Source organism: Actinoplanes palleronii, from assembly GCF_016862315.1.
GTDB classification, from domain to species: domain Bacteria; phylum Actinomycetota; class Actinomycetes; order Mycobacteriales; family Micromonosporaceae; genus Actinoplanes; species Actinoplanes palleronii.
Map to the genome: position 1 here is coordinate 110,633 of NZ_BOMS01000049.1, position 48,102 is coordinate 158,734.

Consider the following 48,102-nt stretch of genomic DNA (forward strand, 5'->3'; position numbering starts at 1 on the left):
GGCGCATGAGCGTCGATCCGCACCAGACACATCCGACAGCCACGTGGGGCATGGCAGCCTCGGCGACGGTGCACTGCCTGACCGGCTGCGCCATCGGCGAGGTGCTGGGCATGGTGATCGGCACGGCCGCGGGCCTGCACAACACCGCCACCGTCGTACTGTCGATCTTTTTGGCCTTTGTGTTCGGTTATGCCCTGACCATGCGCGGGGTGTTGCGTGCCGGCGTCGATGTCCGGACCGCGCTGAAGGTGGCGCTGGCCGCGGACACCGTCTCCATCGCGATCATGGAGTTGCTGGACAACGCGGTCATCGTGGCCGTGCCGGGCGCGATGGACGCCGGGCTCACCAGCACGCTGTTCTGGGCGTCGCTGGCCGGTTCGCTGGTCGTGGCGTTCCTGCTGACCACCCCGGTCAACCGCTGGATGATCTCGCGCGGCAAGGGTCACGCCGTGGTGCACCAGTACCACCACGCGCACTGACCGGACGGGCCGTCAGACAGCGGCCCGGATCGCAACGGCGGTGACCGGTGCGGGCATCAACGCCCACACCGTCTTGCCGGCCTCACCGGATCGGGTGCCCCACGCCAGCGCCATCGCGTCGATCAGGAGCAGGCCCCGGCCGCCGGCCTGCCGGGCGCCGGGATGCCGCACCTGCGGCGCGCCGACCGCGGTGTCGGCGACCTCGACGAGGACACCGGCCGCGGTGAGGGAGAGCGTGAGCTCCCCGCCGCCGCCGGTGTGCTGGCCCACGTTCTGCACCAGCTCGCTGACCGCGATCAGCACGTCGTCGCGCCACGCGTCGTCGGATCCGGCCTCGACGTGCTCCGCGAGGGCCGCCCCGGCCATGCGTCGCAGCGGTGACGCCGGGTCGTCGCGCCCGAAAACCGCGCACAGAATGATCACCGACAGTCCTCCCCCGTGCCGTGCACCTGACGTCAACGCTAACGACTGACCGCACGCACGGGAAAGCCGGAGTGGAGCAACCGCTCCACTCCGGCTCCGCATCGTGGGTCAGGCGTCGGGCCGGGCCACGTCGCCCTGCCAGGTGCCGGTGGCGGCGCCGCGGCTCTCGATGAAGTCCTTGAACCGCTTCGTGTCCGCCTTCACCTGGTGGCTGTCGACGCCGACGGCGCTGCCGACCTTCTCGATGAAGCCCTCCGGCTCCCAGTCGAGCTGGACGGTCACCCGGGTCTCGCTGTCGGCGAGCCGATGGAAGGTGACCACGCCGGCGTGCTTCGTGTCACCGCCGGTGCTCTTCCAGGCCACCCGCTCGTCCGGGTGCTGCTCGGTGATCTCCGCGTCGAACTCGCGGGTCTGCCCGGCGATCTTGGTCACCCAGTGGGTGTGGGTGCTGTCGATCTGGGTGATCGACTCGACGCCGTCCATGAACTGCGGGAAGTCCTCGAACTGCGTCCACTGGCTGTAGGCCGTGCCGATCGGCACGTTCACGTCCACGGACTCGGTCACGGTAGTCACGACATTCTCCTTAGAAGAGGTTGCTCATCAACTACCCGGGAGCGAGGCGGCAAACCTCTTCTGCGTCGATTTCTGCGTCGATTTCTGCCGGACCGGCTCATCGCCACCACCGGGGCGCGGCGCGGGATTCGTTCCCTGGGGCACAAACGTGCGCCCGCCAGGCCGCCACCTGCCGCCAGGTTCAGAAGTACGTCGGCTCGCGCGGCGTGTACGGGCCTTCCAGCGAGGCGACCTCGTCGTCGGTCAGTGTCAGGTCGAGCGCGGCGACAGCGTCGGTGAGGTGCTTCTCCTTCGTCGCACCGATGAGCGGCGCGTTCACGACCGGGTTCTTCAGCACCCAGGCCATCGCCACGGTTGCCATGCTGACGCCGCGTGCGGTGGCGATGCGCTCGACGGCGTCCACGATCGCCTTGTCGGAGTCGAGGAACAACGGCCGGCCGAACTGGTCCTGCCCGGGGGTCGACTGCGCCCGGGTGCTGCTCCTGTCACCCCAGGGCCGGGCGACGATGCCGCCGGCGAGCGGGCTCCACGGGATGCTGCCGACGCCGGAGTCGGCGAGCAGGCCGAACATCTCCCGCTCCTCCTCGCGCTGGACCAGGTTGTACTGGTCCTGCATCGAGACGAACGTTGTCCAGCCGTGACGCTCGGCGGCGTGCTGCAGCTTCGCGAACTGCCATGCCCACATGGACGACGCACCGAGGTAGCGGACCTTGCCGGCCTTGACGACGTCGTGCAGCGCCGCCATCGTCTCCTCCACCGGGGTTTCCGGGTCGAAGCGGTGGATCTGCATCAGGTCGACGTAGTCGGTGCCGAGCCGGGTGAGCGAGGCGTCGACCTGCTCGAGGATCGCCTTGCGGCTGAGGCCGCCACCGCCGGGGCCCTGGTGCATCGGCCAGTAGATCTTGGTCGCCAGGACCGTCTGCTCCCGGGTGGTGTACTTGCGCATGGCACGGCCGACGATCTCCTCGGAACTGCCCATCCCGTAGACGTTCGCGGTGTCCCAGAAGGTGATCCCGAGCTCCACGGCCTGCTGGAACAGCGGTCCGGCCGCGTCGTCGTCCAGCGACCAGTCCTGCATCGGGTTCTTGTCGCCGAAGCTCATGCAACCCAGGGCGAGGCGGCTGACCTTGAGGCCGGACGTGCCGAGCCGGGTGTACTCCATCGTGTGTGGCATGACGCCACGCTAAGCGCATATCGGACGTGGCTGAGAGTCACTGGCATTCGCCCCCAGCCCAGGAATCCGGGGGTGAACAGCAGGTGCTCCCACTATCCGCACCGGCTCGGTTAGCGTCGCCCGTATGGCTACCCAGAAGGACGTACAGCAGTTCCTGACTGCCCTGCGTGCCCGCGTCACACCGGAGAAGGCCGGGCTGACGGTCTTCGGCGGAGAACGCCGCGTCCCGGGCCTGCGCCGTGAGGAAGTCGCCCAGCTCGCCGGCGTCAGCACCGCGTACTACACCCGGATGGAACGCGGCGACCTCGGCGGCGTCTCCGACAGCGTGCTGTTCGCCCTGGTCCGGGCGCTGCAGCTGGACGAGGCGGAATCGGCGCACCTGTTCGACCTGGCCCGGGCCGCCACCGGGCCACGGCGCGAGACCCGGACCAAGCCCGAAGCCCGCGTCTCACCCCTGATCGCCCAGCTGCTCGACACCATGCGCGACGTGCCCGCGCTGGCGATGAACCGGGTCACCACGGTCGTCGGCTCGAACGCCCTCGGGCGCGCCCTGTTCCCGCACCTGTTCCCCGCCGACGCCGCGCCGGTCAACAGCGCCCGCTCGATGTTCCTCGACGAGCGCGCGAAGGACTTCTACCCGGACTGGGAGACCAGCGCCCGCGAAGGCGTGTCAGCCCTGCGCCTGCTGGCCGGCCAGGACCCCACCGACCGGGCACTGATGGCACTCGTCGGGGAGCTCGCCACCCGCAGCGCCGACTTCCGTACCTGGTGGGGCGGGCACACCGTGCGTACCCACACCACCGGCACGAAACGGATCAACCATCCGGTGGTCGGTGAGATCACCCTCGCCTACGGGACGCTGGTCGTCCCGTCCAGCAGCATCGTCATCGCCACCTACCTGGCCGAGCCGGGATCGGCCTCCGCGGACGCCCTCGACCTGCTCCGCAGCTGGGCCGCCCCGCCCCTCGGCGCCGCGGCGCAGAGCCGGTGACCGCCAGGACCACGATGTCGCGGCGGGTCCGGCGGCTCGAAGTGCACGATCGGCGTGCCGACGTCCCGGCCGGTCAGCGACAACGCCTCGTCCGACTCCGCCTGGACCTCCGCGTCCCGGGACGTGTCGTCGAGGAACGCGGCGAGCGAGGTCGGCAGCCCGGCCTCGGCGAGCGCGGCGGCGGCCAGCTCGGGAGTGCCCGGCCAGCCGAGCTCCCGGCCCGCGTCGGGGCCGGCCTCCATGATGCGGGCGCCGAACGCGGCGTAGAGCGGTCCGATCGCCTCCCGGCCGTGCTTCTCGCGCGCCACCGAGGCGACCCGCAGCAGCCGCAGGCCCGCGGTGTGCTGGGCCTCGTACTCCGGCGGGAAGTGGCTGGCGTAGTCGAGGTGCGAGTTGATCAGGCGCAGCGAGATGAACCGCCAGTCGACGAGCACTGCCCGGCTCAGCGCGGGTCCGCACCGCCAGGATGGCGGTGCGGGTGAGCGGTGACCGGACCCGCCGGGTGGTCGGCCGGGCGGGCCCTCGGCGTTCCCCTCGGTAGCCGGTGGTCAGGGCTCGTCCGGCGCCGGTCGCTGGGTGTAGCGGTGCTTCACGCCGGGTGGGAAGAACTCCGGGTCGCCGCACGGGCGCAGCAGGATCTGGGGTGACTGGTAGGCCGCCGGCACGTAGTGGGCGAACTCGCTGTTGAGCCGCAGCAGCTCGGTGCGGATCGAGGCGGCGACGGACGCGGCCAGGTCCGCGGTGGCCGGCTCGCCGGGTGCCAGCTCGACGACGACCGACAGGTGCCGGTCGCGGTCGGCGTCCTCGGCGGTGCGCAGCACGAACTTGCCGGTGACGTGCGGGGCCACGTGCGGGCGTTCCAGGCCGACGGTCACGTTCTCCGGGTAGATGTTCGCGCCGAAGTAGGAGACGGTGAACAGCGACCGGCCGAAGACGTAGACAAACGGCAGGTCCGGCCCGCTGCCCGGGTCGAACCCGTGCTCACGGCAGAAATCGATCATCCGGTCGTGCTCGATCACGCCGCCCTCGTCGGCGATGTGGTAGCGCAGCAGCGGCGCCGCGCCGTCGCTGGAGAACACGAGGGTGCCGTCGACGGTCTCGAAGAACCGGGTGGCCGGGTCGTACTGCACCAGGGTCGGCAGGCGCGCGTCGCCGAACAGCCGGGTCGCCGCGTCCGGCCGGTCGGCGAGGAACCGGCGGATCCGGATGCTCAGCGGGGTCTCGTTGCCGAGCACGCCGGCGTCCGCCGTGCCGTAGAGCGAGGCCGAGCTCGCCGCCGGATCCGCCGCCCCGGTCCGGGCCGCGATCAGATCCCGCCATTGCTCGCTGAAGACCTCACCGGCCAGGACCACCTTCATCTGGTACGACGGCCAGTGCGTGCCCCGGGCCGCCCCGACGTCGATCACGTTCTTGACGAACGGCGGGTAGCCGAGCAGGACCACCTGGTCGAAGTAGGACCCCAGCTCGCCGACCACCCGCAGGATCTCGTCGACGTCGTTGCCGGGCGTGGCCACCGTGATCGGGTAGCCGTCCGCGGCCAGGTGACGGCAGGCCGCGGTGGTGTACATGCCACCGACCCAGTTGCCGAGCGCGAAGCAGACCACGGCGAGCGTGGACTTCTCGGCCGCCTGGAACGCCCCGGCGAAGACCTGCTCGAAGCGGGCGGTGACCGCGGCCTCGTCGCGGACCGACCGGGGCCAGACGGTGGGCCGGCCGGAGGACCCGGACGAGACCGCGACGATGTCACTTCCGGTCAGGGTGCCGCCGAGACAGCGTGACGGCAGGTCGTACGTGTTGATGTAGGCGGCCTTGGTCATCAGCGGGATCTGCGCCGGCGTGACCACCTGATCCGGGTCCACCCGCTGGCCGGCCAGGAACTCGGCGTACGCCGGAACGCTCTTCGCCATCCGCTGGAACAGTGCCATGCGGTCGACCATGCCCACACTCCTCGGCGCCGAAGGGGTCTCCCTGTCAAACGATAGGGGGTCCGGGTGGCGGATAGGGGGAGCGCACCCTGGGAGATGCCTGCGTCGCGGACAGAGGACAAGCTTGCCTTAGTAGAACGCACCGGGCGCCGCTTTCCCGCCACACCGGACGGCTGAGCGATACGCACAAACAATGGCCCATCGTGAATTGACGATGAAGGAGGCTGCGACATGGAACGAACCACCAGAATGGCGCCGGGAATTCTCGATCCGGTGATGCTGGAGCAGTATCGCCAGGACGGTTTCCTGCTCATGCCGCCGGGTTTCCTGCCGGCCGAGACCCTCGCCGAGATCATCGGCGCCGTCCCGGGGCTGCTGGAGGTGGACAGCCCGGCCCGGGTGATGGAGCGCGACGGTGTCACGCCGCGGTCCGTCTACGGCATCCACCAGCAGGACGGCGTCTTCGCCGACCTGATGCGGCACCCGGCACTGCTCGGCGCGGTGCAGCAGATCCTGCACAACGACGTCTACGTCCACCAGTCCAAAGTCAACATCAAGGCGGCGTTCGCCGGTGACCAGTGGGACTGGCACCAGGACTACATCTACTGGCTGCAGGACGACGGAATCACCCGCCCCGACCTGGTCAACGTCGCGATCTTCCTGGACGACGTGAACGAGTTCAACGGGCCGCTGACGTTCATCCCCGGCTCGCACCGCGACGGCGTGCTGACCGCCACCGGCCGCGACGGCATGCCGCTGGGTTACGAGGACGCGCCGCAGTGGGTGGCCACGCTCACCGCCGACGAGAAGTTCCAGGTCAGCGACGACGTGATCACGAGCATGGCGCAGCGCAACGGCATGGTCAGCCCGAAGGGGCCGACCGGCTGCGTACTGTTCTTCGATCCGAATCTGCTGCACGCCTCGACCCGGAACATGTCGCCGGGCCGGCGCGCCATGGTCATTCTGGTCTACAACGCCGTCGACAACGTCCCGCACGACGTGACCGATCCGCGGCCGCAATTCCTGGCCGAACCGGATCCCCGTGCGCTGACCCCGTTGACCCCGAATGTCACCACTCGCCGATAACCACTGAAACAACAATTACCCCGCACCATCATCAAGGAGACATTGACATGGCGACGACCACCGTAATCACCGACGAGAACCTCGCGACGGCCTTCCCTGCCGACCTCGCGGCCGTCCCGGCGGAGGGGAACGCCCTCGAGGCGGTGCGCCAGGACCTGTTCCGCACGCTGCACGCGCACTACGCCGCCTACCTGTCGGCGCCGGAGGACTTCACCCAGATCCCCCGGCTCAACACCGATCCGGCGATCGCCCGTCTGGAACAGACCTGGCTCGGCTGGGAGGACGCTCAGGTCGACCTCGATCGCCTGCCGCGCACCGCCGAGGAGTTCCCGGACTGGTTCCGCGCGCTGAGCGCCAACCACGTCCAGCCGGAGTTCTGCCGCTATCTCGCCGAGGACGCCACGATCGCCGAGCTGGCGCTGTTCTTCCTGGCCGAGGAGCTCGTCGACAGCCGTTTCGACGACCTGGTGGCGCTGGCGCAGCTGGGCTCGTCCGGCGCCATGAAGCTGGTGATCGGCGAGAACTACTGGGACGAGATGGGCCAGGGCTCGCTCGACCGGATGCACACCGTGCTGTTCGAGCACTCCGCGCGGTACATGCGCGAGCGGCTGGCCGAGCACGGCTACGACGCCGACGAGGTGATCTGCGCCGAGATCTTCGAGAACGCCAGCCTCACCCTGATGTACGGCATCCACCGGCACCTGATCCCCCGCTCGGTCGGCGCGCTCGGCCTGATGGAGCACAGCGCCCCGCCGCGGTTCACCGCGATGGTGGCCGGCTGTACCCGGCTCGGCGTGCCGGAAGACGTGATCACCTACCAGCGGATCCACGTGCACGTCGACGAGGACCACGGCGCGGAGTGGCTGGACAACGTCCTCACCCCGCTGGTCGAGACGTCGCCGGCCCTGTTGCGCGAGATCTGCCTGGGCATCCTGACCCGGGAGCGGGTCGCCAACGCGTACTACCAGCGCGTGTGGCAGCAGATGAAGGCGCTGCGCTAGTCATGGAGCCGGCCGCTTTCTACCACGGTGGCAGCCGGCGCCTGCAGGAGGCGTTCGGCACCCGGGAGCTCGCCGGGCACCTGGCCCGCAAGTATGTGACCGACGCGCTCGAGGACGACCACGTGCGCTGGATCAGCGGCGCCGATGCGGTGTTCGTCGCGACGGTCAGCCCCGACGGGCAGCCTGATTGTTCGTACAAAGGAGGGTTGCCGGGTTTTGTGCGGGTGGTCGACCAGCGGACGCTGGAGATACCCAGCTACGACGGCAACGGGATGTATCGGACCTTGGGCAATGCCGCGGCCTCGGGCCGGGTGGGGTTGCTGTTCCTCTTCCCCGAGCTGCCCGCGAAGTTGCGGGTGAACGGCACCAGCGCGGTCAGCCGCGACGCCGGCGGCCACCAGGGCGCCGAGGCGGTGCTGCGGATCCGGGTCGAGCAGGTCTTCGAGAACTGCCCCCGCTACCTGCACGACCCGGCGACCGGCACGCACTCCGCGCACTGCCCGCGCCCGGAGTACACGCCCCCGGCGCCCGCCTGGAAGCAGAAACCCGAATACGACACGTTGTTGCCACGCTGAGGAGGACCCATGAGCCACATCGTCGACCTGTCGCACCTCATCGAGGCGGGCATGGTCACCTACCCGGGGCTGCCCGGACCGGTGATCAGCGATCACCTGTCCCGCGCCGCGTCCCGGGACCGCTATCCGGTGGGCACCGAGTTCCAGATCGGCGCCGTCACCCTGATCGCCAACACCGGCACCTACCTGGACACCCCGTTCCACAGGTATCCGGAGGGCGTCGACCTGTCCGGAATCGATCTGGACCGGCTCGCCGACGTCCCCGGCGTGGTGATCGACGCGACCGGTGCCGGGCGCGCGGTCGGCCCGGAGCTGTTCGACGGCATCGACGTTACCGGGCGGGCGGTGCTGATCCACACCGGGTGGGACCGGCACTGGCGCACCACCGAGTACGGCGCAGCCGAGCATCCGTTCGTGACCGCCGCCTTGGTGGACTGGTTGATCGGGCAGCGTCCGGCGCTGGTCGGCATCGACTCGGTGAACATCGACGACATGGCCGACATGACCCGGCCGGCGCACACCGGCCTGCTCGGCGCCGGCATCCCGGTGGTGGAGCACCTGCACAACCTGCACGAGCTGCTGAACCGGGACTTCCGGTTCCACGCGGCGCCGGTGCCGATCGCCGGGATGGGCAGCTTCCCGATCCGGGCCTACGCGGTCACCCGATAGCCCGGCGACGGCGGCGGACCGCCCCTCCCCCGGCGGCCGCCGCCGTCGCCGCACCCATCCATCCCTCCGCAGACAAGGGGCACCGCAATGACGACACCCACGACCACCTACCGCCTGGCGCCGCTGGGGCAGACCTTCGGCGCCCGGGTGACCGATCTCGATCTGCGGATCGCCGGGCAGGCGACGGTGGACGCGCTGGTCGCCGACCTGACCGAGCACCGTGTCCTGGTGCTGCCGGGTCAACAGCTCACCGACGAGGAGCACGTGCGGGTCAGCCGGCGGTTCGGCCCGCTCGACGTGTACCCGGTGTCCACCTACGTGGTGCCGGAGCACCCGGAAGTCCTGAAGATCAGCAACATCTTCGTGGACGGCAAGCCGATCGGTCTCTACGACGGCGACGAGCAGGAGGAGTGGCACACCGACTACTCGTGGAAGGAGCAGACCAGCCGCGCCTCCCTGCTCTACTCGCTGGTCGCGCCGGCCACCGGCGGGGACACGCTGTTCGCCGACTCCACCGCCGCCTACGACGACCTGCCGGTGCGGCTGGCCGAGCGGATCACCGGGCTGCGGGCGGTCCACTCGATGAACCACCTGGTGGAGACCGAGCGCAAGGTGAACCCGCACAAGGCGTCGCTCACCCCCGAGCAGCGGGCCAAGATGCCGGACGTCGCGCACCCCCTGGTCCGGGTGCACCCGGTCACCGGCCGGCGCTCGCTGCTGCTCGGCAGCATGATCATCAGTGGCATCGAGGGGCTGCCCGAGGCGCAGACCGCGGAGCTGCTGGCCGAGCTGCACGAGCACGCCACCGCCGACCGGTACGTCTACCGGCACCACTGGGCCGCCGGTGACCTGGTCATCTGGGACAACGAGGCGACCATGCACACCCGTACCGCGTGTGACCGGCGCAAGCACCAGCGCCTGCTGCACCGCACCACCGTGCTGTGGAGCTGAGCGACCGGGCACGACGAGGGCGGCGGTCCCACCGGACCGCCGCCCTCGCGCTGTCGCCTTGTCAGAACTTCAGCAGGACCTTGCCCGAGTACGCCCCGGTCAGCAGCGCCTCCGCGGCCGGGACCAGCCGGTCCAGGCCGCCCTCCACGATCGTCTCCGGCAGCACCACCCGGCCGTCCGCGACCAGCGGCGGGAACTCCCGGTCGAACTCGGCGAACAGGTCCTCGTGGTCCATGGTGGCCATCCCGTGCATCGACAGCCTGCGGTGCACGAACTGCTCGATGTTGCGGATGCCGTACGGCTCGCCGGTGCGGATCTGGTCGGTGCCGCCGCACTTGACGATCCGCCCGTGGGTGTTCATCACGTTGATCGCCGATTCGAGCTGCCGGCCGCCGGCGTTGTCGTAGTAGACGTCGACGCCGGGCAGATCGTCGGGCCAGCCGTCGTGGTAGTCGAACGCGCGGTCGTAGCCGAGCTGCTCGGTGGCGAGCTTGGCCTTGGCCGGGGAGCCGGTGCTGGCGATCACGTAGCCGGCGCCGCGGACCCGGGCGAGCTGGCCGGCGACGCTGCCGACCGCGCCGACGCCGCTGGAGACCAGCACGGTGTCACCGGGCCGGATCTCGACCAGGCTCAGGCCCACCCAGGCGACGACCGCGGAGCTGAGGTGGTGGGTCACCGACGGGAAGCGGTCGAGCGGGACGGCGCGGAACTTGTCGGCGGGGGCCACCGCGTACTCGCGCCAGGCCAGGTTGTGCAGCACGGTGTCGCCGGGGTTCAGGTCGGGTGACGCCGACGCGACGACCTCGCCGAGGGCGTGTCCCCAGGGCGGGCCGCCGAGGGCGAAGTCCGGTTCGCCGGGGCCGTCGATGTCCTGCATGCGCTGCAGCAGGCCCGGGTCGACGGCCTGGTAGGTGTTGCGGACCACCACCTCGCCGGGTTCCGGCACGTCAGGCAGCTCGACCTCGACCACGGCGAGTGTGCCGGGCACCGGCAGGCGGCCGGGCGGACGGGCGATCAGGTGGATCTCGCGGCTGACGGTCATCGGATTCCTTCCGTGGATACGGCGGCACCGATCCGGTGCGCCTCGGCGAGCAGGTCGCGGTGCCAGCGCTCCCACAACCCGGCCAGCCGGGACGTGATCACGACCAGGTCGGCGGAGCCGGCGGCCAGTGGGGTGCGCAGGCCGATCGCGTACGTCGCGGGGTGCCCGTCGCGGGCCAGCGCGGCCACCGCGGCACGGTCGAAGTCCAGCGCCACCAGCGGGCCGGCGTCCGGTGGCAGTGCCGCGCCGGCGCCGAACACCACGATCCGGGCGTCCGGGCCGGCCGCGCGCCGGGCCGTCTCGATCTCGTCGGCCACGGTCAGGTCCTGGACCTTCTCGCGCCACAACGCGAACGTGCGGTACTCGTCGTTCCAGGTGAAGAACGGGCGGTTCATCCCGATCAGCGCCCAGCCCACCTCGAACGCGGAGTCGGGGTAGCGCCGCAGCGAGCGCTCCACGTTGTCGCGGAACGTGTCGAGCAGGGTGCTGATCTCCGGGCGGCCGTGCGGCGACTCGATCACCCAGGCGGCCCGGCTGATCCGGAACCGCAGCCCGTGCCGGTGCAGCAGATAACCGAGCTCCAGGTCCTCGCCGCCCCAGCCGGTAAGGTCCTCGTTGAAGCCGCCGACGGCGTGGAAGTCGGCGGCGGCCATCGAGCAGTTGATGGTGAACAGCAGGTTCCACGGCAGGGATCGCCGGTGCAGGTCGAAACCGCACGCGTCGAAGTGCGGGTGGCGGATGTCGCGGAAGCCGGGGTCGTCACCGAGCTCGTCGACGATCTCCTCCGGCGACATCCGGCTCATCCGGTCGAGGGCGTGCACCGGGTGTTCCGGGTCGTAGCCGTACGCATAACCGACGACGATCGTGGGTCGCGCCGCCTCCTCGTGCTCGGCCAGATGCCGGCGCAGGAAGTCGTCGCCGGGGATCGCACCGGTGTCGAGGAAGCAGAGCAGCGGGGCGCTCGCCAGCCGCGCACCGGCGTTGCGGGCGGTGCCGGCGCGGAAGCCGAGATCGTCCTGGAAGTGGTAGGCGATCCGCAGCCGGTCGGCGAACGAGTCCACCACCTGGCGGGTGTCGTCGGACGACCCGTCGTCGGCGACGATCACCTCGAACGCGTCACGCGGCAGGGTCTGCCGGGCCAGCTGCCGCAGCGTGCGGGCCAGCAGCTCGCTGCGGTTGTAGGTGGGCACCACCACCGAGATGCGCGGCACGCCGGTCACCGGGCGGTCCAGGTCCGGCCGGGGTCGGTGGCCAGGTCGCGCAGGATGCTCTGGTAGGTGCCGGTCCAGCCGGACACCGTGCTCGCGTCCAGGTCCTCGGTGTTGAACTGGACGCAGCCGCTCAGCTCGCCGCCGGGGTGCGGGTGCATGCCCCAGGCGACGCCGTGCGGGATCCACGGGCCGACCGGGGTGACCGACGGACGCTTGTAGATCTCGGTGCTGCCCCCGGCGAGCCGCGGTGTGCCGACGCCGGACGGGTGCGGGAACACCCCGACGATGCAGTTGGTCTTGCGGGGCTCGTCGTTCGGCGTCATCAGCTCGGGCACGGCGCGTTCGATGTGCTGGATCGGGATCTCGTTGGCGTAGGTCTCCCGGCACACGTCCCGGGTCGCCGCGACCACGTCGCGCAGGCTCGCGCAGCGGCCCAGGTCGGTGCGCAGCACCACGAAGTTCATCACCGGGCCCGCGGTGTCGTCGAACCGCGCTTCGGTACGCCCGGTGGTCAGCGTGTCGATCGCCTGGTCGGTGGTGCCCGCGACCGCGTGGACCAGCACGTTGAACGCGGCGAGCAGCACGGTCGGCACGTCGGTCCGCTCCTGCGCGGCGAGGTCGCCGATCGCGCCCATGACGTCCCGGCCGACCACGAAGTTCACCGCGGAGTACGGCTCGTGGTGCCGCTCCGGCACGTCCCGGTCGGTGGGCACCGCGAAGATCCGTACGCCGCTGAGCTTGTCCTGCCAGAACTTGGCGGCGGTCTCGCCGTCCGGGCCGTCGGCGGCCGCGCGCTGGGCGGCCGCGAACTCGCGATAGTGCACCACCGGCGGCAGGGCGGCCTCGGCGCCGGTGACGCGGGCGCGGTAGAGCGCGGCCAGGTCGCGGACCAGCACCCGGTTCGACCACTCGTCGGAGCCGGTGTGGTGGGTGATCAGGGCGAGCACGGCGTCCTCGTCGTCGAAGCGGGTCAGCACCGCGTGCAGCCCCGGTGCCTGCCGGGGATCGAGGGTGCTGCGCTCGGCCTCGTTGAGCAGCTCCTCGGCGATGGTGTCGCGGGAGCCGGGGCGGTCGGCGGGCACGTCGCGCACCTGCAGCGGCACCGGGGCGGGCTCGTGCACCTGCTGGTACGGCTCGGCGGTGCGCTCCACCACCGTCCGCAGGATCTCGTGCCGCACCACCAGGTCGTCCAGGGCGCCGCGCAGGGCGTCGACGTCGATCGGGCCGGTGACGCGCAGCGCGGTGGCCATCACGAACGCGCCCGCGAAGAATCCCGCCTGGTAGCCCTGATCACCGGAGCACCACAGTTGTTGCGGACTGGAGAGAGGGAATCTGCTCACGACTGTCCTTTCAGCCTCAATGGCGCATGGAGATAATGCACGCTAACAGAGAGACGACGCCATTACGGGTGGCCAAGTCATCGATGAGCACGACAGAAGAAAAGAACGGCCGGCACCGCATTTCGCGCGATGCCGGCCGATCGGGAACGGTAGCGGTCAGAGCACCTGGGCGATCTCCAGGACGTTGCCGGCCGGGTCGAGGAACGAGATCGTCCGGCGGCCCCACGGACGGTCGGTCGGTCCGTTGAGGATGGTGACGCCGTGCGCCTTGAGCTCCTCGAAGACGGCGTTCGCGTCGGCCACCTCGAACGTGAACAGCTGGCGGGTGCCGGCCTCGGCCGCGGCCACCGGGCGCGGCTCGACGAGCGTGTCGGCCTTGTCGGTGTGCAGGATGTTGATCATCAGGTTCTCCAGCTTGACCACCGCCGAGACATCGTCGGAGTAGACCACCTCGAGGCCGAGGGTCTCCTCGTAGAACGCCCGCGTGGCGGCCAGGTCCTCAACGAAGAACGTGATTACCTCGATCTTGTTCAGTCCTTTGATCACGTGCGACATCCCTCTTTCTGAAAACGGTCGCGGCACCGGCACCATCGCGCCGGAGAGCGCTCCCTGAAAAATGAATCCTACAATAAGCGGGCCGTTATGACCGACCCCTATCCGCCGGGTTCAGACCCCTATCCGGGTCACAGGTACATCGTGTTGGGGGCGAGTCCGGCCAGCACCCGGCCGAACAGCTCCAGGTTGGTGTCCGGGTGCATCAGGGCGTGCAGGTTGAGCGCCTGGATGTCGCGCTGGATCCGCTGGATCGGCACCGCGGCGTAGATCGACGAGCCGCCGCTGCCGGTGACCAGCAGGTCGACCGCCTCCTTGGCGAGCCGGAACACCCGGCCGAGGGCGGCCCGGGCGGCGACCCGGTCCAGCGGCGTCCAGTCCTGGCCGGCGGCGGCCCGCTCGTCGATCTGGCCGGCCAGCCGGGTCGCGTGGAACTGCGCCTCGTCGATCAGCAGCGTCGCCTCGGCGAGCTGCCGGTGGGTCACCGGCGCCTCCCGGCGGCTGGCGTAGTCGGTGTAGGTGATCTTGTGGTCGAGCCGGGTGCGGTAGTCCTCCAGCGCGGCCTGGGCCAGGCCGATCGCCGTACCGGTGAACGAGGCGCAGCCGGTGGCCATCATCGGCGCGTGGAACAGCGGGGTGCCGGCGTTGCGGGCCGACGCGTACTGGCCCTGCAGGATCGCCGGCATCGGCAGCACCCGCTCGGCCGGGATGAAGACCTCCCGCGCGACGGTGGTGACACTGCCGGTGCCGCGCAGGCCGCTGGTGTCCCAGTCGTCGACGACGGTCAGGTCGCTCAGCGGGACCAGCGCCATCACCGGCCACTGCGACGCGCCGTCCGGGGTGGGCGCCATGGCCAGCACCAGCTGCCAGCCGCTGTGCCGGGCGCCGCTGATGAAGTGCCACTCGCCGGAGACGACCAGGCCGCCGTCGCGGGGCACCGCCACCGCGGTCGGGCTGAGCACCCCGCACACGCCGCCGTCCGGGTCGGCGAACACCTCGTCCTGCACGGCGTCCGGGAACAGCCCGGCCAGCCAGCCGCACATCGACCACACCGAGGCGAGCCAGGCCGCGGAGCCGTCGCCACGGGCCAGCTCGGTGATCACTTTCAGCATCGTGGTGGCGTCCGCGGCGTGTCCGCCGTACTGCTGCGGAACCCGCATCCGCAGGATGCCCGCCTCCCGGAGCACCGCAAGGGTGTCGGTGTGCAGCTCGCGGTGCTCGTCCTGCCAGCGGGCGTGCTCGCGCAGCACCGGTACGGCCCGGGCCGCGCGGTCCACCAGGTCCGTGCCGGCCTGCACCGGAATGGCCAAGGTCATGCTGTTCCTCCTGTGGTGTGCTGAAGCGGTGTCACGGCCGCGACGGGTTCGTCGCGCGGCCACAGAACGCGGGACAGCACGCGCGGGCGCATCATCGCCTGCGGTGCGTCGACCAGGCCGGCCACCCGCACGAACGCGGCGGCGACCACCCGGTCGCGGGTGGCGGCGACCTGCATCCGCCGCATGAACGCGTTGCCGAGCCGGACCTGCGGGGTGCGGCGCCCGGTCACGTCCGGGAAGGCCAGGTCGCCGCCGGCGGACATGTCCCAGGCGCCGTCCAGGGTCTTGGCCAGGGCCCGGAAGTAGCGGCGCGGATCGCCCGCGCCCTGCTCCAGGTAGTCGCGCAGCACCAGCGAGCCGGTCGCCGCGACGGTCATACCCTGTGCGTAGATCGGGTTGAAGCCGCACGCGGCGTCGCCGAGCGCGACCAGGCCGGCCGGCAGCCGGGTCATCCGCTCGTAGCGGCGCCGGACGCTGGCCGGGAAGCGGAACTGCACCGGCTCGCCCAGCGGCTCGGCGTCCCGGATCGCCTCGTGGATCGCCGGTACCGGCAGGCTGCGGGCGTACTCCAGGAAGCCGGGCAGGTCGGTCGGGGCCCGATCGCCGAGCACGCCGTTGAGCGAGAGCGAGTAGCGGTCCGGCAGCCGGGCCAGGGTCGCGCCGCGCGGGTGGCCGGGGGTGGCGACCGAGATGACCGCGATGCCGTCACCGATCGGGTCGGCGGTCAGCGGCGCGCGGAAGTCGCAGGAGGTGTAGGTCAGGTCCATGGTGACCCGTTCCTCCTCGACCGCCGGGTAGCCGGCCTCGGCGAGCCAGCGCGGCAGCCGCGAGCCCCGCCCGGTCGCGTCCACGGTCAGATCGGCACGCTCCAGCACCGGCGTCTCGTCGCCGGGCGCCTGGATCCGGGCGCCGAGCACGGCGGTGCGGTCGTCGGTGTATTCCAGCGCGACGATGTCGGCCTGCCGGAACGTGACGTTCGGCAGCGCGGCGACCCGCGCCCGGATCTGGTCCTCCAGGAGCCAGCGGCCCGCCGAGATGCAGATCAGGTCGCTCGGCGACTGCTGGATCGGTGTGCCGGCGAAGTGCCAGCCCAAGCTGGTGGCGAAGTCGCGGGTCGGCACGCCGGCCGCGGCCAGCTCGGCGGTGAAGCCGGGGAACAGCTCCTCGAGGATCTGCTGCCCGCGGGCCAGCAGACCGTGGATGTGATGGCCCTGCGGCACCGCCCGCCGCGGCCCGGTGGCGTCCAGCAACGGGTCCCGGTCGACCACCACGACCTCGGTGAAGTGCTCGGCGAGCACCCGGGCGGCGAACAGTCCGGCCACGCTGCCGCCCAGCACCACGGCCCGATCTCCGACATGTACGAACACCTGTGTCCTCCGCTTCCTCGGTCTCCCTGCGAGGGTGTCAAGCCCGCCACCGGCCGCGCATCTTCCAGACTGCTCAGCGGCGCCGGGCGCCCCGCTCGGCCAGCCAGTAGCCCTTGGCGTGCAGCGAGCCGTCGAGCGCGCTGAGCCCCCACACGTTCTTGAGGTGCTGGCGGATCAGCCGGGTGGGCGTCGCCTCGGCGGCCACGAACGCCTGCACGGGGGTGAGCGGCACCGGCAGGTCGCGCACGTACTGCCAGAGGGTCTCGCCGGTGACCTGGGCGCCGCGGTCGAGCCAGCGGATCGCGCCGGGGCCGGGATAACAGCGGTAGCCACGGTCGCCGGTCTCGACGATGGCCAGGCCGGCGGCGGACGGGGTGAGCGCCTCCAGGATGGCGGCGATGGCGGGCAGCCCCGACTCGTCGCCGATCAGCAGGTGGCGGGTGACGTCCGGGCGTACCGAATAGCCTGCCTCCGGCCGCAGGAACCCGATCCGGGCGCCGGTGCCGGCCGTCGCCGCCCAGATCGAGCCGGGCCCGTTGCCGTGCAGCAGGATGTCCACGTCGAGTTCGCCGGCGCCGGGATCGTGGCGCCGCACCGTGTAGGAGCGCATCGCGGTGCTGGCGCCGGGCCGCCAGAGCAGCCCCTCGGGTGTCCAGGCCGGGAACTCCGGCGTGGCCGCGGCGGCCGGTGGCAGGAACAGCCGGATCTTGGCAGCCGGTGCCAGCTCCGGCAGCCCGCACAGCTCCGCGCCACTGATCGTGATCCGCTTGACGTGCGGGGTCACGTAGGTGATCCGCCGGACGACACCGCGCAGGAACTCCGGGTCGCGCAGCGCGGTTCCCCGCCGGTCCAGCAGCGGTGTTCCCCGCCGGTCCAGAAGCGGTGCGGGAGCTGGCAACACGAGCATGACGGACTCCGTTCCTCGAGAAAGGACCTATCGGTACGCCTTGGCCTGCAGCCCGAACAGCTCGGCGTAGAGCCCGTCGCGGAGCATCAGGCCGTCGTGGTCGCCGGTCTCCACCACCCGGCCGTCGCGCAACACGATGATCAGGTCGGCCATCCGTACGGTGGAGAAGCGGTGCGAGACGAACAGCGTGATCGCGCCCCGGCTGGCCCGCACCTGACGGGCCTGTTCCGCGTAGAGCTCGAACAGCCGGTGTTCGGCCTGCGGGTCCAGTGCCGAGGTCGGCTCGTCGAGCACCAGCAGCAGCGGGGTCTCGCGCATCAGCGCCCGGCCGACCGCGAGTTTCTGCCACTGCCCGCCGGAGAGTTCCGCCCCGTTGGTGTAGCTCTTGCCCAGCGGGGTGTCGAGCCCGTGTTCCAGGCGTTCGACGACGTCGGTGCCCTGTGCCCGGTCCAGGGCCACCGCGACCGCGCCGTCGTCGCCCATCCGGGGCAGGTCGCCGAGCCCGACGACGTCACCGGTACGCAGCTCGAAGCGCGCGAAGTCCTGGAACCCCGCCGAGATCTGCTCGCGCCACGCGTGCACCGGGATGCGGCGCAGGTCGACGCCGTCCACCAGGATCTGCCCGCGGGACGGCTGGTACATCCCGCACAGCAGCTTGACCAGGGTGCTCTTGCCGGCACCGTTCTCACCGACGATGGCCACGCTCGCGCCGGCCGGCAACGTCAGGGTCACCCCGCTGAGCACCGGCTTGTCCGTGCCGGGATAGACGAAGTCCACGTCGTCGAGCCGGATGCCGTCGCTGAGCCGCCGCGGCGGCTCCCGGTCCACCGGCGCCGGATGGGTGACCGTGACCAGCTCGCGCACCACCCGGAAGCGTTGCAGCAGGCTGCCCACCCGCTGCAGGGTGCCGAGCAGGGTGATCGCGGTGATCACCTGGTGGTTGACCTGGCTGGCCAGCACCATCACCAGCACCACGTCGCCGATCGGGCCCTTGCCGGCCACCACGTCCCGGATGACCAGCAGCACCGCGCCGGTGTAGGCCAGCCCGAAGAGCACCTGGCCGGCGGCCCGGATCGCCCCGCCACGGGTGTACGCGCCGGCCAGTCCCCGGCTGGTGCGCCCCCACTCCTGCCGGTGCCGGCGCAGCAGCTCGTCGCGCAGCCCGAAGACGCGCAGCTCGCCGCCGAAACGCGCCGAGGTGGCGAGCCGGAACAGGTTCAGCGCGATCCGGGTCGACTCGGCGGTGCTGGTCTTGGCCCGGTCGATCCGGGTCTCCGCCCAGCGCCCGCTCAGCAGCGGCGGCAGCGCGGCGATCGGCATCAACAGCAGCAGCACCAGATTGACCCGGCCCAGCAGGATCGCGGTGAGCAGCCCGAACAGCACCAGGCCCAGCGTGCCGAACAGGGCCTCGAGCGCGAGGGTCAGCTTCCGGGTGTCGCGGCGCAGCACGGTCAGCTCGTCGGCGTAGTCGGCCCGTTCGTGGTGTTCGATGCCCTCCGAGCCGTTGGAGAGCAGCATCAGCTCCTCGGTCAGGTCGCGCTCGGCGATTTCGGAGAGCTCGGTGTAGGCGATGTGGGCGAAGTTCCCGAAGGTCAGCGTGATCATGACGAGGACCGCGACCAGGACGCCGTACCAGGCGGCCGTGGTGCCGTCGCCGGCCACCACGGCGTCGGTCATCACGCCCAGCCCGGCCGCCATCACCGGGCCCATCGTGACGTGCCCGAACATCAGGAAGATCGCGGAGGCCGTCTTGCGGCGGTCCAGCCGCCACGCGATCCTCAGCAGCCGCCAGGCGCCCGTGACCGTCTGCCTCATGCCGGCGTCCTCACCGTCTCTGCGTCGGTACGCCGCTCGTCCTGCCTCATGCCGGCGTCCTCACCGTCTCTGCGTCGGTTCGCCGCTCGTCGGCGAACCGGTCGGCCTGCAACCGGAACAGGTGCGCGTACACGCCGTCCTCGGTCATCAACTCGTCGTGGCTGCCCTGCTCGGCGACCCGGCCGTCAGCGAGCACGACGATCTGGTCGGCCTGCCGGACGGTGGAGAACCGGTGCGAGATCAGCAGCGTGGTGGCACCCTCGGTCAGGCTGGTGAACTGCTGGAAGAAGCCGGCCTCGGCGCGGACGTCGAGGCTCGCGGTGGGTTCGTCGAGCACCAGGATCGACGCGCCGTGCCGCAGCCCGAACAGCGCGCGGGCCAGCGCGATCCGCTGCCACTGCCCACCGGAGAGGTCCGCTCCCCCGGCCAGGTGCCGGGCCAGCGGGGTGTCCATGCCCTCGGGCAGCGCGTCGATCAGCTCGCGCAGGCCGACCGAGTCGATCGCGGCCCGGATGCCGTCGCGGTCCTCGAGGTGCCCGGCCGCGCCGAAGCCCACGTTGTCGGCGACCGACACCTCGTAGCGGGCGAACTCCTGGAACGTCACGCCGAGCCGGGCCCGCCACTGCGCCAGCGGCATCGACCGGATGTCGACGCCGTCGACCCGGATGGTGCCGGCGGTCGGTTCGTACAGCCGGGCCAGCAGCTTGACCAGGGTGGTCTTGCCGGCGCCGTTCATGCCGACCAGGGCGGTGCACCGGCCGATCGCGATGGTCAGGTCGAGCTCTTCGAAGATCATCCGCTGTTCGCCGGGGTAGTGGAAGCTGACCCGGTCGAAGTGGATCGTGCTGACCGGCGCGGGCCGGGCGGGAGCGGCGCCCGGCGGCGCCTCGCTGCCGTAGGACCGGATCCCGTCGACGAACCGGCGGACCGCCTCGTGGGCGTGCATGCCGATCGCGGTGTGCAGGTCGGCCTCCGGGTAGAACTCACCGAGGCGCAGCGCGAAGATCGCCGCCTGCATCACCATGACGAACGTGGTCAGGGTGAACCCGCCGGCCGGATCCGCGGCGGCCACCCCGGTCAGGGCGAACACCACTCCGCTGACGGCCAGGCCCCAGGCCAGGATCCAGAGGAACGGCCAGAGGTAGATGCGCCGCCGGGCCGCCCACACCGGTTTGAGCCACTCCATGTACTCCCGGTGCCACCGGTCACGGAAGTGGTCGAGCAGCCCGAAGACCCGCATCTCCTTGGCGGCGACCGCGTCGGTGGCGAGGTCCCGCAGGTAGTCGTTGCGGCGTTCCTCGTCGTCGAGGTCGAAGCGCACCTGGGCGAACTTGCGCAGGCCACCACGCTGGCCGTAGCGCAGCAGCAGCACCGCGACGACCAGGCCGGCCGAGGCCCACCAGGACAGCACCACGCCGACCAGGACGGCGTACCCGGCCAGCTTGGTGTAGCGGGCCAGCAGGGCGAACAGCCCGGCGCAGGCCTCGCCGGGGCTGAACGCCCAGGTCTCCAGCTCCCGGGCGGCGGTGCGCAGGTCCTCGACCAGGCGCGGGTCCTCCAGGGGGCCGATGCCGGGGGTGGCGGTCGCGGCGGCCATCAGTGCGTCGCTGACCCGGCCGTCGACGCGCCGGGCGATGAGCTGACCGGCAAGTTCCTGCAGCGGCGCGACCAGCATCTCGGTGATCGACACGACGGTGGTGATCAGGAACGCCATGATCAGCGTGCGGTACGCGGGCGAGTCGAGGCCGGCGCTGGTCGCGGCCGGCACCTTGCCGAGCACGAGCGACGAGCTGACCACGTAGGCGATCGGCAGCAGCCCGATCACCAGGTTGACGAGGACGGCGAGCGCGATCAGTGGTGCGCCGGCGAGGCCGGTCAGCCGGGCGATCTCCAGCCGGGCGACCGCCTGCCGGACCACGGTTGTCTGCTTCAGGCGCGAGTTCATCGCACTCCTACCTCCAGGAAATTCGCTTCGGTGCAACGACGAACGGCCGCGCGGCAGATGGACCCGGTGGCGCCGGCTTTTTTCCGCGCCGGCTTTTTCCGCGCCGGCTTCTTCCGCGCCGGCGCCACCGGGGTCCAGATCAGCGCGGGCCGGGCGTCCCGGCGACCGCGTAGATGCTGTCGCGGATCTCCGCGATGATCGCCTGGGCGCCGTCCGCGGTCGGCGCCGCCGCGATCACCGCGATGATCGGGTCGGTCCAGCCGAGGGCGCGGATGCTCGTCGGGTACGCCTTGACGCCGGCGTCCCACAGCCGCTGGAAGACCGGCCGGATGTGCTCCTCGTAGGACGTGCCCTCCAGCACCGGCAGCATGAAGTGCGCCGAGAGCGTCAGCTCCTTCTCGGCGCCCCAGAACCGCAGCAGGCCACCGGCGTGCAGCGAGCCGCTGCGCCGCGCGTTGATCTCGGTGATGTAGAGCTGGTCGTCGGCGCCGGCCACGCAGTCGATGCACATCCAGCCGACGTAGCCGAGCTGCCGGGCCGCCTCGCCGACCTCGAGCGCCGCCGCGCGCAGCCGCTCACCCCAGACCGGCGGCAACGCGCCCTCACCGACGTCGACGCTGCGGAACGAGTAGCCGTGCTCAACGGTCAGCGCGCAGAGCACCACGTCCTCGACACCGTCCGGGCCGACCAGGATGTCGGCGGCCGGGCAGCCGACACCGGCGGCGTGCTCGACGAACTCCTGGATCAGGATCGGGAACGCGAAGAACGAGTCGCCGCTCGCGTGGTCCAGGAACGCGTCCACGTCGCCGGGCGCGTCGGTGACCACCCGCGAGCCGTCGCCGGCGACGCCGAAGAGCGTACGGGCGATCACCCGGCCGTGCCGGGCCACCATGGCCCGCAGTGCCCCGGTCAGCTCCACCCAGTTGCCGACCACGACGCCGGGCGCGACCCGCATCGCCGGCAGCTGGCGGGCCAGGTCCAGGCAGCTGACCTTGGAGTCGAGGTAGAGGCTGGCCCAGAACGCGTCCTCGGGCACCGAGTCCAGCTCGACCTCGTGGCCCCAGCCGCTGACCAGCGCGGCCAGCAGGTAGGTCTCCGCGGTCGGCCCGACCATGGTCAGCTTCACCACGTCGTAGCCGGACACCAGCTGGCGCAGCGCGTTCTGCGCGGCGCCGTCGTGCAGCAGGTCGTCGACGAGCAGGCCGGACCGCATCCGCGGTGAGACCACCGGCGGCGCGGCCAGGTCCAGGGCCTTGTGGATGTCGTCGAACCACGCCTGGCTCCAGCCCTGCGGCAGCAGCAGCACCCGCGGCGCGTCGGTCCAGAAGACCGAGTGCTCACACTCGTACGTGCCGCCGAACCGCACCACCCGTGCCCGCTCCTCGCCCTTGAGCTGCAGGGAGGGGTTGCGCAGGTGGTATTCGGCCATGTTCGGGATGATGAGTTCGATCGCGTCAGACATGAGGCCAGCCTGGCCTGATCAGGGCCGGCTATTCATCTTCTGAACTGCGCTCTGCGTCGGGATCCATCTCGGCCAGCCGGCGGCTCAGGTAGCGGCGTTCGGCGTCGTTGCCGGCCAGCGCGAGGGCCCGCCGGTACGCGGCCGCGGCGTCGGGCCGGCGGTCGAGGCGGCGCAGCAGGTCGGCGCGCAGGGCGGGCAGCAGGTGGTAGTCGCCGAGCCGGCCGGACGCCGCCAGCTCGTCGACCAGGCGCAGCCCGGCTTCCGGGCCGTCGGCCATCGCGACCGCGACCGCCCGGTTGAGCTGCACCACCGGGGTCGGGGTCAGGGTGGCGAGCCGGCCGTAGAGGGCGGCGATCTGCGGCCAGTCGGTGTCCTCGGCGCGCAGCGCCTCGCTGTGGCAGGCCGCGATGGCCGCCTGCACCTGGTACGGGCCCGGACGGCGCAGGCGCAGCGTGCGTTCGAGCAGCGCGATGGCCTCGTCGATCTGCGGGCGGTCCCAGAGCGTACGGTCCTGGTCGGCCAGGATGATCACGTCACCGGCGGCGTCCGAGCGGGACCGGCGGCGGGCGTGTTGCAGCAGCATCAGGGCGAGCAGCCCGGCCGGTTCGGTCTCGCCGTCGGGCAGCAGCGCGACGAGCGCCCGGGTCAGCCGGATCGCCTCGGCGCACAGCTCGTGCCGGGCCAGGTCGGCGCCGCCGGTGGCCGCGTACCCCTCGTTGAACAGCAGGTAGAGCACGGCCAGCACCCCGGAGACCCGCTCCGGCAGCAGGTGCGGCGGCGGCACCCGGTACGGGATCCGCGCGGCGGCGATCTTCTGCTTCGCCCGGACCAGGCGCTTCGCCATGGTCGCCTCGGGCACCAGGAACGCCCGGGCGATCTCCGCGGTGCTCAGCCCGGCGAGCGTACGCAGGGTCAGCGCCACCCGGGCCTCGATCGCCAGCGCCGGGTGGCAGCAGGTGAACATCAGCCGCAGCCGATCGTCCGGGATCTCGTCCGGGTCGGGTTCCTCGTCCGCGGCCGGTTCCGGGCGCGCCGCGACCAGCTGCAGTTTCGCCTTCTCGGTGGTGGCCCGCCGCAACCGGTCCAGCGCCCGGTTGCGGGCGACCGTGGTCAGCCAGGCGCCGGGCCGGTCGGGGACACCGTGCGACGGCCAGTTGCGCAGCGCCTCGGCGAACGCCTCCTGCGCGCACTCCTCGGCCAGGTCCCAGTCGCCGGTGAGCCGGATCAGCGCCGCCACGATCCGCCCGTAGTCCTCCCGGAACGTCGCGGCCACGACGGCGGCGGTCTCCTCGGGTCCCACGGTTGCCACCACGGCATTGATTATGGCGGCCGCCGGGTTCCGATGTGGGGACCCGGCGGCCGGTACGGATGTCAGGCCGGCCGGCCGAGCACCACGGGCAGGGTGTCGAAGCCGTTGAGCAGGAACGTGCTCTGCGGCGGGATCTCGCCGGCCGGGACGGCGAGGGCCAGGTCGGGGAAGCGCGCGAACAGCGCGGGCAGCGCGACCGCCGCCTCGAGACGGGCCAGCGGGGCGCCCAGGCAGTGGTGCACGCCGTACCCGAAGGAAAGGTGCTCCTTGTCGGAGCGGGTGATGTCGAACTGGTCGGCCTGCGCGCCGTGCCGCTCCGGGTCCCGGCCGGCCGACGCGAAGCCCATCAGCACCGGGTCGCCCTTCGGGATGGTCACGCCGGCGATCTCGACGTCCTCGGTGGTGAACCGGAACGGCAGCTGGGCGATCGGCGACTGCACGCGCAGCGTCTCCTCGACCACGTCCTTCCAGGCCACCTCCCCCGAAAGCACCAGGGCCAGCTGGTCGGGGTGGGTGAGCAGCATGACGACGGCCTTGCTGATCAGGTTGGTGGTGGTCTCGGATCCGGCGCCGAGCATCAGGTGCAGGGTCCCGGCCAGCTCCGAGTCGTTGAGCACCGACCCGTCCTCGGTCTTCGTCTTGATCAGCATGCTGAGCAGGTCGTCCGCCGGGTGCTGCCGCTTCGTCTCGACCAGGTCGTTCATGGCCTGGTGCCACTGCTCGACGTTGGCGACCGCCTCCTCGTGGCTGATCGTGGTGTCGACGTTGACCTCACCGCCGCGCATCACCTCCCGGCGCATGTCCTCGGGCACGCCGAACAGGTCGCAGATCACCCGGGTGGGCAGCGGGTACGCGTACCGGCCCTTGAGGTCGACGATCTCGTCCGGCGCCGCGGTGCTCAGGTCGGCCAGCAGCTCGGTGGTGATCTGCTCGATCTGCGGGCGCATCGCCTCACTGCGCCGCATGGTGAAAGCGGCGGCGGTCAGCTTGCGCAGCCGGGCGTGGTCGGCGCCGTCCGCGGTGGTCATGTTGTCCATCAGCACCCAGCCGATCAGCGGGAAGTCGTCGCCGATCTTGCCGTCGATGAACGCGGTCCAGTGCTTGTGGGCGTCCTTGGCGAAACGGTTGTCGTTGAGGACCTGGCGGACCATGTCGAAACCGACCACGGACCAGCCGCGCACGCCGCCGGGCAGCTCGACCTGAGCGATCGAGCCCTGGGCCCGGAGACGGTCACCTTCGGCGTGGACATCGCGGCCGGTCGGGTCGAGCACGACGACGGCGGGAGAGACGGTAGTCAAAGTATCCTCCACATGGAGTAATCCTGATAAGGACGTTCCGAGAACGCCGACGGGTTTCATTCTCGGTTATCCCGCGCCTTTTCTCTTCTTCGAACGTGCGGTGCCTGACACCCCCTACCACCAGGCAAAAAGCCCCTATGGTGCTTTCCGTTCGGCGGGACACATTGCTAGCGTCGATGAATATCTCGACCATTCATCGCGTTCAAAAGGAGCCCGAGATGCGTCCGTTCAAAATCGCCGTCCCGCAGGCGGATCTCGACGACCTGCACCGCCGGCTCGCGGACACCCGCTGGCCCAGCGCGCTGCCCGGCGACGGCTGGGAGCGGGGCGTGCCGCTGGACTACCTGAAGGAGCTGGCCGACTACTGGCGCACCGGCTTCGACTGGCGCGCCGCGGAGGCCCGGATCAACCAGTACCCGCAGTTCATCACGGAGATCGACGGAACCGACGTGCACTTCCTGCACGTCCGCTCCCCCGAGCCGGACGCCACGCCGCTGATCATGACGCACGGCTGGCCGGGCAGCTTCGCCGAATACCTCGACGTGATCGGCCCGCTGACCGACCCGCGCAGCCACGGCGGCGACCCGTCGCAGGCGTTCCACCTGGTCATCCCGTCGCTGCCGGGCTTCGGCTTCTCCGGGCCGGTCCCGGAGGCCGGCTGGAACGTCGGCCGGATCGCCGCGGCCTGGGGCGAGCTGATGAGCAGCCTCGGCTACGAGCGCTACCTGGTGCACGGCGGCGACCTCGGGGTGTGGACGTCGCTGACGCTCGCCGCGATGCGCCCCGAGCAGGTCACCGGCGCACACGTCACGTTCTTGCTCACCCCGCCGTCCGGCGACCCGGCCGAGCTGGCCGCCCTCGACGCCCAGGACCTCGGCCGGCTGCAGCAGATGGTCGACTTCATGCAGACCAAGGGCGCCTACATGCACGTGCAGGGCACCCGGCCGCAGACCCTGGCGTACGGTCTCACCGACTCGCCGGTCGGCCAGCTGGCCTGGATCACCGAGAAGTTCTTCGAGTGGACCGACGCGGAGAAGTCCCCGGAGGACGTGGTGACCCGCGACCAGCTGCTCACCAACATCGCGATCTACTGGCTGACCGGCAGCGCGGGCACGTCCGCGAACCTCTACTACGAGATGGCCGACCTGCTGCCGATCGCGCCGACCCCGCCGCCGGCCGCGCCGCCGCACCCGGTGCCGCTGGGCGTCGCGGTCTACGCCCACGACGCGAGCCTGGCCATCCGCAAGCTGGCCGAGCCGAATTTCCCGAACATCGTGCAGTGGAGCGAATTCGACAAGGGCGGCCACTTCTCCGCCCTGGAGCAGCCGGAACTGTTCGTCGCCGACCTGCGCTCGTTCGCCGCGAAACTGTCCGCCTGAAACCCGAGGACCGCGGTCGGCCCGGATCGTCGGGCCGCCCGCGGTTTCCCCATTTCTTTTCCGGTACGCAGGGTGAGCCCCGCGCCCGCTCACACCCGCCGGGTCAGGTACCGGGCGTCCGCGCCGTAGCCGGCCGGCGGGATCACATCGTCCCGGTCCCGGAATCCCTGGGCTCGCCAGAACGCACCGGCGCCGGCGAGCGCGACGAGCGACACCGTCCGGTAGCCCTGCCCGGCCGCCTCGCCCAGCAGATGCCGCACCAGCCGCGCGCCCAGCCCGGCGCGCCGGTGCGCCGGGGCGATCGCCAGGTCGTGCAGGTGCAGGTTCACCGAGTCGTGCACGGTGTCCTCGGCGCGGGTCAGGTCCGGGCTGCACCGCTCCGGATACGGCAACGCCAGCAGATACCCGGCGATCCCGCCGCCCGTGGCCAGCACGTAGGAGGTGGCCGGGTCCATCCGGGTCCGCAGCACCGCCGGGTCCTCGGACAGCCCCTTGCCGGCATAGGTGCTCGCCTCGATCGCCACGATGCCCGGCCAATCCCTTTCGGTCACGTGCCGCACCTCGGGGGTCATCGCAGCGCCACGTCGACCGGCTGCCGGTCGTGCACGGCCCGGTACGGCAACGGCGCGAACCCGTTGAAGCCCACCGACCGGTAGCTGACCGAGTACGCCCCGGTCGCGAGGATCCACACCGGGTCACCGGAGCGCAGCCCGGCCGGGACCGGCATCGGGTGCCCGGCGTCGTACGCGTCGTCGCTGTCGCAGGTCGGCCCGGCGATCACCGCGGGCACCGTCGGGGCGCCGCGGTGGGTGGGGAACTCCAGGCGGTACTGCAGCTGGTCCATCTCGTACAGTCCGTTGAACTTGCCGCAGCTCAGGTAGAGCCAGCGTGCGCGTCCACGGGTGGTCAGCCGGACCACGTGGGCGCGGATCGCGCCGTGGTCGGCGACCAGGTGCCGGCCGGGTTCCAGGATGACGTCCAGCGGGGTGCCGGCCGTGCGGCGCAGCCGTCCGATGCCGTCGCGCAGCTCGGCCAGGATCGCGTCGAACGGCGGGTGCAGCGGCAGACCGCGCCGGTCGAGGTAGCCGAGGGCGGGCAGCCCGCCGCCGAGGTTGACGTGGTCGAGCCGGATGCCGCGCCGGCGCAGCCGGGTGATCGCGTGCACCAGGTCGTCGGCGGCGGCCCGCCAGGCGGTGGTGCTCATCTGCTGCGAGCCGACGTGCAGCGACAGCCCGGCCGGGGTGAGCCCGCAGGCCCGGGCGGTGGTCAGCACGGTCACCGCTTCCGGCACCGAGCAGCCGTTCTTGCCCTGCAGTCCCCAGAGCGCGCCGGCCCCGGTGGTCACGATCCGGCAGAACACCCGGGCGCCGGGCGCGTGCGCGGCGATCGCCCGCACATCCGCCACGCTGTCGGTGGCGAAGTCCCGGATACCCAGCCGGTAGGCGGCAGCGATGTCCGCGTCCGACTTCACCGCGTTGCCATAGTGGATCAGCCGCGGCGGAGTGCCGGTGCGCAGCGTCTGCCGGATCTCACCGGGGCTCGCCGTGTCGAACCCGGCCCCGGCCGAGGCCAACGTGTCGAGCACCTCGTCAACCGGGCAGGCCTTGACCGCGAACCGCACCGCGACCCCGGGCAGCTCCCGTGTCAGGCGCCGCTGGCTCGCCCCGATCGCACCGAGGTCGAAGAGGATCTGGTCCTCGGTGGCTGCGGCCAGCGCGTCGCGCAGCGTGCCGGAGATCTGCATGTCAAGCCCTCATCATGGTGCCGAAATCGGGGGCCGGGTGCGGGTCCCCGGCTGGTTGTCAGGGGTGTCTCAACACCCTTGAGGCACCCCTGGAAGCCAGCCGGAGACCCGCAGCCGGCGGCAGGCGAGCGAGTGGGCAGTGCCGACTGCGGTCCGGCTGCGGGTCGCCGGCTGGTCGTCAGGGGTGTGTCAGGACGGTTGAGACACCCCTGGAAGCCAGCCGGGGACCCGCAACCGGACCGCGGTCAGGCGGCGGGGGCGTAGGAGGAGCGCGGCGACGGTGAGCACGACGAGCAGGTTGATCGCCAGCAGGATGCCGCTGAGTGGGTCGATGCCGTGCTCGTGCTCGTGGCCGGGGAGCGCCGCCAGCGCGTCCTCGTCTGCTGCCGCCGCATCGCCACCGCCGGAGCGGATCACCCCGCTGACCTGCTCCCCCCGGGTGCCGATCACGTGGTAGGCGACCGTGTAGGCACCGGCACCGACCGACTGCACCGGGACGCTCAGCACGTGGCCGGGGCCGGCGGTGACCGGACCGGCCTCGAGCTGCCGGCCGTCCGCGGTGGCCACCGCGATGTGCGACAGCGCCGGGTCGGCGTCCGCCGAGAACGTCAGCCGGACCTCGGCGGGCCCGACCGGCGAGCTCGACACCAGCGCCAGCGGCGCCGGGCGGTCGGTGCCCGCCAGCCAGAGCCCCAGCGGGGCCAGGATCAGCAGGACGAGCACCACCCACCGGCCACGCGCGGACATCAGGCGACCGCGACGGCCGGGCGCGACTCCACCGCGACGCAGTCGCACGGCGCGTCCTCGAGCTCGCGCCGGTTCGGCCGCAGGTGCAGGTACATCCCGATGATCATGGGGATGAACACGATGGAGTTGTAGAACAGGTGCAGCTCGACCCGGGGGTAGAGCACCTGCAGCAGGCTGGTGGGCACCGGCTTGCCGAAGAAGTTGTGGCCGGTCTGCGCCTGCCACAGCAGCAGGAAGTGTTCGATGTGGTGCCAGAACTGGATCGCCAGGGCAACCGTCCACCAGGTCCGGGCCCGGCCGGTGAACGCCGGGCGCAGCAGGAACAGCCCGGCCAGCATCACGGCCGCGTAGCCGTAGTGCATCCACTCGGACTTGACCAGCCACGGGTAGAACTGCCCGAGCACGCCGCGCGCTTGCGGCCGCGCCCACCCCAAGACCCAGATTTGGTACGCCTGGACCAGGTGCTCAGCCCAGTGTGCGAGCGTCACCACCAGGAAGACGTTGAGAGCGACCCGATGGCCGGTGCGGTTGAGAGACATGACGCGGTCCTTCCGGAGATCCGAGGTGGGTCAGCTGTTGTACGGCATGGTCGGGAACCAGCCGTAACCGAACATCGAGGGCAGCCGCACGTCCCAATAGACGACCGTGAAGACGCCGAGGGCCAGCAGCAGCACCCCGGTGAACACGGCCGAGCGGCGCGGGTCGCGGGCGAACCAGTTGAGGAACCGGCCCCGGGTGGCGAGCACCAGCACCGTGAACAGCACGGCCAGGACCACGATGTTGCCGAGCGACTGCAGGACGAACGCGACGGCGCCGTTGATCGGGTTGCCGGTCTCGACGGCCCAGTGGAAGAGCTTGTTGAACAGCGGGTACGGCCGGCCGATCAGGAACCCGCCGATCAGCGCGCCGAGGGCGACGACCCGGCCGACCGGGTGGCGGCGGAACACGTCGGGCAGCACGCCCAGGGCGGCCAGTCCGAGGTACGCCAGGGCCAGGCCGATGATGCCGAAGACCACCGAGGCCTGGATCAGCCGGACCGGCACGCCGCCGGCCGTGGCGGTGGACAGCTGCGGCAGGCGGTCGCCGAGCAGGACGCCGACGAAGCCGTACACCGCGGAGACGCCGACCATGCCGGCGGCCAGCCAGCCGACCGGGCGGACCGCGCCGCGCAGGGCCTGACCGACGGTGGCCGAGCCGGCCCCGGCCTGGCTCATCGGGCCGATCGCGGCGGCCATCGCGATGTTGCAGGCGGTGAACGTGCCGGCCAGGCCGGAGACGAACGCGAACACCAGCCCGGCGACGGTGCCGGCGATCGCGGTGTGCTTGGCGTCGCGGTCCAGGATGGTGTTGGCGACGTTGTCACCGATGACCGAGTCGACGAACTCGTAGGACCAGAGCACGGCGAGCAGCAGGCCGGCGACGACCGCGCCGACGACCGCGACGGTGCGGCGGGGACTCGGCCGGGACTCGGCCCGGTCGACGGCAGGGGTACGGATCAACTGTTGGGTCATCGCGGCTCTCCTCAACGGAAAAGGGGAAAAAGCCGGGGAGGCGCGGGGCGCCACGCCTCCCCGGGCGGAATCAGCCGGCTACCGGAAGGGCCGCGGCCGCGGGTGAGGCCACCGGCACCAGGCCACGCTGGCGACGGCGGTCGAGCAGCCACCGGCCCCACCAGAACAGGCCGCGGGCGGCGCAGACGAGCGTCACGGCGAAGAACATCGTGTAGACGACGTTGAACACCATCAGCACGCCGTAGACCATGGCCACGCTCGAGCCGAACATGAACTGCATGCGCGGCCGGGACGGCGTGGTGCCCGGGTCGGTGATCATGTAGTTGGTGAACAGCACGAACGCCACGCCGGTGATCGGCACGAGCGTCGACCAGATCGCGACGTCCCAGATGAAGTGCCGCAGCAGCGCCTGGATGACGAACCCGCCGACCCAGCCGACGATCAGCGGGATCTTCTTGGTGAGCATCGCGTTGAGCACGGTGCCGGCGGTGAGGATGATGAACGGCACCATCATGCTGATCACGTCGGGGACGTTCTCGGTGAAGTGGTACGGCGGCGCGATGTTGACCCAGCCGAACGCGAGCAGGGTGACCGTGATCCCGAAGTTCGACGGGTTCATGAAGTGCCGCATCCGGCCCGCGATCGGCGCCTGGAACACCGCCTTCTGCCCGACCGCGACGAGCACGGCGAACAGGATCGGCCAGAACTTGTCGTTCGCGTAGAGCAGCATGTTCGCCGCGAGCGTGGTGATGTGGGTGGGCAGCAGGAACGTGTAGACACCCCAGGCGCCGTTGCCGCGGAACGCCGGGCGCCGCTTGTGCGCGGCCGCGGCGACCAGCTCGATAGTGATCTCGGCGGTGTAGCCGACCGCCAGGGCCAGGAACGGCCACAGCCACGGCTGTTCGAAGCCCAGGACGGTGTACCCGAGGATGTTGAAGATCGACATGGAGATGGCGAAGTTGCGCAGGGCCAGGTAGCGCGGGTCGCGCTTGTCGATGCGCGGCGGGGTGGCGCCCTGGCCGGTCGCCACGGCGGGCTTCGGCTCGATCGGGGTTCCGGCGTTGTCGGTCAGGGTCGGGCCGGTCGGCATGCTGGTGCGGGCCTGGGGGTCGCGGACGTCGGTCATCGGTTCGTCACCTCCGTGGCGCGGTCGGTCAGCACGAGGTCGTGCCAGCCCTTCGCGAGGTCGAGTTGCTGGGTGTGCTGACTGCCGTCGGTGGCCCGCCAGCTGATCTGGGCGGCGACCGGCCGGTCGCCGGCCGCGCCGAGGCCGAAGTAGACGTCGAAGCTGCGCTTGCCGGAGTGCCCGCCGCCGCCGTCGACCTGCGACAACTGGATCCGGCCGTCGGCCGTGGTGATCCGGACCTGGGCGCCGTAGGCGGGGCTGCCGGGCACCGTGGCCGTGCCGGGCAACGTCGACGGGCGGAACAGCCGCAGTCCGAGGAAGTTGCCGTCGGCGGGCCGCGAGTTGCGGTAGTAGGCGGGCGCGCCCCACTGCCGGGCCACCGCGAAGTCCTGTGCGCCGTCCCGGTCGGCGTCGGCGACCGCGACCCCGCGGGTCGGGATCTCGGCGGCCAGGCCGAGCTGCGGGCTCAGGTCGACGTAGCGCTCGTTGCCGTCCTCCTTGGCCCAGAAGGCCATGTGGTCGGAGCCGGAGATGTCGTCACCGGGCCTGGCGTTCGGCCACATCTGCGGTTCCTGCAGCATCAGGTCGTTGCTCATGGCCAGTTCCTGCAGCCAGTTGAACCGGTTGATGGTGCCCTTGACGAAGCCGGCGGTCTGCACGATGGCCATCTGGCCGCTGTTGTCGAAATCGGCCATCTTGGCGTCCCAGCCCCAGCCGGTCCAGGCCAGGTTCTTGTCGCCGGCGACGTTGCGGAACGGCGCCACACCCTTGTCCAGCAGCCGGTGCGCGTCGGCCGGGTCGGTGGCGGTGTTCTGCCAGACGTGGTTGCTCTCCTCCAGGCCCCACGACTCGGTGATGTTGCTGACGAACAGGTCGAACCGGCCGTCGTGGTCGAGGTCGCCGAACTCGGCGGCCATCCCCTTGAACGAGTCGTGACCCATCACCAGCGACTTCGGGGTGGTCGCGTCGCGTTTGCCCTCGGCGAGCTTGAAGCAGATCGTGCCGGGGGTGGAGACGTTGTGGAAGAAGCGGTCGTTGCCGAAGTCGTTGGCCAGGTAGAGCTCCGGCAGCAGGTCACCGTCGAGGTCGGCGGTGGTCGCGCCGAGCGTCCAGCCGCTGGACACCGCCGGGGCGATGGCCGGCTGCTCCTCGTACGTCACCGACGGCTCGGATCCGCCGGTGGCGGAGACGAAGCGCAGGATGTGCGCGCCGCCGGCGTTGCGGGCGTGCGACATCGAGTGGTTCATCGACACGTTCGGCGCGCCGTTCGGGTCCAGGACCGCGGTCTCCGGGAAGTAGTTGAAGATCCCGACGTCGACGTGGCCGTCCCCGTCGAAGTCGGCGACCGCGACCGCGTTGGTGTTCCACAGCGGACCCCGGTAGCGCCCGTCGGCCGGCTTGGCCTGCGGCACCAGCTCGGTGGGGGTGAAGGTCGCGGCGCTCAGCCCGGTGGCCTCGGGGCGGTGCAGGAACACCACCGGGGTACGACCCCAGTAGTAGACCAGCGCGTCCATCCGCCCGTCGGCGTTGAAGTCGCCGGGGGTGCAGCCCATCGGCGCGATGGCCGGGCCGCTCGGCAGCGGGGCGGGGGTCAGCACGAACGGGGCGTACGTGCCGGTCTGCGGCGCCGGGGTGACGATCACGCTGTCGCTGCGCGGGTCCACCAGGCACAGGTCGTCGGAGGCGCCGTCACCGTCGAGGTCGTTCACGGCGACGGCGGCGCCGACCGAGGAGATCCACGAGCGGATGTGCTCGTACTTGGGGTTGACGGTGCGGACGGTGTGCTCGGGCAGGCCGGGCGGCATCGCGATGGCCAGCTCGGTGAACTTGAACCGCTGGGCCATCTCGGTGCGGGTCGCGGCCGAGGCCGACGGAAGCCGGGCCACCAGGTACGCGGCGACCACGAGAACCAGGACGAACAGCGCCGGCAGGGCTCGGCGTAGACGGTTGACGTCATTGGGCGGCAACGACTTCCCCTTATCTCGAAAGCAGTGACAGGGCATCTCGACAGCAGTGACAGTGGGTGGTGCTACTCAGCCGGCTTCGGTGACGGTCATCGGCAGGCCACCGCGCACCCGCAGCGACAACATCGGCTCGGGCACCACGGCCCGGCCGGGCGGGCTCTCCAGCCGCAGATCGCGGACCAGGGTGGCGAGCACGAACGCGGCCTCCATCAGGCCCAGGTGGTTGCCGACGCAGAACCGGGGCCCGGCGCCGAACGGGATGTAGGCGTACCGGGGCCGGTCGCTCGCCCGGGACCGGTCGAACCGCTCCGGGTCGAAGCGGTCCGGCTCCGGCCAGAACTCCGGGTGCCGGTGCAGCGTGTACGGGCAGATCAGCACGTCCGAGCCGGCCGGCACCCGGTAGCCGCCGACCACGTCGGCCTCCAGGGACTTGCGCGGCAGGATCCACACCGGCGGGAAGAGCCGCATGGCCTCCTCCAGCACCATCGAGGTGTAGGTGAGCCGGTGCAGGTCCTCGAAGACCGGCGCCCGGTCACCGAGCACCTCGACGGCTTCCTGGCGCAGCCGTTCGCGGACCTCGGGGTGCTTGTCGATCAGGTGCAACGTCCAGCTCAGCGTGCTGGCCGTGGTCTCGTGCCCGGCCAGCAGCAGCGTGACCAGTTCGTCGCGCAGCCGCTGCCGGCCCACCTCGGGGTCGGCCTCGGCGGAGGTGGAGACGATCAGCCGGGACAGCACGTCGTCGCCGCCGGTGCTGCCGCGCTCGGCGACCAGCCGGTCGACGGTGCGCTGCAGGTTGGTGCGGGCCCGGCGGAACCGCAGCTGGCGGGGCAGCGGCACCCAGTGCGGGACCGCGCCGAGCGTCTCCAGCTCGAACATGGCCTGGTCCTGCACCGCGGCGAAGTCGTCGCCGACGGTGTCGAAGCGGGTCAGGTCCGCGTCGAGCAGGGTCCGGCCGAGCACACCGAGGGTGAGCCCGGTCAGCTCCTGCAGCATGTCGACCGGTGCGCCGCCGGCGTGCTGACGCAGCCGGGCGACAAGTTTCGTGGCCTCCTCGGCGACGATGCCGGCCTGCGCGGCGATCCGCCGGCTCTGGAACGCCGGCTGGGTCACCTTGCGCTGCTTGCGCCACAGGTCACCCTCGCTGGTGAGCAGCCCGTCGCCGAGTGCGCGGCGGGCGTGCACCAGGCCGATGCCCTTGTGGTAGTTCCCGGCGTTGTCGGCCAGCACGTGCTTGGCGTGGTCCGGGTGGTTGAAGTAGTAGAGCTGTTTCGGGCCGACCGGCAGGCGTGCCGCGTCGCCGTAGCGGGCGGCCGCGTCGGTCATCATGCCGAGCCGGTCGCGGCCCATCACCATCAGCATGCGCAGGGCCGCGGTGCGCGGCGGCCCGGGCGGGACGATGCCGCTCATGCCGCCACCTCGCTGCGGTGCGCCGCGGAGATCCGGCCCCGGTGGAACAGCAGCGCCTCGTCCTCGGCGCCGCTGCCCATGCCGAGCAGCCGGCCCAGGAAGATGGTGTGGTCGCCGCCGTCGTAGGAGCGCCACAGCCCGCACTCGAAGTGCGCCAGCGCCCCGGTGATCAGTGGCGCGCCGGTGTGCTCACCGGCCTGCCAGTCGACCGGGCCGAACTGTTCGCCGCCGAGCGGGCGCCGCCGGTCGGCGAAGTACCGGGCGAGCGGCGCGTGCCCGGCCGCCAGCACCGACACGCCGAAGCGTCCGGCGGAGCGCAACGCCTCGTGCATCACCGCGTTGTGCTCGATGCAGACCAGCAGCAGCGGGGGGTCGAGCGAGACCGCGGTGAACGAGTTCGCGGTCATCCCGTGCGGCGTCGGGCCGCCGACGGTCACCACCGTGACGCCGGTGGCGAACGTGCCGAACGCCCGGCGCAGCGCCAGCGTGTCGAACGGCGGAGTGCTCATCGGGCGCCCCGCCCGGCCAGCACGTACGGCTCGAGCGCCGCGGCCAGGGCGTCCGGCACCCGGGCGGGCACCGTGCGGGTGTTCGGCCCGCGCATGCAGGCGATCCGCTGGCTGCCCCGGGCGATCAGGGTCTCGCCGCCGCCCGGGTCGAGCCGGACGTAGTCGAAGCCGAACTCGATCTGCGTCTGCCCCAGCTCGACCAGCCGCATCCGGATGGACAGCTCGCTGAACGCGGTGATCTCGGCGTAGAACTCGCAGTCCACCTTCAGCGTGAACAGCTTCAGGTCGTCCTGCAGCTCGGCAACGATCCCGGGTGCGTGGTTCTTCAGGAACATCTCCCGGCAGCGGCCCTGCCAGCGCAGGTAGTTGACGTAGTAGACGTTCCCGACGATGTTCGTCTCCTCGAACCCGACGGTGTGCGGGTACTCGTAGTACTTGTCCATCTCACTCCCCCATCTCGGCCAGTACGGCGACCACGACCGGCGCAGCGATGTCCCGGACGGCCGTGGCGAACGTCGCCACCCGCAGGTCGCCGGCGCGCAGCAGCACCCAGCGATCACGGGTCGCGGGCAGTACGGTCAGCGGCCCGTCCAGCGACCGCCCGGCCTTGCGCAGCGACTCCAGCGCGGTCCACACCCGGGTCGCCGCCTGGTCGAGGCCCTCCCCGGTCGCGGCGGCCACCTGGCGGGCCAGCTCGGCGTGCTGCCCCAGCAGCCCGGCCCAGTCGCCGGCGTCCCGGGCGGTGACGACCTCCAGGTCGCAGCCGAGGGCTCCGGTGCTCGCCGTGACGATGGTCAGCCCGGCCGCGTGCGCCGCGGAGACCACACCGTCGTCGACTTCGGGACGCCCGTCGGCCCGGTAGCGCAGCTCGACCGGCCGCCGGAACGTCCGGGTCGCGGCGAGCCGGGTGGCTTCCCGGCGCGACAGGTCACCGTCCGGCACCACGGTGACCGCCACCGCCTTGCCGAGCAGGTCGTCGGCGGCCCGGGTCAGGTACGGCCCGAGCAGCGCGGGCACCCACGGTCCGGCCGGGTCCTGCTTGCGGACCGCCCGCAGCCGCAGGCCCTCCCAGCGTTCGAGCACCTCGCCGGCGTCCGAGCGCAGCGCCACGTCGTAGACGTACAGGTCGCCGTCGCGGGAGCGTTCGGTGGCGCAGTAGCGCAGGCCCTGCGCGGCGGTGAGCTTCTCCCCGCCCGGGTAGATCCGGTCCACGCCGACCGGCAGCAGTGTCGCGTCGGGCACGCAGACCTGGTTGCCGTGCATCAGCGCGTCCCGCACGCCGGGGTCGCCGAGCAGCAGGTGGTCCGGCACGTACGAGGCGAACCACTGCACCGCCGGGTCGGCGGCCACCTCGGCGTCGACGTAGCGGGCCGCGGCGCTGTGGTAGCGGCGCAACCGCTGGAACCGGCCGCCCTGGAACAGCAGCCCGGAGTAGAGGTCCTCGGCGGGCACCAGTTCCACCGGCGGCACCTCCGCGGGCACCTGCTCCGGAGCGCCCTGCGGCACCTCGGACGCGCCGAGCCGCAGCCGGGCGGTGAAGTGGTCGGCGGCGTACCCGGTCTCGGCGCTGCGGATCGCCACCTCGACCGTGTCGTCGCCGGTGACCACCGCGGCGACCCGGATCGTGGTGCGCCCGGTCGGCGTCACGATGATCGGCCGCAGGAACTCGGCCTGTTCGATCACCGGCAGCGTCTCCACCCCGGTGGTGGCCGCGGCGACCTGGGCCATCGCCTCCATCCCGAAGACCGCGGGCAGCAGCAGGTTGCCGTCCAGGTCGTGGTCGGCCAGGTAGAGGTCGGTGCCGGCGTTCAGCTCGACCTCGCAGACCAACTCCACGCCGTGGTAGCGCACCAGCGGCCGCTCGACGAAGCGCGACAGCGGCAGCGGGGGCAGCGGCCGGCGTACCGTGCCGATCCCCTCGGTCCGTCCGCTGATCACCACGACGTCCGGTGACTGCGGGTCGGCCAGCACCCGGCGCAGGATCGCGACGCCCTGGTCCGGGGTGATCGGGGTGACGCCGTCGCGGGTCAGCGACTCGACGACGGCCAGACGTTCGCCCATCCCGACGCCGGACCAGACCGACCATTCCAGGCAGACGCTGCGGCACTGCGGGTGCCGCCGGCCGACCTCGGTGGTCAGGTCGGCCAGCCACTCGTTGGCGGTGGCGTAGTGCGCCTCGCCGCGCAGGCCGGCCCGGCCGATGATGCTGCCCAGCGACACCAGCAGCCGCAGCGTGGCCGGGTCGAGCACGTCGAGCACCGTCCGCAGGCCGTCGACCTTCGGGGCGAGGGTGCGCCGGAACGCGTCGCGGTCCAGGGTGGCCAGGCTCGCGGGCTCGTTGCGCCCGGCGCCGTGCAGGACCGCGGTGATCGGGCCGAGCGCGGCGGTGAACCGGTCGACGGCCTGGCGGACCTGATCGGTGTCGGTCACGTCGGCGCGTTCGTAGTGGCACCGGACCCCGGCCGCGGCGATCCGCTCGAGGTTCGCGGCCAGCTCCGGGTCCTGCGCCGGGTCGGAGCGTCCGAGCAGGGCGAGCGCGGCGCCGGTGTCACCGGCGAGAGCCAGCGCGCACTCCGCGGTGATGCCCTTGCCGCCGCCGGTGACCAGCAGCACGTCGGCGTCGCCCAGCGGCGCCACGGTCACCGCCGGGCTGACCGGCATCGGCCGCAGCGTCGGTACCCGCCGGGTCCCGTCCGCGTCGTAGTGCGCCTCGGCGAACGACGTGGTCGCGGCCACCTCGGCCACCACCTGCGCGAGGTCCGGCGCGCCGGTCGGCAGGTGGATCACGGTGACCCGCAGGTGCGGGGCCTCCAGCCGCAGCGTCTTGGCCAGCCCGGCCGCGCCGCGACCGTGCTGCACCAGCACGAACCGGGCCTGCGGTGCCGCGGTCAGCGCTTCCTGCGCGCCGGCCAGCGCCAGCGCGAGGTCGTCCTCGCCGCACTGTTCGGGCAGCACGACCAGCACTCCGGCACCGATCTGCGCCGCTTGCAGGCCGCGGCGCAATTCTTCCGCGTACGAGTGAGCCTCCGGCGCGTGCACGCTCCACACGCCGGCCTCCTCCCCCGCGGGCCGGGTGCCGAGCGGCACCACGTCCAGGTCGAGCCGGAACGGCCGGGCCCAGGCCGCGGCACCGGCCACCACCGGAGTGAGGACCGCGTCGGCGTCGGTCGACGTGGACCGCAGCTGGTCGAGGGCCTCGGCGAGTTCCGCGACCCGCGCGGTGGCGAAGTTCGTCGGCACCTGCGACGGGTTCAGCCGCAGCGCGGCGGCGGCCGCGTTGACCACCTGGCCGACCGTGATCGAGCTCAGGTGCAGGTCGTCGAGGAACAGGCTGTCGCCGCGGACCAGCTCGATCGGCAGTTCGACGCGTTCGGCGGCGAGCCGGCGCAGCAGATCGAGTGTCGACTCCCCGCCGTCCACGGTGGCCGGCGAGCCGGGCTCCGCGGCGGTGCCGGCCGGTTCGGCACGCCGCTCGGCGACGGAGACCACCGGGGCCTGCTCGCAGGGGCTGCCGAAGAAGCTGAACGTCACGTCCAGCGGCAGGTCGCGCACCAGGCGGCCGCGGAACAGCGCCGGGTCCAGGGTGGCGGCCCCGATCACGTACGCGGCACCGGCCGCGCGCAGCAGCCCGGTCAGCGACTCCGCGTCGGTGTCGACGGCCAGCGCCGGCACGTCGGTGAGCTGCCCGGCCAGCGAGCTCAGCACCCGGCCCGGGCCCACCTCGATGAGCAGGTCGACCTGGGCGGCGGCCTGGGTGACCGCCTGCTGGAACAGCACCGGGTCGGTGATCTGCCGGTGCAGCAGCCCGGCCAGGTCGGCGTCCGGCGCGAGCGGCGCGCCGGTCACCGTCGACACGACGGTACGGCGGACCGGTCCGAGCCGCTCGCCGGCCAGCGCGGCGACGAAGGTGTCCGCGGCCGGGGCGACCAGCGGGGAGTGGAACGCGTGCGAGACGTTCAGCGGCCGGGCCACCAGGCCCCGTTCACCGGCCCGCCGGCAGACCTCCTGCACGTCGTCGACGCTGCCCGCGACCACGGTCTGCTCGCCGCTGTTGTACGCGGCGATCACCACCGGCAGCCCGGCCAGCAGTGCCGTGACGACCGGCGCGGACGCACCGACGCCGGCCATCGTGCCGGACGCGCTGTGCTGGGCCATGGTGCGGCCGCGCAGCGCGGCGACCCGCAGCAGCGCCGGCTCGTCGAGCGCGCCGGCCCAGTGCAGCGCGGCGATCTCGCCGAGGCTGTGCCCGACCGCGACGGACGCGGTCACACCCAGGTCGTCGAGGACCCGCAGCGCCGCCACCGAGCCGGTCACGATCCGCGGCTGGGCCACCTCGGTGGCGACCAGGTCACCGCCGGTGGGCAGGTTCGCGGCGGTGTAGACGGCGTCGGCCTCGGTGAAGCGCCGGCGCAGCGCTCCCCCGCTGACACCGGTGCCGGAGCCCTGGCCGGGGAAGAGGTAGCCGATCCGGGCCGGGCCGGTGACCCGGTTCAGCAGGATCCGGCTGTCGGCCGACAGGCGCCGCGTCTCACCGGCCGCGACCGCGTCGCGCAGCGTGCGCAGCTGCTGCTCGGCGTCGGCTGGCGAACCGGTGACCACGCCGGCGCGCAGCGGGCGGTCCTGCAGCTCGCCGTGCAGGGTCGCGGCCAGGTCGCCGAGCTGCCCGTAGGCGAGGGTGGGTACCAGGGTGAGCAGCTGGTCGATCCGGGCGAGCAGTTCGTCGGCCGTACCGCCGTCGATCAGCAGCAGCTCGGTGTCCTGCACCGAGCCGGCCAGCACCCCGGTGCGCGCGTCGAGGGTGCCCCGGCCGCGCGGCTGGGAGTTCTCCAGCACCAGGTGGGTGTTGATGCCGCCGAAGCCCATCGCGGTGACGCCGGCGCGCAGCGGGGTGTCCCGCGGCCACGCCTCGGCCTTGCGCAGCACCCGCAGCGCCGGATCATTCCCGGTCAGCAGCTCGTGCGGGTCGACCGAGCCGATGCTCGGCGGCAGCACCTCGTGGTGCAGCGCCAGCACCGCTTTGATCATGCCGGCCACGCCGGCCGCCGCCTTGGTGTGCCCGATCATTCCCTTGATCGAGCCGATCGCGGCCGGCGCCGCCGAGGGTCCGGCCGCCTTGCGGGCCGCCGACAGCGCGCCCAGCTCGGTGGCGTCGCCGACCTTGGTCCCGGTCCCGTGGCCTTCGAACAGACCGACCGTCTCCAGGCCGAAACCCGCTCTTTCGTACGCCCGGCGCAGGGCCAGCTGGTAGCCGCTGATCTCGGGGCGGGTCATGCCGCCCTTGCCGTCGGAGCTGATCCCCCAGCCGGCGACCGACGCGTAGACCCGGTGGCCGGCCGCGAGCGCCTCGTCCTCGCGCATCAGCACGACCATGCCGCAGCCCTCGCCGGGCCAGAAGCCGTTGGAGAGCCGGTCGTAGACGCGCATCTCGCCGGTGGCCAGCGCGCCGGTCTTGGCGAACCCGATGATCTCGAACGGGTCGATGGACAGGTCGACGCCACCGGCGATCGCCACGTCGGCGTCCCCGTCGAGCAGCGCCTTGCAGGCCGTGGCGACCGACAGCAGCGACGAGGAGCAGGCCCCGTCGACCGTGTAACCGCCGCCGTTGAGGTCGAAGAAGTTGCAGATCCGGCCGGCGATGGTGTTCGACAGGCCGCCGGCCAGGGTGTCCTCGTCGACGGCCGGGAACGGGTTCTTGAAGGTGACCTCGAGGTCGGCCAGGAAGCCGGCCAGCTGCTCGTCCTCCCAGCCCTCCGCCTTGAGCGCGGCGGCGACGGTACGGCGGACGTACGGCCAGCGCAGCCGGATCTGGCTGGCCCGGGAGAACTCCCCGGTCAGGGTGTTGCCGACGACCACCGCGGTGCGTTCGCGCGGCAGTCCCTCGCCGAGCGGGAACCCGGCGTCGGCCAGGGCGTGCGCCGCGATGTCCAGCGCCAGCCAGTGCGTCAGGTCGGTCGAGCGGTACGTGCTGCCGGCCACCTTGTAGGCGAGCCGGTCGAACTCGTAGCCCTCGATCACGGCGGCGTTGCGGGCGTAGAACTTGTCCGGCGCGGACGGGTCCGCGCTCCAGTAGTCGTCGAGGCTCATCCGGGTGTCCGGCAGGCGGCGGAACGCCCGGCGACCGGCGACCGCGTTCTCCCACAACTCCCGGGTCGTGGCGGCGTCCGGATAGCGGCAGGCCATCCCCACGACGGCGATCCTGGTCATGCCGTCCCCCGGGAAAGGTCGCGGTCCGGCTCCGGCAGGACCGAGGTGGTCAGGTAGGTGTGCTTGATGCGCTGGCGCCATTGCTCGTAGGCCGGTTCGTGGCCGTGGTGGTCCAGGCCGGCCAGCGCGTCGTCGTTGACCTGGGCGGCCTCGGCCGGCGTGCGCCCGCAGAAGACCTCGGTGGCCACCTCGTTGTGCGGCACGACCAGGCCGGCGCGCACCCGGGCGCCGGCCGCGAACGAGGCGCCCTGTGCCAGGTCGGCGGCGTACTCGCCGACGGCGGTGCGCAGCCAGCGCAGCTCGTCGGCGTCGGCGCCACCGGCGTACGTCGCCGCCAGGCCGGTGCCGGCGTAGAGGTCGGCGCGCCGGTGCTCGGGGAACCGCTGCACCATGGCGTGCAGCCGGCGGGCGTCGGTGCCGGCGACGAACCACATCGCCCGGCCGACACCCTGGTCGATGGCCCGGGCGGCGTAGCGGCGGTAGTCGTCGTCCGGCCACGGCGAGCGCTCCGAGCGGAACTGGCCGGTCACGTACTTCTCGGTCTTGAAGTAGGCCTGGTGGAACCCGTAGCCGTCGAGCACCAGCCAGCGCAGCAGCGGGTCCGGCGCGTGCAGCGTGGACCAGCGCACCCGGGGCAGCCGGGCCATCGCCCAGCCGACACCGACGTACGCCATGTAGACGTGCCGGTCGCCCTCGCCGGCGAGGAACCGCTGCATGTGCTTGCCACCGAGCGGCAGGCCGTCGCGCACCGCGAACGCCATGGCGGCGCCCTCGTACGCGAAGCCCCGGAACTCGGGGGTGATCTGGTCCAGCCGGGGCTCGGCCTCGGCGGGCCGGCGTGCCTCGGCGGCCAGCGCGTACCCCTGCAGGAAGGATTTCCCGACAGTTTCCAAACGGTCCTTCGCCGCGGTGCTCTTCACGTGGAAACCACGCACGGCCATGCTGGTCTGCGAGACATTGGGGGTCAGAATTCGACGACGGATTCCTGCGACGATTCCCATTTTCCTTTTCCTATCGACGTAGGTTGATCAATTTTCACCGGCGCGGGCGCCCGTCGTCATCTTCCGAATTGCGCGCAGCGGTGGTACCGCGGTCAGACCGCCACATTCTGTGCCGTTATCAGCGCCCGGATTCCGGCGCGCCAGCCCTCGTAGTCGGCCGGGACCGCGCCCGGGTCGGCGTCGGTGACGCTGTCGGAGAGCCGGACCGCGGCCGCGGCGGAGAGCCCGGCGAACGCGGTGGTGCCGAGCTCGGTCTGCGGCGGGGTGAACCCGGCGAACGCGCGGGCCTTGGCCGCGAAGACCGCGCCCTGCGCCAGGTGCGGCCGGTGCTCGCCGGCCAGCCGGCTCAGGGTGGCCAGCGCCGCCGCGTCCGCGCCGCCGGCGAACGTGGCCGCCAGGCCCACCCCGCTCCACAGGTCCGCCTGCCGGTCGGCGGCGAACCGGCCGACCGCCGCGCCGACGGCGTCCACGCCGCCACCGTTGATGAACCACAGCGCCCGGCCGATGCCCTGGTCGACGGCGCGCGGGAAGTAGTCGGGCCGGCCCTGCCACGGGTACGGCTGCGGGATCCGCTGCTGGTCGACGTAGCGGGCGGTGTGGAAGTAGGCCAGGTCGAAGCCGTAGCCGTCGACGGCCAGCCAGCTCATCGTCGGGTAGTACGGCGTGCCGGTCAGGTCCGGCAGCACCCATTTCCAGGTGGTCCGCGGCAGCCGGGCCATCGCAAAACCGACACCGATGTACGTGAGGAACGTGTGCGGCACGCCCGGACCGGAGAGCAGGTCACGGGAGCGGTGCCCGCGGCCGCCGGCCATCACGTCGCGGATGGTGCAGGCCATCGCGGCGCCCTCGTAGGCGAAGCCGCGCATCTCCGGCTCGACGAGTTCGAGGCGGCGCTCCAGCTCCCACTGCTGCGCGACCTCGATCCCCCACTCGAATCCGCAGACGACCGCCTGCGGGATGGCCTCCAGGCGCTGGGTCGCGGCGGTCGGTGTGACCGGGAACCCGCGGGAGGCGAACGTCACTGATCGCAGCGCGGGTGCCAGAGCCTTGCGTCGCAGTGTGCCCATCGTTGACATGGTCAGCCGTCCCTTCACCGTCCGGGCCGGCGCTGTCGTGCCGCGCCCAGGGCTCGTCGCGGTACGCCCCGGCGTACCGATGGATGGTCTTGTTCTTGATGCGCGGGCCGTGACATACCGGCGGCAACCGGCATGCCACGGCCGTGATCAGGCGGCGGCCTGCTCGGCCCAGCCGGCGCTCACCGGCTGCAGCACGTCCATGGCCTGCTTGCGCGCGTCGAGCAGGGCCAGCAGCACCGGCGGGTCCAGGGCGCGGACCCGGCGCAGCACGATGTCGGCGGAGAGGATCGAGTCGGGCTGGACGGTGAACGGCCCGTAGGAGGCCACCGCGACCGGGCGGTCCGCGCGGTCCGCGCCGTCGGCGGTCCAGGTGGCGGCGTCGGTCGACACCGACTGCGCGAGCAGGTACCACTGGCCCTGCGGCACCGCGTCGAAGCGCACCGGACCGGGCTCGTGCAGCACCGCGCAGCGCACCGGGCGGCCCTCCGGGATCGGCTCGGCGAACATCCCGATGAAGATCACCGCGTGGTCGTCCGGCTCCTCCAGGCTCACGTGGCAGGAGACCCGGCTGCTGGCCGGCCAGGTGGAGCGGCGCTCGCCGCCCGCCTGGATGGCCGGCGCGTAGCCGTCGTGGCGGCGGTAGGTGGTCGGTGACATCCCGACGCTGCGGCTGAACCGCGAACTGAACGTGCCGACGCTGTTGTAGCCGACCTCCACGCTGATGTCCGCGACGTTCATCGAGGTCGAGACGAGCAGGTCCTTGGCACGCTGCAGGCGCATCGCGGACAGGAAGCGGGCCGGCGAGACACCGGTGACACGCTGGAAGATACGGGTGAAATGGAATTTGCTGAACAGTGCGGCACGGGCCAGGTCGTCGACCGTCAACTGCTCCCCGAGGCGCATCTGCATGGCTTCGATGGCCCGCAGGACCGCCCGCTCGGAATCGTCTTGCATGACACCTCCCAATGGTGCCGCTCATCGCGTCACCGCAGCAGCTGCCGGACCGCGGTCGTCACTGATCCGGGGTTCGACAGAGGAATGGCCGGGAACGCATTTCGGAAAGCATTCCGTCAATGTTATTCCGCGTGATCATTCGGCCACGGAAAGATTATCGAACCCCGATACGGGCCAACCACCCCTAGATATTCGGCGCACCCCGCACCGCAATCGTGAAGTAGGAACGGATACCGTCACTATTCACTTCGGATAGTCGCCGTATCCGATTCCGGCCGCGCCGCCGGCCCGCGCATCGCCGCAGCGCCGCTGAGCAGGCGGCCGGCGCTCCGGGCGGCGGCCATCGCGGCCCAGGCGGCAAGGCGCACCAGCGCGCCGTCGCCGTAACCACTCGCCCTCAGCGCCGCGATGTCGCCGTCGCCCACCCGGTACGACGCGAACGCCACCAGCAGCGCCAGCCGGGCCGCGGGGCGTTCGCCAACCGGTAGGGGTGCCACCGCCTCGGCCAGCCAGGGTTCCGCGCTCAGGCCGGGGCCCGACTCGGCCGGATCCGCCAGCCGGGCGAGGACCAGCTCGCGGACGGCGTCCGGGAGCACCGCGGCGCCGGCCTCGTCGATCGCCGCGGCGGCGCGGGCCAGCGCGTCGGCGATCGGGGCGCACGGCGCGGCCCAGCTCAGGTCGGCCGGCAGCGGGCGGGCCGGCAGCGCGGTCACCGCCTGCCCGGGCGGCACGACGGCGCGGGCGAAGCGGCCGAAGATCCGCGCGGCCACCCGCCGGCCGAGCGGGCGGGCCGCGACGGGCATCGCTTCCAGGGCGGACTCGCCGAGGAAGACGTTCACCATCCGGTTGAGGTAGTGGAACGTGACCGCGACGCCGAGGACCACGGCCGCCTGATCGGCGGGGACCGGGATCGGTACGGGGGTGACCCTGGACGCGCCGTCGCGCGCCCAGCGGGCCAGCGCTCGCACCGCGGGGTCGCGCACCTCGTCGACGCGACCGGCGGCCAGGTGCCGGGCGTCCGCGCCGGGCCGGGTGCCGTTCAGCGTCGCGCCGTGCACCTCGACGCAGTAGGGGCAGGTGTTGGCGAGCGAGACGGCGGCCGCGACGGTCTCCTTCGTGGCCCGGCCGGCCGGGTCGCCGGCCAGCAGCGTCTCGCGCAGCATCAGCCAGACCGCGTCGAGGACCTCGGGAGCGGCCGCGTGCAGCGCCACGGGCGGCGCGGCCATGCCGAACTCGGTCTCCATCTGGTGCCAGACCGAGGTTGTCCCGGCCGGGCGCACCGGGCTCAGGTGGCGGATCTGACGGAGTACGACACGGCGCGCACCGCGCGCGAACAAGGACGTCACGGGGTCCCCTTTCCTCGCCCTCCATGCTTCGGGCGGGCGGCGGCGCGGCGCATCTTCGGGTGTGCCCGAAGCTGTCGCGTCCAGGTAGGACAGCACGAATCTGGTGCTGGCACGGGCCTGGAGAGCGCTCTATTGCGAGACCCATCGAGATCTTCTAATCTCACAGGCGGCGGAGGACGAGCGCCCCACGACGGGAAGCATGATGCGGATATCCGACCTGAGCCGGCAGTCCGGCGTACCCGTCGCCACGATCAAGTTCTATCTGCGCGAGCAGCTGCTCCCACCCGGCGAGCCGACCGGGCGCAACCAGGCCGTCTACGACGACCGGCACCTGCGCCGGCTGCAGCTGATCAAGGTGTTCACCACGCTCGGCCGGCTCGACCTGTCCTCGGTGCGCCGGCTGCTCACCGCGATCGCCGACGCGGACGTGCCGGTCACCGGGCTCTACGCGGCCCTGCACCAGGTCCAGGCCTCGTCCGGGGAACCGACACCGGACGAGGCGCCCGCGGTGGCGGCCGCCCGCCAGGACGTGGACCGGTTGATCGCCTCGGCCGGCTGGCAGGTGCCGGCGGACGCGGCCACCCGCGGCCAGCTGGCGACCGTGCTGGCCGCGATGCGGCGGTTGCACTGCGACGCCAGCCTGTCGTTCTTCGACGACTACGTCACGGCGGCCGACCAGCTGGCCCGCAAGCAGGTGGGCCGGCTGCCGGCGGTCGAGGTGGAACGGGCCGAGGCGCTGGCCCGCGGGTTGTTGCTGGAGGAGGCGTTCACCGCGATCCACCGGCTGGCGGTGGAGCACCACGCCGGGCAGCGCTTCCCGTCGACCTGACCCGCCGGCCTCAGGCGAACTGGCCGGGCTCGCGGCCGGGGCCGGCCGGGCCACGGTAGGCCTGCGCCAGTTCCCGCCACTGCTCGGCCGGGGCGCCTTCCGCCCGTACCCCCAGATCGGTGTGATGGCGGCGGCGAGTGACCAACAAGCAGAAGTCTTCGGCGGACCCGGTGATGCGGGCGGCCGCGTCGGCCGGGCCGAATTCCCACAGCGCGCCCGACGGCGCGGTGATCTCGAAGCGGAACGGTTCCGCGGGCGGCGTCAGGCCGCGGGCCAGATACCCGAAATCCCAGGTCCGCACGGCGAAGGTGACCAGGTGGCGGAGCCGGTCGGTGTGCGTGCGGCGGATGCCCAGCGCGTCGGCGATGTCCTGGCCGTGCCCGAACAGCTCCATCATCCCGGCCGCCGCGAGGACCGCGGCCGGGATCGGCCGGACCAGCCACGGCACCAGCTGGTCCGGCGGCAGCGCGCCGAGCGCCTTGCCGGCCGTGTCCCGCTCGGCCCGCCAGCGCGCGAGCAACACCTCCGGCGGGTCGTTGACGAACTGGCCCAGCGCCCGCGCGACGTTCGCGTCGAAGTCCGGCGAGAGGGTGCCGGCCAGCGCGGTGAACGCGTCCGGGTCGGCGGCGGCCAGCCCGGCCATCCGGAACGTCGCCGCGAGGTGCGCGATCTGATGGGCGACGGTCCAGCCCGGCGCCGGGGTGGGTGTGGTCCAGCCGGTGGGTGCCAGATCGGCCACCATCCGGTCGACCTCGTCGCCGAACGCGGCCAGGTCGCTCGTCACTGTCGCTGTTTGAGTCACCGGTCTGCCCTCTTCTGCGTTGTCGTCATCTGCTTGTTTCGAGCTGGTCCGTCATCTGCTTGTTCGAGGCTGGTGCTCAGGGGTGCCTCAGG

The 48,102-nt window shown here is 71.9% G+C and carries 42 protein-coding genes; 9 read left to right on the forward strand and 33 right to left on the reverse strand.

What is annotated here, in order from left to right; genetic code table 11:
* Positions 1-5: 5 nt before the first annotated feature.
* Positions 6-479 carry a DUF4396 domain-containing protein gene (locus tag Apa02nite_RS18245; RefSeq protein WP_203826056.1) on the forward strand — a complete coding sequence of 158 codons (474 nt, stop codon included), beginning with the start codon at positions 6-8 and terminating at the stop codon, positions 477-479.
* Positions 480-491: 12 nt separating this feature from the next.
* Here the strand turns inward: Apa02nite_RS18245 and Apa02nite_RS18250 are convergent, their stop codons facing one another.
* The 3 genes from Apa02nite_RS18250 to Apa02nite_RS18260 all read right to left on the reverse strand — a co-directional run bounded on the left by Apa02nite_RS18250 (position 492) and on the right by Apa02nite_RS18260 (position 2,637).
* Entirely contained in the window at positions 492-902 is a 411-nt protein-coding gene (locus Apa02nite_RS18250) for an ATP-binding protein (protein WP_203826057.1), read from the reverse strand.
* A gap of 108 nt (positions 903-1,010) precedes the next feature.
* On the reverse strand, positions 1,011-1,475 hold the full coding sequence (locus tag Apa02nite_RS18255; RefSeq protein ID WP_203826058.1) for an SRPBCC family protein: 465 nt from the start codon (positions 1,473-1,475) through the stop codon (positions 1,011-1,013).
* Between the two features lie 181 nt (positions 1,476-1,656).
* Positions 1,657-2,637 (reverse strand): aldo/keto reductase, encoded by a 981-nt coding sequence (locus tag Apa02nite_RS18260; protein ID WP_203826100.1) that lies wholly within the window; start codon positions 2,635-2,637, stop codon positions 1,657-1,659.
* Between the two features lie 136 nt (positions 2,638-2,773).
* On the opposite strand from Apa02nite_RS18260, the gene Apa02nite_RS18265 reads away from it, so the two are divergent.
* Complete coding sequence (locus Apa02nite_RS18265) at positions 2,774-3,640, forward strand: helix-turn-helix transcriptional regulator (RefSeq protein ID WP_203826059.1); 867 nt, start codon at positions 2,774-2,776, stop codon at positions 3,638-3,640.
* On the opposite strand, the gene Apa02nite_RS18270 is transcribed toward Apa02nite_RS18265, so the two are convergent.
* Positions 3,544-4,074, reverse strand: a complete 531-nt coding sequence (locus Apa02nite_RS18270; protein ID WP_203826060.1) for a mycothiol-dependent nitroreductase Rv2466c family protein — start codon at positions 4,072-4,074, stop codon at positions 3,544-3,546. The genes Apa02nite_RS18265 and Apa02nite_RS18270 overlap by 97 nt on opposite strands.
* 114 nt (positions 4,075-4,188) lie before the next feature.
* A complete protein-coding gene (locus tag Apa02nite_RS18275; protein WP_203826061.1) occupies positions 4,189-5,577 on the reverse strand; it encodes a phenylacetate--CoA ligase family protein in 1,389 nt (462 codons plus the stop codon).
* 219 nt (positions 5,578-5,796) lie between these two features.
* On the opposite strand from Apa02nite_RS18275, the gene Apa02nite_RS18280 reads away from it, so the two are divergent.
* The 5 genes from Apa02nite_RS18280 to Apa02nite_RS18300 all read left to right on the forward strand — a co-directional run bounded on the left by Apa02nite_RS18280 (position 5,797) and on the right by Apa02nite_RS18300 (position 9,847).
* Positions 5,797-6,651 (forward strand): phytanoyl-CoA dioxygenase family protein, encoded by an 855-nt coding sequence (locus Apa02nite_RS18280; protein ID WP_203826062.1) that lies wholly within the window; start codon positions 5,797-5,799, stop codon positions 6,649-6,651.
* Positions 6,652-6,698: 47 nt separating this feature from the next.
* The gene (locus tag Apa02nite_RS18285; RefSeq protein ID WP_203826063.1) at positions 6,699-7,652 is read left to right on the forward strand and encodes an iron-containing redox enzyme family protein; all 954 of its coding nucleotides are present in this window, start codon (positions 6,699-6,701) and stop codon (positions 7,650-7,652) included.
* A gap of 2 nt (positions 7,653-7,654) precedes the next feature.
* Positions 7,655-8,227, forward strand: coding sequence for a pyridoxamine 5'-phosphate oxidase family protein (locus Apa02nite_RS18290; RefSeq protein WP_203826064.1), 573 nt, complete (start codon positions 7,655-7,657; stop codon positions 8,225-8,227).
* Positions 8,228-8,236: 9 nt separating this feature from the next.
* A complete protein-coding gene (locus Apa02nite_RS18295; protein WP_203826065.1) occupies positions 8,237-8,896 on the forward strand; it encodes a cyclase family protein in 660 nt (219 codons plus the stop codon).
* An 87-nt stretch (positions 8,897-8,983) separates the two neighbouring features.
* Positions 8,984-9,847 (forward strand): TauD/TfdA dioxygenase family protein, encoded by an 864-nt coding sequence (locus Apa02nite_RS18300; RefSeq protein ID WP_203826066.1) that lies wholly within the window; start codon positions 8,984-8,986, stop codon positions 9,845-9,847.
* A gap of 61 nt (positions 9,848-9,908) precedes the next feature.
* Here Apa02nite_RS18300 and Apa02nite_RS18305 read toward each other — a convergent pair whose 3' ends face one another.
* The 12 genes from Apa02nite_RS18305 to Apa02nite_RS18360 all read right to left on the reverse strand — a co-directional run bounded on the left by Apa02nite_RS18305 (position 9,909) and on the right by Apa02nite_RS18360 (position 25,411).
* Complete coding sequence (locus Apa02nite_RS18305) at positions 9,909-10,889, reverse strand: MDR family NADP-dependent oxidoreductase (protein WP_203826067.1); 981 nt, start codon at positions 10,887-10,889, stop codon at positions 9,909-9,911.
* Positions 10,886-12,100: a glycosyltransferase gene (locus Apa02nite_RS18310; protein WP_203826068.1), complete on the reverse strand. Its 1,215-nt coding sequence runs from the start codon at positions 12,098-12,100 to the stop codon at positions 10,886-10,888. The genes Apa02nite_RS18305 and Apa02nite_RS18310 overlap by 4 nt, the downstream gene beginning before the upstream one ends.
* A 5-nt stretch (positions 12,101-12,105) precedes the next feature.
* Positions 12,106-13,440: a condensation domain-containing protein gene (locus tag Apa02nite_RS18315; RefSeq protein WP_203826069.1), complete on the reverse strand. Its 1,335-nt coding sequence runs from the start codon at positions 13,438-13,440 to the stop codon at positions 12,106-12,108.
* Positions 13,441-13,596: 156 nt separating this feature from the next.
* Positions 13,597-13,995: a VOC family protein gene (locus tag Apa02nite_RS18320; RefSeq protein ID WP_067685304.1), complete on the reverse strand. Its 399-nt coding sequence runs from the start codon at positions 13,993-13,995 to the stop codon at positions 13,597-13,599.
* Between the two features lie 128 nt (positions 13,996-14,123).
* Positions 14,124-15,308, reverse strand: coding sequence for an acyl-CoA dehydrogenase family protein (locus Apa02nite_RS18325; RefSeq protein WP_203826070.1), 1,185 nt, complete (start codon positions 15,306-15,308; stop codon positions 14,124-14,126).
* Positions 15,305-16,675, reverse strand: a complete 1,371-nt coding sequence (locus tag Apa02nite_RS18330; protein WP_239164382.1) for an FAD-dependent oxidoreductase — start codon at positions 16,673-16,675, stop codon at positions 15,305-15,307. The genes Apa02nite_RS18325 and Apa02nite_RS18330 overlap by 4 nt, the downstream gene beginning before the upstream one ends.
* Positions 16,676-16,748: 73 nt before the next feature.
* Positions 16,749-17,582: a siderophore-interacting protein gene (locus Apa02nite_RS18335; RefSeq protein ID WP_203826071.1), complete on the reverse strand. Its 834-nt coding sequence runs from the start codon at positions 17,580-17,582 to the stop codon at positions 16,749-16,751.
* Positions 17,583-17,609: 27 nt separating this feature from the next.
* Positions 17,610-19,397, reverse strand: coding sequence for an ABC transporter ATP-binding protein (locus tag Apa02nite_RS18340; RefSeq protein ID WP_203826072.1), 1,788 nt, complete (start codon positions 19,395-19,397; stop codon positions 17,610-17,612).
* Between the two features lie 46 nt (positions 19,398-19,443).
* Positions 19,444-21,342, reverse strand: a complete 1,899-nt coding sequence (locus Apa02nite_RS18345; RefSeq protein WP_203826073.1) for an ABC transporter ATP-binding protein — start codon at positions 21,340-21,342, stop codon at positions 19,444-19,446.
* A gap of 139 nt (positions 21,343-21,481) precedes the next feature.
* Positions 21,482-22,804, reverse strand: coding sequence for a hypothetical protein (locus Apa02nite_RS18350; RefSeq protein ID WP_203826074.1), 1,323 nt, complete (start codon positions 22,802-22,804; stop codon positions 21,482-21,484).
* A gap of 28 nt (positions 22,805-22,832) precedes the next feature.
* On the reverse strand, positions 22,833-24,116 hold the full coding sequence (locus Apa02nite_RS18355) for an RNA polymerase sigma factor (RefSeq protein ID WP_344573686.1): 1,284 nt from the start codon (positions 24,114-24,116) through the stop codon (positions 22,833-22,835).
* A gap of 59 nt (positions 24,117-24,175) precedes the next feature.
* Positions 24,176-25,411, reverse strand: a complete 1,236-nt coding sequence (locus Apa02nite_RS18360; protein ID WP_239164383.1) for a cytochrome P450 family protein — start codon at positions 25,409-25,411, stop codon at positions 24,176-24,178.
* A gap of 218 nt (positions 25,412-25,629) precedes the next feature.
* On the opposite strand from Apa02nite_RS18360, the gene Apa02nite_RS18365 reads away from it, so the two are divergent.
* Entirely contained in the window at positions 25,630-26,790 is a 1,161-nt protein-coding gene (locus tag Apa02nite_RS18365) for an epoxide hydrolase family protein (protein WP_203826076.1), read from the forward strand.
* Positions 26,791-26,879: 89 nt separating this feature from the next.
* On the opposite strand, the gene Apa02nite_RS18370 is transcribed toward Apa02nite_RS18365, so the two are convergent.
* From Apa02nite_RS18370 to Apa02nite_RS18440, 15 genes are all read right to left on the reverse strand, one after another.
* Entirely contained in the window at positions 26,880-27,341 is a 462-nt protein-coding gene (locus Apa02nite_RS18370) for a GNAT family N-acetyltransferase (protein WP_203826077.1), read from the reverse strand.
* 17 nt (positions 27,342-27,358) lie between these two features.
* A complete protein-coding gene (locus Apa02nite_RS18375) occupies positions 27,359-28,534 on the reverse strand; it encodes a type III PLP-dependent enzyme (RefSeq protein ID WP_203826078.1) in 1,176 nt (391 codons plus the stop codon).
* A 189-nt stretch (positions 28,535-28,723) separates the two neighbouring features.
* Positions 28,724-29,281: a copper resistance CopC family protein gene (locus Apa02nite_RS18380; RefSeq protein WP_203826079.1), complete on the reverse strand. Its 558-nt coding sequence runs from the start codon at positions 29,279-29,281 to the stop codon at positions 28,724-28,726.
* On the reverse strand, positions 29,281-29,820 hold the full coding sequence (locus tag Apa02nite_RS18385; RefSeq protein ID WP_067685316.1) for a hypothetical protein: 540 nt from the start codon (positions 29,818-29,820) through the stop codon (positions 29,281-29,283). Before Apa02nite_RS18385 ends, Apa02nite_RS18380 begins: the two co-directional genes overlap by 1 nt.
* A gap of 30 nt (positions 29,821-29,850) precedes the next feature.
* The gene (locus tag Apa02nite_RS18390) at positions 29,851-30,792 is read right to left on the reverse strand and encodes a hypothetical protein (protein ID WP_203826080.1); all 942 of its coding nucleotides are present in this window, start codon (positions 30,790-30,792) and stop codon (positions 29,851-29,853) included.
* A 70-nt stretch (positions 30,793-30,862) separates the two neighbouring features.
* Entirely contained in the window at positions 30,863-31,882 is a 1,020-nt protein-coding gene (locus Apa02nite_RS18395; RefSeq protein WP_373872974.1) for an enediyne biosynthesis protein, read from the reverse strand.
* A 32-nt stretch (positions 31,883-31,914) separates the two neighbouring features.
* On the reverse strand, positions 31,915-33,921 hold the full coding sequence (locus tag Apa02nite_RS18400) for a CRTAC1 family protein (protein ID WP_203826081.1): 2,007 nt from the start codon (positions 33,919-33,921) through the stop codon (positions 31,915-31,917).
* 30 nt (positions 33,922-33,951) lie between these two features.
* Positions 33,952-35,289: a cytochrome P450 gene (locus Apa02nite_RS18405; RefSeq protein WP_203826082.1), complete on the reverse strand. Its 1,338-nt coding sequence runs from the start codon at positions 35,287-35,289 to the stop codon at positions 33,952-33,954.
* Positions 35,286-35,798 carry a flavin reductase family protein gene (locus Apa02nite_RS18410; RefSeq protein ID WP_203826083.1) on the reverse strand — a complete coding sequence of 171 codons (513 nt, stop codon included), beginning with the start codon at positions 35,796-35,798 and terminating at the stop codon, positions 35,286-35,288. Before Apa02nite_RS18410 ends, Apa02nite_RS18405 begins: the two co-directional genes overlap by 4 nt.
* Complete coding sequence (locus Apa02nite_RS18415; protein ID WP_203826084.1) at positions 35,795-36,241, reverse strand: acyl-CoA thioesterase; 447 nt, start codon at positions 36,239-36,241, stop codon at positions 35,795-35,797. Before Apa02nite_RS18415 ends, Apa02nite_RS18410 begins: the two co-directional genes overlap by 4 nt.
* Before the next feature lies 1 nt (position 36,242).
* Entirely contained in the window at positions 36,243-42,002 is a 5,760-nt protein-coding gene (locus Apa02nite_RS18420) for a type I polyketide synthase (protein ID WP_203826085.1), read from the reverse strand.
* The gene (locus tag Apa02nite_RS18425; protein ID WP_203826086.1) at positions 41,999-43,003 is read right to left on the reverse strand and encodes a DUF1702 family protein; all 1,005 of its coding nucleotides are present in this window, start codon (positions 43,001-43,003) and stop codon (positions 41,999-42,001) included. Before Apa02nite_RS18425 ends, Apa02nite_RS18420 begins: the two co-directional genes overlap by 4 nt.
* A 92-nt stretch (positions 43,004-43,095) precedes the next feature.
* Positions 43,096-44,079 (reverse strand): DUF1702 family protein, encoded by a 984-nt coding sequence (locus Apa02nite_RS18430; protein ID WP_203826087.1) that lies wholly within the window; start codon positions 44,077-44,079, stop codon positions 43,096-43,098.
* Positions 44,080-44,226: 147 nt separating this feature from the next.
* Positions 44,227-45,033 carry a helix-turn-helix domain-containing protein gene (locus tag Apa02nite_RS18435; RefSeq protein WP_203826088.1) on the reverse strand — a complete coding sequence of 269 codons (807 nt, stop codon included), beginning with the start codon at positions 45,031-45,033 and terminating at the stop codon, positions 44,227-44,229.
* A 239-nt stretch (positions 45,034-45,272) separates the two neighbouring features.
* Complete coding sequence (locus Apa02nite_RS18440; RefSeq protein ID WP_203826089.1) at positions 45,273-46,379, reverse strand: carboxymuconolactone decarboxylase family protein; 1,107 nt, start codon at positions 46,377-46,379, stop codon at positions 45,273-45,275.
* 199 nt (positions 46,380-46,578) lie between these two features.
* Here Apa02nite_RS18440 and Apa02nite_RS18445 point away from each other — a divergent pair, with 199 nt between their 5' ends.
* Positions 46,579-47,208 (forward strand): MerR family transcriptional regulator, encoded by a 630-nt coding sequence (locus tag Apa02nite_RS18445; protein WP_203826090.1) that lies wholly within the window; start codon positions 46,579-46,581, stop codon positions 47,206-47,208.
* A gap of 10 nt (positions 47,209-47,218) precedes the next feature.
* Here the strand turns inward: Apa02nite_RS18445 and Apa02nite_RS18450 are convergent, their stop codons facing one another.
* Positions 47,219-48,010, reverse strand: a complete 792-nt coding sequence (locus tag Apa02nite_RS18450) for a TIGR03084 family metal-binding protein (protein WP_203826091.1) — start codon at positions 48,008-48,010, stop codon at positions 47,219-47,221.
* Between the last annotated feature and the right edge of the window lie 92 nt (positions 48,011-48,102).

Excerpts from the sequence above, each read along its gene's own strand:
- Apa02nite_RS18245 (WP_203826056.1), top strand. The coding sequence starts at position 6 with ATGAGCGTCGATCCGCACCAGACACATCCGACAGCCACGTGGGGCATG.
- Apa02nite_RS18260 (WP_203826100.1), bottom strand. The coding sequence starts at position 2,637 with ATGGAGTACACCCGGCTCGGCACGTCCGGCCTCAAGGTCAGCCGCCTC.
- Apa02nite_RS18265 (WP_203826059.1), top strand. The coding sequence starts at position 2,774 with ATGGCTACCCAGAAGGACGTACAGCAGTTCCTGACTGCCCTGCGTGCC.
- Apa02nite_RS18275 (WP_203826061.1), bottom strand. The coding sequence starts at position 5,577 with ATGGTCGACCGCATGGCACTGTTCCAGCGGATGGCGAAGAGCGTTCCG.
- Apa02nite_RS18280 (WP_203826062.1), top strand. The coding sequence starts at position 5,797 with ATGGAACGAACCACCAGAATGGCGCCGGGAATTCTCGATCCGGTGATG.
- Apa02nite_RS18285 (WP_203826063.1), top strand. The coding sequence starts at position 6,699 with ATGGCGACGACCACCGTAATCACCGACGAGAACCTCGCGACGGCCTTC.
- Apa02nite_RS18290 (WP_203826064.1), top strand. The coding sequence starts at position 7,655 with ATGGAGCCGGCCGCTTTCTACCACGGTGGCAGCCGGCGCCTGCAGGAG.
- Apa02nite_RS18295 (WP_203826065.1), top strand. The coding sequence starts at position 8,237 with ATGAGCCACATCGTCGACCTGTCGCACCTCATCGAGGCGGGCATGGTC.
- Apa02nite_RS18300 (WP_203826066.1), top strand. The coding sequence starts at position 8,984 with ATGACGACACCCACGACCACCTACCGCCTGGCGCCGCTGGGGCAGACC.
- Apa02nite_RS18305 (WP_203826067.1), bottom strand. The coding sequence starts at position 10,889 with ATGACCGTCAGCCGCGAGATCCACCTGATCGCCCGTCCGCCCGGCCGC.
- Apa02nite_RS18320 (WP_067685304.1), bottom strand. The coding sequence starts at position 13,995 with ATGTCGCACGTGATCAAAGGACTGAACAAGATCGAGGTAATCACGTTC.
- Apa02nite_RS18325 (WP_203826070.1), bottom strand. The coding sequence starts at position 15,308 with ATGACCTTGGCCATTCCGGTGCAGGCCGGCACGGACCTGGTGGACCGC.
- Apa02nite_RS18335 (WP_203826071.1), bottom strand. The coding sequence starts at position 17,582 with ATGCTCGTGTTGCCAGCTCCCGCACCGCTTCTGGACCGGCGGGGAACA.
- Apa02nite_RS18340 (WP_203826072.1), bottom strand. The coding sequence starts at position 19,397 with ATGAGGCAGACGGTCACGGGCGCCTGGCGGCTGCTGAGGATCGCGTGG.
- Apa02nite_RS18345 (WP_203826073.1), bottom strand. The coding sequence starts at position 21,342 with ATGAACTCGCGCCTGAAGCAGACAACCGTGGTCCGGCAGGCGGTCGCC.
- Apa02nite_RS18350 (WP_203826074.1), bottom strand. The coding sequence starts at position 22,804 with ATGTCTGACGCGATCGAACTCATCATCCCGAACATGGCCGAATACCAC.
- Apa02nite_RS18365 (WP_203826076.1), top strand. The coding sequence starts at position 25,630 with ATGCGTCCGTTCAAAATCGCCGTCCCGCAGGCGGATCTCGACGACCTG.
- Apa02nite_RS18375 (WP_203826078.1), bottom strand. The coding sequence starts at position 28,534 with ATGCAGATCTCCGGCACGCTGCGCGACGCGCTGGCCGCAGCCACCGAG.
- Apa02nite_RS18380 (WP_203826079.1), bottom strand. The coding sequence starts at position 29,281 with ATGTCCGCGCGTGGCCGGTGGGTGGTGCTCGTCCTGCTGATCCTGGCC.
- Apa02nite_RS18385 (WP_067685316.1), bottom strand. The coding sequence starts at position 29,820 with ATGTCTCTCAACCGCACCGGCCATCGGGTCGCTCTCAACGTCTTCCTG.
- Apa02nite_RS18390 (WP_203826080.1), bottom strand. The coding sequence starts at position 30,792 with ATGACCCAACAGTTGATCCGTACCCCTGCCGTCGACCGGGCCGAGTCC.
- Apa02nite_RS18395 (WP_373872974.1), bottom strand. The coding sequence starts at position 31,882 with ATGCCGACCGGCCCGACCCTGACCGACAACGCCGGAACCCCGATCGAG.
- Apa02nite_RS18400 (WP_203826081.1), bottom strand. The coding sequence starts at position 33,921 with ATGCCCTGTCACTGCTTTCGAGATAAGGGGAAGTCGTTGCCGCCCAAT.
- Apa02nite_RS18405 (WP_203826082.1), bottom strand. The coding sequence starts at position 35,289 with ATGAGCGGCATCGTCCCGCCCGGGCCGCCGCGCACCGCGGCCCTGCGC.
- Apa02nite_RS18410 (WP_203826083.1), bottom strand. The coding sequence starts at position 35,798 with ATGAGCACTCCGCCGTTCGACACGCTGGCGCTGCGCCGGGCGTTCGGC.
- Apa02nite_RS18415 (WP_203826084.1), bottom strand. The coding sequence starts at position 36,241 with ATGGACAAGTACTACGAGTACCCGCACACCGTCGGGTTCGAGGAGACG.
- Apa02nite_RS18420 (WP_203826085.1), bottom strand. The coding sequence starts at position 42,002 with ATGACCAGGATCGCCGTCGTGGGGATGGCCTGCCGCTATCCGGACGCC.
- Apa02nite_RS18425 (WP_203826086.1), bottom strand. The coding sequence starts at position 43,003 with ATGGGAATCGTCGCAGGAATCCGTCGTCGAATTCTGACCCCCAATGTC.
- Apa02nite_RS18430 (WP_203826087.1), bottom strand. The coding sequence starts at position 44,079 with ATGTCAACGATGGGCACACTGCGACGCAAGGCTCTGGCACCCGCGCTG.
- Apa02nite_RS18435 (WP_203826088.1), bottom strand. The coding sequence starts at position 45,033 with ATGCAAGACGATTCCGAGCGGGCGGTCCTGCGGGCCATCGAAGCCATG.
- Apa02nite_RS18445 (WP_203826090.1), top strand. The coding sequence starts at position 46,579 with ATGATGCGGATATCCGACCTGAGCCGGCAGTCCGGCGTACCCGTCGCC.